51 protein-coding genes and 3 tRNA genes (1 of these 54 cut by a window edge) are annotated in these 57,671 nt (G+C 44.1%); 36 read left to right on the forward strand and 18 right to left on the reverse strand.

The window, feature by feature from the left end:
- The first annotated feature begins 56 nt into the window (after nt 1–56).
- Nucleotides 57–1,721, forward strand: a complete 1,665-nt coding sequence (gene asnB / locus FKN88_RS11530; RefSeq protein ID WP_154168705.1) for an asparagine synthase B — start codon at nt 57–59, stop codon at nt 1,719–1,721.
- 85 nt (nt 1,722–1,806) lie between these two features.
- On the opposite strand, the gene rfaH is transcribed toward asnB, so the two are convergent.
- On the reverse strand, nt 1,807–2,316 hold the full coding sequence (rfaH, locus tag FKN88_RS11535) for a transcription/translation regulatory transformer protein RfaH (RefSeq protein ID WP_154168708.1): 510 nt from the start codon (nt 2,314–2,316) through the stop codon (nt 1,807–1,809).
- A 415-nt stretch (nt 2,317–2,731) separates the two neighbouring features.
- Nucleotides 2,732–2,920, reverse strand: coding sequence for a hypothetical protein (locus FKN88_RS11540; RefSeq protein ID WP_154168710.1), 189 nt, complete (start codon nt 2,918–2,920; stop codon nt 2,732–2,734).
- A gap of 137 nt (nt 2,921–3,057) precedes the next feature.
- Here FKN88_RS11540 and dtpA point away from each other — a divergent pair, with 137 nt between their 5' ends.
- Nucleotides 3,058–4,545: a dipeptide/tripeptide permease DtpA gene (dtpA, locus tag FKN88_RS11545; protein ID WP_158144109.1), complete on the forward strand. Its 1,488-nt coding sequence runs from the start codon at nt 3,058–3,060 to the stop codon at nt 4,543–4,545.
- Nucleotides 4,546–4,729: 184 nt separating this feature from the next.
- Here the strand turns inward: dtpA and hemH are convergent, their stop codons facing one another.
- The 3 genes from hemH to htpG form a co-directional block, all read right to left on the reverse strand.
- Nucleotides 4,730–5,692, reverse strand: a complete 963-nt coding sequence (hemH, locus tag FKN88_RS11550) for a ferrochelatase (protein ID WP_154168712.1) — start codon at nt 5,690–5,692, stop codon at nt 4,730–4,732.
- Nucleotides 5,693–5,826: 134 nt separating this feature from the next.
- The gene (gene adk, locus FKN88_RS11555; RefSeq protein ID WP_004395694.1) at nt 5,827–6,471 is read right to left on the reverse strand and encodes an adenylate kinase; all 645 of its coding nucleotides are present in this window, start codon (nt 6,469–6,471) and stop codon (nt 5,827–5,829) included.
- Between the two features lie 437 nt (nt 6,472–6,908).
- Complete coding sequence (gene htpG, locus FKN88_RS11560; protein ID WP_154168714.1) at nt 6,909–8,813, reverse strand: molecular chaperone HtpG; 1,905 nt, start codon at nt 8,811–8,813, stop codon at nt 6,909–6,911.
- Nucleotides 8,814–9,214: 401 nt separating this feature from the next.
- Between htpG and FKN88_RS11565 the strand changes: the two genes are divergently transcribed.
- Genes FKN88_RS11565 through FKN88_RS11575 form a run of 3 tightly spaced genes read left to right on the forward strand, consistent with a single transcriptional unit; the run spans nt 9,215 to nt 10,926 of the window.
- Nucleotides 9,215–10,072 (forward strand): transcriptional regulator, encoded by an 858-nt coding sequence (locus tag FKN88_RS11565; protein ID WP_154168716.1) that lies wholly within the window; start codon nt 9,215–9,217, stop codon nt 10,070–10,072.
- 9 nt (nt 10,073–10,081) lie between these two features.
- On the forward strand, nt 10,082–10,612 hold the full coding sequence (locus FKN88_RS11570) for a regulatory protein ToxS (RefSeq protein WP_154168718.1): 531 nt from the start codon (nt 10,082–10,084) through the stop codon (nt 10,610–10,612).
- A 38-nt stretch (nt 10,613–10,650) separates the two neighbouring features.
- Nucleotides 10,651–10,926 carry a SelT/SelW/SelH family protein gene (locus tag FKN88_RS11575; RefSeq protein WP_154168720.1) on the forward strand — a complete coding sequence of 92 codons (276 nt, stop codon included), beginning with the start codon at nt 10,651–10,653 and terminating at the stop codon, nt 10,924–10,926.
- Nucleotides 10,927–10,958: 32 nt separating this feature from the next.
- Here FKN88_RS11575 and yfcE read toward each other — a convergent pair whose 3' ends face one another.
- Nucleotides 10,959–11,510 carry a phosphodiesterase gene (gene yfcE / locus FKN88_RS11580; RefSeq protein WP_154168722.1) on the reverse strand — a complete coding sequence of 184 codons (552 nt, stop codon included), beginning with the start codon at nt 11,508–11,510 and terminating at the stop codon, nt 10,959–10,961.
- Between the two features lie 277 nt (nt 11,511–11,787).
- Between yfcE and FKN88_RS11585 the strand changes: the two genes are divergently transcribed.
- From FKN88_RS11585 to FKN88_RS11605, 5 genes are all read left to right on the forward strand, one after another.
- Nucleotides 11,788–12,699: a TIGR01777 family oxidoreductase gene (locus FKN88_RS11585; RefSeq protein WP_306687577.1), complete on the forward strand. Its 912-nt coding sequence runs from the start codon at nt 11,788–11,790 to the stop codon at nt 12,697–12,699.
- 11 nt (nt 12,700–12,710) lie between these two features.
- The gene (locus tag FKN88_RS11590) at nt 12,711–13,538 is read left to right on the forward strand and encodes an SDR family oxidoreductase (RefSeq protein WP_154168726.1); all 828 of its coding nucleotides are present in this window, start codon (nt 12,711–12,713) and stop codon (nt 13,536–13,538) included.
- A gap of 518 nt (nt 13,539–14,056) precedes the next feature.
- Entirely contained in the window at nt 14,057–14,911 is an 855-nt protein-coding gene (locus FKN88_RS11595) for a co-chaperone YbbN (RefSeq protein WP_154168728.1), read from the forward strand.
- Nucleotides 14,912–15,168: 257 nt separating this feature from the next.
- Entirely contained in the window at nt 15,169–16,092 is a 924-nt protein-coding gene (locus tag FKN88_RS11600) for an SPFH domain-containing protein (protein WP_158138101.1), read from the forward strand.
- A 3-nt stretch (nt 16,093–16,095) separates the two neighbouring features.
- On the forward strand, nt 16,096–16,563 hold the full coding sequence (locus FKN88_RS11605; protein WP_154168732.1) for an NfeD family protein: 468 nt from the start codon (nt 16,096–16,098) through the stop codon (nt 16,561–16,563).
- Between the two features lie 128 nt (nt 16,564–16,691).
- Here the strand turns inward: FKN88_RS11605 and cueR are convergent, their stop codons facing one another.
- From cueR to zipA, 5 genes are all read right to left on the reverse strand, one after another.
- Complete coding sequence (gene cueR, locus FKN88_RS11610) at nt 16,692–17,108, reverse strand: Cu(I)-responsive transcriptional regulator (protein WP_154168734.1); 417 nt, start codon at nt 17,106–17,108, stop codon at nt 16,692–16,694.
- A gap of 11 nt (nt 17,109–17,119) precedes the next feature.
- Nucleotides 17,120–17,752: a DUF2057 family protein gene (locus tag FKN88_RS11615; RefSeq protein WP_154168736.1), complete on the reverse strand. Its 633-nt coding sequence runs from the start codon at nt 17,750–17,752 to the stop codon at nt 17,120–17,122.
- Nucleotides 17,753–17,822: 70 nt separating this feature from the next.
- Nucleotides 17,823–18,896: a porin gene (locus tag FKN88_RS11620; RefSeq protein WP_154168738.1), complete on the reverse strand. Its 1,074-nt coding sequence runs from the start codon at nt 18,894–18,896 to the stop codon at nt 17,823–17,825.
- 467 nt (nt 18,897–19,363) lie between these two features.
- Nucleotides 19,364–21,373, reverse strand: a complete 2,010-nt coding sequence (gene ligA / locus FKN88_RS11625; RefSeq protein WP_154168740.1) for an NAD-dependent DNA ligase LigA — start codon at nt 21,371–21,373, stop codon at nt 19,364–19,366.
- Nucleotides 21,374–21,429: 56 nt separating this feature from the next.
- A complete protein-coding gene (zipA, locus tag FKN88_RS11630) occupies nt 21,430–22,305 on the reverse strand; it encodes a cell division protein ZipA (protein WP_154168742.1) in 876 nt (291 codons plus the stop codon).
- 222 nt (nt 22,306–22,527) lie between these two features.
- Between zipA and cysZ the strand changes: the two genes are divergently transcribed.
- From cysZ to crr, 5 genes are all read left to right on the forward strand, one after another.
- Entirely contained in the window at nt 22,528–23,301 is a 774-nt protein-coding gene (gene cysZ / locus FKN88_RS11635) for a sulfate transporter CysZ (protein WP_004395707.1), read from the forward strand.
- A 188-nt stretch (nt 23,302–23,489) separates the two neighbouring features.
- Entirely contained in the window at nt 23,490–24,458 is a 969-nt protein-coding gene (gene cysK, locus FKN88_RS11640) for a cysteine synthase A (RefSeq protein WP_004395708.1), read from the forward strand.
- Nucleotides 24,459–24,755: 297 nt separating this feature from the next.
- A complete protein-coding gene (locus FKN88_RS11645; protein ID WP_004395710.1) occupies nt 24,756–25,013 on the forward strand; it encodes an HPr family phosphocarrier protein in 258 nt (85 codons plus the stop codon).
- A 146-nt stretch (nt 25,014–25,159) separates the two neighbouring features.
- Entirely contained in the window at nt 25,160–26,884 is a 1,725-nt protein-coding gene (gene ptsI / locus FKN88_RS11650; RefSeq protein ID WP_004395711.1) for a phosphoenolpyruvate-protein phosphotransferase PtsI, read from the forward strand.
- Nucleotides 26,885–27,013: 129 nt separating this feature from the next.
- On the forward strand, nt 27,014–27,523 hold the full coding sequence (gene crr / locus FKN88_RS11655) for a PTS glucose transporter subunit IIA (RefSeq protein ID WP_004395712.1): 510 nt from the start codon (nt 27,014–27,016) through the stop codon (nt 27,521–27,523).
- A 90-nt stretch (nt 27,524–27,613) separates the two neighbouring features.
- Here crr and FKN88_RS11660 read toward each other — a convergent pair whose 3' ends face one another.
- Nucleotides 27,614–28,768 (reverse strand): 2-octaprenyl-3-methyl-6-methoxy-1,4-benzoquinol hydroxylase, encoded by a 1,155-nt coding sequence (locus FKN88_RS11660; protein WP_154168746.1) that lies wholly within the window; start codon nt 28,766–28,768, stop codon nt 27,614–27,616.
- Nucleotides 28,769–29,000: 232 nt separating this feature from the next.
- On the opposite strand from FKN88_RS11660, the gene miaB reads away from it, so the two are divergent.
- The 5 genes from miaB (at nt 29,001) to lnt (ending at nt 34,815) form a co-directional block, all read left to right on the forward strand.
- Nucleotides 29,001–30,425, forward strand: a complete 1,425-nt coding sequence (gene miaB / locus FKN88_RS11665; protein WP_154168748.1) for a tRNA (N6-isopentenyl adenosine(37)-C2)-methylthiotransferase MiaB — start codon at nt 29,001–29,003, stop codon at nt 30,423–30,425.
- A 116-nt stretch (nt 30,426–30,541) separates the two neighbouring features.
- Nucleotides 30,542–31,627 carry a PhoH family protein gene (locus FKN88_RS11670; RefSeq protein ID WP_154168750.1) on the forward strand — a complete coding sequence of 362 codons (1,086 nt, stop codon included), beginning with the start codon at nt 30,542–30,544 and terminating at the stop codon, nt 31,625–31,627.
- 2 nt (nt 31,628–31,629) lie between these two features.
- Nucleotides 31,630–32,094, forward strand: a complete 465-nt coding sequence (ybeY, locus tag FKN88_RS11675) for an rRNA maturation RNase YbeY (protein WP_154168752.1) — start codon at nt 31,630–31,632, stop codon at nt 32,092–32,094.
- Between the two features lie 149 nt (nt 32,095–32,243).
- Nucleotides 32,244–33,143 (forward strand): CNNM family magnesium/cobalt transport protein CorC, encoded by a 900-nt coding sequence (gene corC, locus FKN88_RS11680; RefSeq protein ID WP_004395717.1) that lies wholly within the window; start codon nt 32,244–32,246, stop codon nt 33,141–33,143.
- A gap of 160 nt (nt 33,144–33,303) precedes the next feature.
- Nucleotides 33,304–34,815: an apolipoprotein N-acyltransferase gene (gene lnt, locus FKN88_RS11685; protein WP_154168754.1), complete on the forward strand. Its 1,512-nt coding sequence runs from the start codon at nt 33,304–33,306 to the stop codon at nt 34,813–34,815.
- A gap of 72 nt (nt 34,816–34,887) precedes the next feature.
- Here lnt and FKN88_RS11690 read toward each other — a convergent pair whose 3' ends face one another.
- Nucleotides 34,888–35,358 (reverse strand): zinc ribbon-containing protein, encoded by a 471-nt coding sequence (locus FKN88_RS11690; RefSeq protein ID WP_186460621.1) that lies wholly within the window; start codon nt 35,356–35,358, stop codon nt 34,888–34,890.
- 121 nt (nt 35,359–35,479) lie between these two features.
- On the opposite strand from FKN88_RS11690, the gene leuS reads away from it, so the two are divergent.
- From leuS to lipA, 12 genes are all read left to right on the forward strand, one after another.
- On the forward strand, nt 35,480–38,056 hold the full coding sequence (gene leuS, locus FKN88_RS11695) for a leucine--tRNA ligase (protein ID WP_158144963.1): 2,577 nt from the start codon (nt 35,480–35,482) through the stop codon (nt 38,054–38,056).
- 222 nt (nt 38,057–38,278) lie between these two features.
- Complete coding sequence (gene lptE, locus FKN88_RS11700) at nt 38,279–38,872, forward strand: LPS assembly lipoprotein LptE (RefSeq protein ID WP_154168758.1); 594 nt, start codon at nt 38,279–38,281, stop codon at nt 38,870–38,872.
- Nucleotides 38,873–38,880: 8 nt separating this feature from the next.
- On the forward strand, nt 38,881–39,906 hold the full coding sequence (gene holA / locus FKN88_RS11705; protein ID WP_154168760.1) for a DNA polymerase III subunit delta: 1,026 nt from the start codon (nt 38,881–38,883) through the stop codon (nt 39,904–39,906).
- A gap of 46 nt (nt 39,907–39,952) precedes the next feature.
- Nucleotides 39,953–40,309, forward strand: a complete 357-nt coding sequence (gene rsfS, locus FKN88_RS11710; RefSeq protein WP_372447417.1) for a ribosome silencing factor — start codon at nt 39,953–39,955, stop codon at nt 40,307–40,309.
- A 2-nt stretch (nt 40,310–40,311) separates the two neighbouring features.
- Entirely contained in the window at nt 40,312–40,782 is a 471-nt protein-coding gene (gene rlmH / locus FKN88_RS11715; RefSeq protein WP_040904558.1) for a 23S rRNA (pseudouridine(1915)-N(3))-methyltransferase RlmH, read from the forward strand.
- A gap of 6 nt (nt 40,783–40,788) precedes the next feature.
- Nucleotides 40,789–42,672: a penicillin-binding protein 2 gene (gene mrdA, locus FKN88_RS11720; protein ID WP_154168762.1), complete on the forward strand. Its 1,884-nt coding sequence runs from the start codon at nt 40,789–40,791 to the stop codon at nt 42,670–42,672.
- Nucleotides 42,672–43,793, forward strand: a complete 1,122-nt coding sequence (rodA, locus tag FKN88_RS11725) for a rod shape-determining protein RodA (RefSeq protein ID WP_154168764.1) — start codon at nt 42,672–42,674, stop codon at nt 43,791–43,793. The genes mrdA and rodA overlap by 1 nt, the downstream gene beginning before the upstream one ends.
- Before the next feature lie 5 nt (nt 43,794–43,798).
- The gene (locus tag FKN88_RS11730) at nt 43,799–44,596 is read left to right on the forward strand and encodes a septal ring lytic transglycosylase RlpA family protein (protein WP_154168766.1); all 798 of its coding nucleotides are present in this window, start codon (nt 43,799–43,801) and stop codon (nt 44,594–44,596) included.
- Nucleotides 44,597–44,723: 127 nt separating this feature from the next.
- Complete coding sequence (locus FKN88_RS11735) at nt 44,724–45,899, forward strand: serine hydrolase (RefSeq protein ID WP_040904560.1); 1,176 nt, start codon at nt 44,724–44,726, stop codon at nt 45,897–45,899.
- Between the two features lie 168 nt (nt 45,900–46,067).
- Nucleotides 46,068–46,346: a DUF493 family protein YbeD gene (ybeD, locus tag FKN88_RS11740; RefSeq protein ID WP_072668655.1), complete on the forward strand. Its 279-nt coding sequence runs from the start codon at nt 46,068–46,070 to the stop codon at nt 46,344–46,346.
- A 204-nt stretch (nt 46,347–46,550) separates the two neighbouring features.
- Nucleotides 46,551–47,213, forward strand: coding sequence for a lipoyl(octanoyl) transferase LipB (gene lipB, locus FKN88_RS11745; protein WP_004395729.1), 663 nt, complete (start codon nt 46,551–46,553; stop codon nt 47,211–47,213).
- Nucleotides 47,210–48,175 carry a lipoyl synthase gene (gene lipA / locus FKN88_RS11750; protein ID WP_004395730.1) on the forward strand — a complete coding sequence of 322 codons (966 nt, stop codon included), beginning with the start codon at nt 47,210–47,212 and terminating at the stop codon, nt 48,173–48,175. The genes lipB and lipA overlap by 4 nt, the downstream gene beginning before the upstream one ends.
- A 157-nt stretch (nt 48,176–48,332) precedes the next feature.
- Here lipA and glyA read toward each other — a convergent pair whose 3' ends face one another.
- On the reverse strand, nt 48,333–49,583 hold the full coding sequence (gene glyA / locus FKN88_RS11755) for a serine hydroxymethyltransferase (protein ID WP_154168768.1): 1,251 nt from the start codon (nt 49,581–49,583) through the stop codon (nt 48,333–48,335).
- A 377-nt stretch (nt 49,584–49,960) separates the two neighbouring features.
- Here glyA and FKN88_RS11760 point away from each other — a divergent pair, with 377 nt between their 5' ends.
- Nucleotides 49,961–50,563 carry a YitT family protein gene (locus tag FKN88_RS11760; RefSeq protein ID WP_154168770.1) on the forward strand — a complete coding sequence of 201 codons (603 nt, stop codon included), beginning with the start codon at nt 49,961–49,963 and terminating at the stop codon, nt 50,561–50,563.
- 91 nt (nt 50,564–50,654) lie between these two features.
- Here the strand turns inward: FKN88_RS11760 and vexH are convergent, their stop codons facing one another.
- Together vexH and FKN88_RS11770 are read right to left on the reverse strand one after the other, a co-directional pair.
- On the reverse strand, nt 50,655–53,765 hold the full coding sequence (gene vexH / locus FKN88_RS11765) for a vibriobactin export RND transporter permease subunit VexH (RefSeq protein ID WP_154168772.1): 3,111 nt from the start codon (nt 53,763–53,765) through the stop codon (nt 50,655–50,657).
- On the reverse strand, nt 53,765–54,811 hold the full coding sequence (locus FKN88_RS11770) for an efflux RND transporter periplasmic adaptor subunit (RefSeq protein WP_161438520.1): 1,047 nt from the start codon (nt 54,809–54,811) through the stop codon (nt 53,765–53,767). Before FKN88_RS11770 ends, vexH begins: the two co-directional genes overlap by 1 nt.
- A gap of 411 nt (nt 54,812–55,222) precedes the next feature.
- On the opposite strand from FKN88_RS11770, the gene FKN88_RS11775 reads away from it, so the two are divergent.
- From FKN88_RS11775 to FKN88_RS11785, 3 genes are all read left to right on the forward strand, one after another.
- Nucleotides 55,223–55,307: transfer RNA gene (locus tag FKN88_RS11775), tRNA-Tyr, on the forward strand.
- An 89-nt stretch (nt 55,308–55,396) separates the two neighbouring features.
- A tRNA-Tyr gene (locus FKN88_RS11780) sits at nt 55,397–55,481 on the forward strand.
- A gap of 90 nt (nt 55,482–55,571) precedes the next feature.
- Nucleotides 55,572–55,656, forward strand: a tRNA-Tyr gene (locus FKN88_RS11785).
- Between the two features lie 149 nt (nt 55,657–55,805).
- Here FKN88_RS11785 and treC read toward each other — a convergent pair.
- Together treC and treB are read right to left on the reverse strand one after the other, a co-directional pair.
- On the reverse strand, nt 55,806–57,491 hold the full coding sequence (gene treC, locus FKN88_RS11790) for an alpha,alpha-phosphotrehalase (RefSeq protein WP_306687642.1): 1,686 nt from the start codon (nt 57,489–57,491) through the stop codon (nt 55,806–55,808).
- 61 nt (nt 57,492–57,552) lie between these two features.
- Nucleotides 57,553–57,671, reverse strand: partial view of a PTS trehalose transporter subunit IIBC gene (treB, locus tag FKN88_RS11795; RefSeq protein WP_154168774.1) — the final stretch only. Its footprint extends 1,306 nt past the window's final position; only the last 119 of its 1,425 coding nucleotides appear in the window; its start codon lies beyond the right edge, outside the window — the gene reads right to left on this strand; its stop codon occupies nt 57,553–57,555.

Here is a 57,671-nt window from a genome sequence, read left to right on the forward strand (position 1 = left end):
ACCAAAATGGCAGATTAAAGTCATCTGATTAAACATCATCTAATTAAGGAAGCGGTATGTGTTCTATCTTTGGTATCTTAGACATCAAAAGCGACGCCAGTGCATTACGGACAATTGCCTTAGAAATGTCTAAAAAACTACGTCATCGTGGTCCCGACTGGTCTGGTATTTACACCTCTGAGCGCGCTATTCTTGCCCATGAGCGCTTAGCGATTGTCGGTCTCAACAGCGGTGCTCAACCGCTCTACAGCCCTGATAAAAAACTTATCTTGGCCGTTAATGGTGAAATTTATAACCACAAAGAAATTCGTGCCCGCTATCAAGATACATACGACTTTCAAACCGATTCCGATTGTGAAGTTATTTTGGCCCTCTACCAAGATAAAGGCGCGGAGTTACTCGAAGAGCTGAATGGTATCTTTGCTTTTGCTCTTTATGACCAAGAAAAAGATCAATTCCTAATTGGCCGCGACCATATTGGCATCATCCCGCTCTATCAAGGTCACGATGAGCATGGCAACTACTATGTCGCCTCAGAAATGAAAGCATTAGTGCCGGTTTGTAAGTCGATCAGTGAATTCCCTCCTGGCAGTTACTTTAGTTCAACCGATCCAGAACCTTACCGCTATTACCTACGCGATTGGACTGAATATGATGCTGTAAAAGATAACTTATCGAGTAAAGAAGAACTCACGGAAGCGTTAGAAGCGGCGGTCAAACGCCAGTTAATGACCGATGTACCTTATGGCGTATTATTATCTGGCGGGTTAGATTCTTCTATCACCTCAGCCATTGCCAAGCGTTACGCCGCGATGCGCATTGAAGATGATGAACAATCGGCTGCGTGGTGGCCTCAACTGCACTCGTTTGCCATTGGTCTAGAAGGCGCACCTGATTTAAAAGCCGCTCGTGAAGTGGCTGAAAAAATCGGCACAATACATCATGAAATGACCTATACCATTCAAGAAGGGCTGGATGCCATTCGCGATGTGATTTATCACATCGAAACTTATGATGTGACGACCATTCGCGCTTCAACACCGATGTTTTTACTCGGACGAAAAATTAAAGCGATGGGCATAAAAATGGTCCTATCGGGTGAAGGCGCTGACGAAATATTTGGCGGGTATCTTTACTTTCATAAAGCGCCGAATGCGCAAGAGTTTCATGAAGAAACCGTCCGTAAGCTGCTCGCATTAAACCTATTTGATTGTGCTCGAGCGAATAAATCACTCGCGGCGTGGGGCGTTGAAGGACGAGTACCGTTCTTGGATAAAGAGTTTATTGATGTCGCGATGCGTCTCAACCCTGCCGACAAAATGTGTGGTAATGGTAAGATGGAAAAACACATCTTACGCGAATGCTTTCAAGACTATTTACCGGATTCCATTGCTTGGCGTCAAAAAGAGCAATTTTCCGATGGCGTCGGCTATAACTGGATAGACACCCTGAAATCAACCGCAGAAGCGAAAATCAGCGATCAACAGATGGCAACGGCTAAATTCCGCTTCCCGTACAATACGCCAACAACCAAAGAAGGCTATGTGTATCGAGAAATCTTTGAAGAGCTGTTCCCATTAGAGTCTGCTGCACGCTGCGTACCTGGTGGCCCATCCGTCGCCTGCTCATCCGCCAAAGCTGTAGAATGGGATGAGTCTTTCAAAAACTGCATTGACCCTTCAGGTCGAGCCGTGAAAGCCGTACATAATGAAGCTTATTAATAACGTTCGATATAAATAATCAAGGCGCCTCTATGGCGCCTTGAGTTTTTCTACTTAATCATCAAACGTTCTCGACGACGCAAGCTCAATTGTCTAAGCAATGCTTAAGATCCAAATCTTTATTATCAATACTGATCACCACCGGCTGATTGATCATCTGCACCAACATCATAGAACGCGCGTCGCCATCAGGTTCTTGATATAAAGCCCGAATACCACAAAACTGACCGCCTTTGACTTCTATCTCTTGCCCTACCGCAGGTAACCCCAGTTGCTCGTGATCGGGTAGATATTCCAGTTTTTTTAGTTCAGTGACTAATGCTTCCGATAATTCTTTAGGTTCAGGGCCAAAACGAACAAAATCGACAACACCACGTGTTGAACGGACCGTCGTAAACGTTGGTCCTTGCTTATAATCAAAACACACGAAAATATAAGACGGGAAAACGGGCTCTTGTACTTTTTTTCTTTTACCGCGAAGAATTTTCTCAACTTCCATTTGCGGATAAAAACATTCAACCCCTTGATTTTCAAGATGGCTCTTTGCCCTTGCTTGTTCACCTCGCTTACAATAAAGCAGATACCAACCTTTCATAATCTTAGCCAACCTTCTTATTATGCTTTTATTTACGCCACTTATGTATCGGGCAATAGCGAAAGTATACCTAAACTACTTGAAGTGGGAAGAGGATAAACCCTCCGATCATTAATAGGGCTCGAAGCTGGTATTGATTAGATGCCATCCCGTCACTTTATGCAGATAATCGTTTACTCAGCGCGGCTTAACAACAAACAACAGCAATAATTACTCCCACAATCCATCCACGCCCAAAATGTAACCAAATATGAAAACTTAGTTTTCACTCAATATCAAGAGTTAAAAAAATTAGAAATATTTTATTTTTCAAAACATTACATTTTTAGCGATTTCTTTGTTTTCATTTCGTGTCTTGCAGCACTATACGCTTAGCGGTATACGTATCGGTCAACGAAACAAATTATTACTAAATTTATAACCCAAACGACTGGATGTTTAACGTCAACAACTGAGGTTCGATAGTGACTTCCGTTGCTATACCCAAACGACTTGGAGTTGCAGATAGACGGCAAGTGAGTTTATCTCCATGAGCATAGCCAAACGATGTGATTGGGTGAACGAACGTAACCAACACCGCTGCAGCGTCAAGTAGAAAGGGCATACAAGCTTCCGTCGCTATTCGGGAATAACAATAATTACATTAATAATCTCTGCGTTCCCCCCCTTACAGATAGGGTTAACCATAACGATCTGTAAGAGGGGTAAAACAAACAGAGAGGCACTTACAGGAAGAGCGGTATGTCTGACTTGAATATATTCAAGCAACCTAAATCATTTTATTTGATTTTTTCAATTGAGTTTTGGGAGCGATTTGGCTTCTACGGAATGCAAGCGATTTTGACGGTATATATGGTCAAAATCTTAGGTATGAGTGAGTCAACTTCATTTGTTCTATTTGGTGCATTCTCTGCTTTAGTTTATGGATTTGTTGCCGCTGGTGGCTGGATTGGCGATAAGATTATTGGTACAAAGCGTGCAATCACGCTTGGTGCAATCATCTTAATGGTCGGTTATCTGTTATTAGGTTTATCGACAACGGATGGCCATTGGGGAGGACCAACGCTGATTTATATTGCGATGGGATTCATCACTGTTGGTAATGGTTTATTTAAAGCCAATCCATCAAGTTTGCTCTCCAAGGTTTATGCCGATAACGATCCTCGACTCGATGGTGCCTTTACGATGTACTATATGGCCATCAACCTTGGCTCGTTCTTTTCGATGATCATCACCCCGATAGTCGCTGAACGTGCGGGATATGGTATGGCATTTGGTGTTAGTGCAATTGGCCTAGCGATCACGGTAGTCAACTTTATGATGTGCTTAAAAATGCTCAAAAAAGTTGGTTCACCTGCCGATCTCAAACCCGTCAATCGTCGTTCATTAATGGTGGTTATCCTAGGCTCTGTACTCGCTAGCTTTATTTCTAGTTATCTCTTACAAAACCTGTTCTTAGCTCATATGATTTTGGTCATAGCCGGCTTAACCATTCTGGGTTGCTATTTTAAAGAAACTTTTTCAATGACTGGTTTAGAACGTAAAAAAATGCTCGTCGCCTTTGCTCTTATGCTGCAAGGCGTGGTTTTTTTCGTGCTCTACTTCCAGATGCCGACTTCATTAAACTTTTTTGCTATTCATAACGTTAACCCAAGCCTATTCGGTTTCCAAGTTGAACCAGAACAGTTCCAAGCACTTAACCCATTCTGGATCATGCTAGCAAGTCCGATACTGGCGATGTTATACGGTAAGTTAGGTGAGCGTTTAGCGATGCCGTTTAAATTTGCCATTGGCATGGGATTATGCGCGCTTTCTTTCTTGGTACTTTCTTGGTCGACAAGTTTTGCGAATACCCAAGGGATCATCAGTTCAAACTGGTTAGTCATGAGCTATCTATTCCAGTCGATCGGTGAATTATTGGTATCAGGACTTGGCTTAGCGATGGTGGCACAACTAGTCCCACAACGTATGATGGGTTTTGCTATGGGTATGTGGTTTTTAACCTCAGCTGCAGCAGCTGTTGCAGCAGGATGGGTAGCTAGCTTAACCTCTGTCCCTGAGCACATTACCACAGCGCAAGAATCACTGGCTATTTACGGTGACGTGTTTGGAAAAATTGGTTATGTCACTGCAGGTATCACTATCTTAACCTTTTTAATCGCGCCAATGCTGAGCAAAATTTGTCAAAGCACTACCGAGATTGAAACACTAACTCCCGTTGAAGCATAAATCGGTTAATCGATACGGCCTCTCTTTGCTGTAGAGGTCACCTTCATTTAAAAAAGCCAAACATCACCGTTTGGCTTTTTTATTATTTGCTGCAGCATTAACGTTTTTTTGGAGCCAACAGCAGCACAGCTTTGGTTGCATTGTTAACCACCAGCGGAAACATTATCACAGTAAGACAACGGCCCTAATAACGAGCCTGGATTAAATCAACCATCATCTCAATGTGCAGATCAGAATCATTAAGGCAAGCAATATAGTTAAAAGCTTCACCTCCAGCCTCAAGAAAAAGATGTTTATTCTCTTCGCTAATTTCTTCCAACGTTTCTAAGCAATCAACCGAAAATGCGGGGCAAAGAATATCGATCTTTTTCATCCCCTGCGAAGGTAAAGCCTGCATAGTTTTATCGGTGTAGGGCTGTAACCACTCTTCTTTACCGAACTGCGATTGGTAAGTCATCATGACCTGTTGATCACTCAAACCTAATTCTTGTGCGAGTAAATGGGTCGTTTGTTGACAGTGTTGAGGGTAAATATCGCCATTATCAGCATAACGTTTAGGTATGCCATGATAAGAACAAATCAATACATCACCTTGCCCTTTTTCACTCCACGAACTGCGAACTTTGTCCGCTAAAGCACGAATGTATAACGGATGATCATGATAATCGGTAATAAAATCGATTTCCGGTATAACCCTTTGCGTTTTGATTGCTTTGGCTAAACCATCAAACACCGCTGCTGTCGTAGTTGCTGAATATTGTGGATAAAGCGGTAACACTATTATTTTTTCAACGCCTTGATCTCGTAACGCTTGCACACCACTCAGTAAACTTGGGTTTCCATACGTCATTCCTAGTTCAACCGGATAATCAAGGCGCTGTTGAAGTTTCTCTTGTTGCCGCTTTGAATAAACCAATAACGGCGAGCCCTCATCCATCCAAACCGATTGATACAACTTAGCGACTCGAGGAGAGCGTAACGGTAAAATGACACCATGGAGCAGCGGACACCATATCCAACGCGTCAAATCAACCACACGATGATCATGTAAAAACTGACTTAAAAATCGTTTGACGGCTTTAGGCGTCGGTTCATCTGGCGTGCCTAAATTAGCCAGCAATACACCAAGTTTTTTTTTCGTTTGCATAACTTCCATTGATTCAGTCCACAGAGAATAGTAAGTACGTCACAACAACCAAAAAGTTTAAAAAAAGCGACCGTCAAGGTCGCTTTTATGATCAATGCGTTAGTTAACCTAAACAAATTGAAAACTAGGTGACATTATGCCAACGCTTTTTCAATATCAGCACTAACTTCAGCAACTTGCTTGGTACCATCAAATTTTAAATATTGAGTATGTCCAGCCGCCGCTTCTTTGCCGTAGTATTCGATCAAAGGTGCTGTTTGGTCATGATAAACACTTAGGCGAGCACGTACTGTCTCTTCTTTATCATCATCACGCACTACTAAATCTTCACCTGTAACATCATCTTTACCAGCGACTTTAGGTGGATTATAGATAGCATGATAAGTACGACCAGAAGGAAGATGTGCTCGACGACCAGCCATACGCTCAACAATCACGTCATCAGCAACATCAAATTCAATCACATAATCCACGTTTATTCCCATCGCTTTAAGACCATCAGCTTGCGGAATTGTGCGAGGAAAACCATCCAGTAAAAAACCTTTTTCACAATCAGCTTGAGCGATACGCTCTTTAATCAGACCTAGAATAATGTCATCAGAAACAAGCTGACCAGCGTCAATCACTGATTTCGCTTTTTTACCAAGCTCAGTGCCCGCTTTGATAGCAGCACGTAGCATATCACCAGTAGAAATTTGTGGAATACCATATTTTTCCATGATGAATTGAGCCTGTGTGCCTTTACCTGCACCCGGAGCGCCGAGAAGAATGATGCGCATGTTTAATCCTCTTTTGAAAATTGTGTTATACCCTTTCTACTTAAAGCTGTAGCGGTGTTGGCTACGTTCGTTACCCCAATCACATCGTTTGCCTATGCTCATGGTAATTCACTCACTTGCCGCCTACCTGCAACTTCAAGTCGTTTGGGTATATACCGAAGCTCACAGCCTAACGGAATTGAGAGACGGTAAGTTTCGGTATAATAAGATAAAAACTGGTCATAAAAGTATGAGACCACACAAGATGGCCAAATCATTTAAGCGAGTGATTCTAACATAAAATCCACCAAAAAGAGCAGAGTAAGACTAAAGAATCACGCCACTTCATAGTACGAACAGAATAAATGTATCGCCCTGAATACTGGCTGAAGCAGACAGCCTCATAAAAACCAAACTCGCACGATGGCGAGTTTGGTTTTATCGTGTAAAAAATAGGATTATGCGTGAGTTAATAACTCATTGACCGCTTTAACATACTGAGTCGGATCTTCCATTGCTCCGCGCTCAGCCAGCATCGCTTGGCCTAATAAGACTTCCACCCATTGACCAAACGCTTGCTCATCGGCTTCATCAGCCATGCGTTTGACCATGCTATGCTCTGGGTTGATCTCAAAAATATACTTCACTTCCGGTACGGCTTGACCCGCAGCGGCTAATAATTTAGCCATTTGCGTACCCATTTCGCCATCATCAGTCACCACGACAGCAGGCGTTGAAGCAAGCTTAAAGGTAGTACGAACGTCTTTCACTCTTGAACCTAAGTAAGTTTTGATACGCTCAACTACCGTTTGAAACTCTTGCTCCGTTTCTTTGTGTTTCTCTTTCTCAGCTTCATCGTCAAACTTACTCAAATCCAAACCAGCTTTGGTAATAGATTGGAAAGATTTACCATCAAATTCGGTTAAGTAGTTCATCAACCACTCATCAATTCGATCGTACATCAGAATAACTTCAATGCCTTTTGCCTTGAATTGCTCCAAGTGAGGGCTGTTTTTCGCTGCCAGATAGCTATCCGCCGTCAAGTAGTAAATCACCTCTTGACCTTCTTTCATTCGCTCAACATACGCTGCTAAGCTCACGTTCTGTTGTGCAGACTCTTCATGAGTTGAAGCGAAACGCAATAATCCCGCGATTTTTTCACGATTAGCAAAATCCTCAGCAGGCCCCTCTTTCATCACGAGACCAAACTCTTTCCAAAACGTTTGGTACTTATCACTGTCGTTGGTGGCAAGACGCTCAAGCATGGTCAACACACGCTTGGTACAAGCGTTACGTAACGATTGAGTGACTTTATTATCTTGCAAGATTTCTCGCGAGACGTTGAGCGGTAAATCGTTGGAGTCGATTAATCCACGAACAAAACGCAGGTAAGATGGCATGAACTGCTCAGCATCATCCATGATAAAGACACGTTGTACGTACAGTTTTAAGCCATGTTTGTGGTCACGATTGTACATATCCCAAGGTGCTTTAGCCGGAATATACAGTAAGCTGGTATAATCGTTTTTCCCTTCAACTTTGTTATGGCTCCAAGTCAACGGGTCGGCAAAATCATGGGAGACATGCTTGTAAAACTCTTGATACTCCTCATCACTGACGTCAGATTTAGAGCGAGTCCATAGGGCTTGAGCCTTGTTAATTTGTTCCCACTTAACTTCTCCCGTCTCTTTCCCTTCCTCATCACGTACCGACGTTTGAATGTAAACTGGAATGCCAATATGATCAGAGTATTTAGAGATAATTTCTCGTAAACGCCACTCAGATAAGAACTCTTTCCCCTCGTCACGCATGTGCAAAACAATATCGGTACCACGAGAAGCTTTCTCTATCGTTTCAACCGTATACTCACCTTCTCCTTGTGAGTGCCATTGTACCGCTTGATCAGCCGCCAATCCTGCTGCGCGAGTCCGCACTGTCACTGCATCAGCGACGATAAACGCAGAGTAGAAACCAACACCAAACTGGCCGATTAATTGTGAGTCTTTAGACTGCTCTTGAGAAAGTTTAGAGAAGAACTCTGCCGTGCCTGATTTCGCAATAGTACCCAAATGCTCAATCACATCTTCACGACTCATACCGATACCGTTGTCTGAAATGGTCAACGTATTGGCTTTAGCATCAAACGACAGTTTGACGCCTAATTCTGCATCACCTTGATACCAATCAGGGTTGGATAACGCTTGGAAACGCAGTTTATCGGCCGCATCAGAGGCGTTAGAAATCAACTCGCGTAGGAAGATCTCTTTGTTGGAGTATAAAGAATGAATCATCAAATGAAGCAATTGCTTTACTTCAGATTGAAAACCACGTGTTTCTTTGTTGTTGGTTGTCGTCTCGCTCATTTTAGCTCCGTAACATCATATCAAACCCTATCCATCACACTAAAATGGGTAGGAAGAACATAGATTTGCTATTAACATGTGGCTTGGCAATGTAAATTCAAGGTCAAAAAACATAAAAACACTGTTTTTTGGATTTTTTTTGATTATTCTCTACTGGTTTTAGGTTTCACCCTTAAAAATTTTGATCAGGTTAATGAAAAAAGTCTGTCATTGATACCACTCAAAACGGTTAGCACGATGAGTTCGCAGTGATAAACAACAGTAAAAGATTGTTGTTTCATCGATGATGAGCGTGTTGCTGACGACAAATATGATCGAATAACACCAAACTAGGGCAGTAAAACCCCAAGCGCGACAGAACTTGGCCATTTTGAGTAACAACCATTAAAAAGAAGAACTCAATGAGCAATTTAGCTAGCAAATTCATTCTTGCCAATCGGTTTATTTTTGACTCGACATCAAACTTATTGGTCGATCAAACCGGAGAAGAAGAGACGCGTCTCGGCAGCAATGAGAGTCGTATTCTCTCTATGTTTGTTCAACATCCTAACCAAATTATTTCTCGTGATGACTTACATAATTATGTATGGCGAGAACAAGGCTTTGAAGTCGATGATTCCAGCTTGACTCAAGCAATTTCTACGCTAAGAAAAATGCTTAAGGACTCAACAAAACTCCCGTTGTTCATTAAAACGGTGCCCAAACGTGGTTATCAGTTTATTGCTAGCGTTGAGCCAATTGTTCCGCCCGAACCGGTCATTGCTGAGCCAGAGATCGCGTTAGAAAATAGCGCCACTAACCAAGACGAGAGCGCCTTTTCAGGAGAGAGGCATACTGATCTCACAGGCAAATCTAACAATACATTCATGAGCACCAAAGATGCGGTTTCTGCGAAACGCTTATCGGATCTTCGCTCATTGGTGATGTTAGTGTGTGCCATCTTATTACCGATCATGGTGCTGTTTTTTAGTTCACCGTCTTCTTCACAATTTCGTCAACTGGCCGTGGTCAATGATGTTGTGATCAGCGCGCCCATCAATCACCCAGACCTGAGCACATGGCTACCTTTAATCAAATCGTGCATCAAAAAGCATCACTCGATGCGCTCTGATGATATGATCCTAAAAGAAGTGATCGCGACGGGTGGTGATAATGGTCAACTGATCCTGAACTATATTCACTTACCTCAATTTTCTGGGGAAAATATTACTTTGCGGATCTTTGCTAACCCAGATGACACCGATAAAGTGTGCCAGTAAGGAACAACGATGACCAAACAAATCTCTGCATTTTTATTGCTTATCTCAACGGTTGTCAGTAGTTGGATCTATTGGACGAATGAAACGAAGTTAGACAATGTGTTGATGTCACGTGAGTGGCAATCAAAAATGGTGACCTTAATCGAAACCACTCAACCTAATGACGCGGTCGGACCTCTGCATCGTGTTGACGTCTCTTCAAACGTAAAATATCTGCCAAATGGCACTTACCTGCGGGTTTCAAGAGTCAAATTATATTCTATTGAACCTTCATCAACCGACCGACCGGATAATATCATTAATATTTCTGAGTCTGGGGAGTGGAGCATCAGTGATAACTACCTTCTCGTATCACCGACGGAATTTAAAGATATCTCATCGTCTTACAGTAAAGATTTTACGCCTAAGCAACTACAGTTAATCACTCAACTGTTTAAGATGGACGCTCAACAGAGCCGAAGGATTGATATCATTAATAAGAAAACCTTACTACTCACTAGCTTGAGCCATGGTTCAACAGTACTGTTTGGTAATGGATAGTCACCACTTCTACATCATGAGTTGCCCATTAGTTGCCTATGAACAAAGTAAACATTGATATTTATTATTGCCGGCAATGCCAGTGGATGTTGAGAGCGTCTTGGCTAAGCCAAGAGCTCTTGCAGACATTCAGTGAAGAGATTGACATGGTCTCTTTACATCCCGATACCGGTGGACGTTTTGAGATCTTTTGCAACCAACACTCAATTTGGGAACGAAAAAGGGATAATGGCTTCCCAGAAGCCAAAATATTGAAACAACGGGTACGAGACATTATCGATCCACAACGCGATCTCGGTCATATTGACCGCTAACGAATAGCGCTCAACATGACTTAGAAAAAATATTATTGTGAAAGATCAAGCGATGCTAAGGTTTCTCCCTCAAAGCCATAGACAGTGAAACAAAAGCCGTCTAAGACAGCAAAACTGGCGACGGCCTGAGATCGGGGAAACGTCACCGAACCAGGGTTTAATACAAAATGATTACCGCATCGCTCTGCTCGTACAAGATGAGTATGACCATGAACAACAATGTCACCTATCGATAAAGGCGGCAGAGTCTGCTCATCATAGAGATGGCCATGAGTAAGAAACAATCGCTGTCCTGAGGGCAATAATACCCACGCAAAGTCACTCATGATTGGAAAATCCAATAACATTTGATCCACTTCGCTATCGCAATTCCCCCGCACCGCAATAATTTGTTTAGCGTAGTCATTTAATTTTTCGGCTACCGCGGGAGGGTTATACCCTTCAGGAATAGGGTTTCTCGGACCGTGATTTAATAAATCACCCAATAAAATCAGCGTATTCGCTCCAGACTGGGTAAATTGCTGTAACATTTTTTCGGCTGCAGGCAAAGCACCATGTAAGTCTGAAGCAAAGAACAGTTTCATTATCTCTCCCCTCTCTCAAATCCGGTCGTCCATAGCGACAAACATAACATCCTCTGTCAATGTCGACTCGTCAATGGTGACGGCCTATTGAGTGTGTAAAGAATTTTATTGTACGTTTTTTCATAACCTACGTCATCTTCGTCAATCTTTGTATTGAGAGTGACACTTCCTCCACGGAATGACCACAGACGAGAGAAAAGCTTGAACACCAAGAGAGATACACATAAGCTGATTAAGCGTTTGTTTGCTTAATACATTACCCATGCAAGGAGGCAAAATGAACATTTTTATCACTGGTGCCACTGGTTTAATTGGTCGTGAGCTGATCAAACAATTAATCACTCACGATATCGTCATCCTCACACGAGATATCGCTAAGGCACAGCGCAAACTTGCCCACGCTAACACTAAGATTTCGTTCATTAGTGATATTAATCAATTGCATGATCTTAATCGCTTCGATGCGGTAATTAATTTAGCAGGAGAACCCATCGCCGATAAACGCTGGACAGACAAACAAAAACAGCGTATTTGCCAAAGTCGTTGGCAGTTAACCGAGCAGTTGGTTGAATTGATCCATGCGAGTACCACTCCACCAACTCTTTTTCTTAGTGGCTCTGCAGTGGGGTATTATGGCGATCAACACGAACATCCCTTCGACGAAAGTTTGCAAGTGCAAAGCCAACAATTTTCTCATCACATCTGTGCCGTTTGGGAACAAACAGCGATGCGCGCCCAATCATCCAGAACGCGAGTTTGCTTGATGCGAACAGGAATCGTCTTATCGCCTGAAGGCGGTGCATTAAAGAAAATGCTCCCTCCCTATCGCCTAGGATTAGGTGGGCCGATTGGCCGTGGTACCCAGTATATGCCATGGGTCCATATTAGTGATATGGTACGGGCAATCATTTTTCTGTTGGAAACCGAACATGCTCAAGGCGCTTTCAATATGTGTGCTCCACACCCCGTTACCAATGCGGTCTTTAGTCAAACTCTCGCCGCGAGCCTCCGAAAGCCTCATTTATTAACCACCCCACGATGGGCGATCAAACTGCTGCTTGGTGAGGCGAGCGAATTACTGTTTGATAGCTTGCGTGCGAAACCAAAGAAATTGACAGAGTTAGGCTTTAAATTTAATTTTCCACGACTTGAACCGGCGTTAAAACAGCTATTATCACATCACCATTAATTGGATTCATTATGACTCGCTCGATCCTCATCACAGGTTGCTCAACAGGTATTGGCTATATGGCGGCTCTAGCGCTGAAACAACGTGGCTATCATGTCATTGCTTCTTGCCGGCACATCGATGATGTCAAGCGCTTACAGCAAGAAGGGGTTACTTGTATTCAGTTGGATCTCAGCGATGAACAGAGTATTCATCAGGGAGTAAAAGCAGCTCTCGAGCTTTCAAATCATCAACTTTACGCTCTATTCAATAATGGCGCTTATGGGCAACCTGGCGCGCTAGAAGACCTATCAACTGCGGCATTACGCGCTCAATTTGAAACCAATTTTTTTGGCTGGCATACATTAACAACCTTATTGCTTCCGCACTTTCGTCAACAAGGGCATGGACGAATCATTCAAAATAGCTCCATTTTAGGCTTTGCTGCGATGAAGTATCGTGGCGCTTACAATGCGTCTAAATTTGCGATTGAAGGATGGACAGATACGTTGCGTTTAGAGCTCCAAGCGAGCAATATTCATATTAGTTTGCTTGAACCAGGACCGATTAACACTGAGTTTCGAGCTAATGCATTAACCGCCTTTAAACGCTGGATCAATATTGAACATTCTCTTCACCACCAAGCTTATCAGACTCAGTTAGCCCGCTTGGAAAATGCACAATCAAACCATCCTTTTGCTCTGCCTGCTGAAGCGTGTTTAGCGCCGATATTGCATGCTTTAGAAGCCAAACACCCCAAGCTTCGCTACCGAGTGACCGTACCAACGAAAGTGTTTGCACTCTTGAAAAGACTCTTACCTGGGCGAGTATTAGATAAATTACTCAGCAAAGCGGCTTAGCTGTCATTGATTCGTCATATTGGTTTGCCATACTGATCATGCTCAGGTGATATCACGAAATAAGATATCAATCATGGTACAACACCAAACACTGAGTATACCCAAACAACTTGGAGTTGCAGGTAGGCGGCAAGTGAGTGAGTCCCCATGTGCATAGATAGACTCTATGATTGGGGTGAACGAACGTAGCCAACACCGCTGTTGCTTCAAGTAGGAAGGGTTTATTCTTCTAAATATATCCTAGGTGATAGGCTGATACCCTCTGCTGCTATCATCCAAGGAAGGCATTGAGTATGACCCAAATGACATTAAATCAATGGAATTGGCTCGGTGTCACGATTGTTTTGGCACTGCTGATCCTTTTTTAGCACCTTTGTTTGCTTGACGGAAAAACCACTTCGGTGGTTTTTTTATGCGTGAGTGAAAACACTTTCTCTTTCAAGTCATCAATCAGCCTTGAGTTTTGCTTTTTTATCCCCCATTTGTGTAACAATGCCTCAATGCAATAAGGAATGATCATGCACCCAATTCATCATAGTGATGTGTCTCAACACAATTTTCAGGAAATATTGGCCAACTCGGCTCAGCAACCCGTGCTGTTTTACTTTTGGGCCCCCATCAGTGATGAAAGTGCTCAACTACTTCCTGAATTGCAACAACTCGCTCAGCAATACGCGGGTGCCTTTCAATTAGCGACGTTAAATTGTCAACAAGAGCAAGCTCTCGCTGCTCAGTTTGGTATTCAGGCATTACCAACCATTGCATTATTTATTAATGGTCAGCCGGTGGATGGATTAGGTGGGCCGCAACCACTCAGTGCCATCATCGATATGCTCGATAAACACTTACCTAGCCAAGAAGAGCGTACCGTTCAAACGGCATTACAACTCGTTAAACAGCAAGACTATACTCAGGCGTTACCGTTACTCCTTGAACTCAGTGAAACATGGAAAAATCAAGGTGAGGTTAAACTCGCATTAGCAGACTGTTTTATTGCTACTCGTCGTTTTTCCGAAGCAAAAACGCTGTTGGATAACATTCCGTTGCAATATCAGCAAAGCGATTACAAACGTTTATTAGCACAAATTGAATTGTATGAACAAGCAGCAGAAAGCCCAGCCATAAAAGAATTAGAAGCGGCGTTAGCGCAAAATAGTAACAACGCGACGATGGCTAATGAATTAGCCTCTCAGTACCATCAAGTACAACGAGATGAAGAGGCTCTTGAACTACTCTGGCGCTTTCTAAAAGATGATCTAACGCTATTAGATGGCGAAATGAAAAAAACGTTTATGGATATTTTAAGCGCATTAGGTCAGGGGAATCCCATCGCCGCCCGTTATCGCCGACAACTTTACTCTCAGCTCTATTAATCTCCAACTGACTCACAACGCTATCTTAGCTAAAAGGTAGCGTTGAATTAGTGATGTGGTTTCTCTCTTTTGTCCTGTGTATTACCCCTCAATTTATCCCCTGTCATTATTCAACGATAAATTCTCATTAGCCCTCAGTTTTTCATGCTGATGATTGCCTATTCAGGCATTCTGATACACAATGATTTTTGGATTTTTTATTGGTACCTAAACAACGTAAAGCGTTGTCATAAGGTCTATTACTCAAAGGGAACGTCATGGCTATTGATTCATTGATTACAATCGGCGTGTTTGTCTTCGTCGCCATTGTATTTATTATGTCGGCAGTAAAAACCGTCACTCAAGGTAATAACTGGACGGTAGAACGTTTCGGTCGTTACACCCACACACTCCGCCCTGGCTTAAACATCATTGTTCCATTTGTTGATAAAGTTGGAAGCCGTATCAATATGATGGAACGAGTGCTTGATATTCCAGCGCAAGAAGTGATCAGCAAAGACAACGCCAGCGTCGTCATCGATGCCGTCTGTTTTGTTCAGGTTATTGATGCAGCCAAAGCCGCTTATGAAGTAACGGATTTAGAGCACGCCATTCGTAACCTGACATTAACCAATATGCGTACAGTGCTTGGCTCAATGGAGCTGGATGAAATGCTCAGTCAACGGGATATGATCAACACAAAATTACTAACCATCCTTGACCAAGCAACCAGTCCTTGGGGCGTAAAAATTACTCGTATTGAAATCAAAGACGTTCAACCTCCTGCCGATCTGACGGCTGCGATGAATGCACAGATGAAAGCCGAGCGGAATAAACGCGCAGAAGTCTTGGAGGCGGAAGGGGTTCGCCAAGCACAAATTTTACGCGCCGAAGGCCAAAAACAGTCCGAGATCCTTAAAGCCGAAGGTGATAAGCAAGCAGCAATTTTACAAGCAGAGGCTCGTGAACGCGCCGCAGAAGCGGAAGCTAAGGCCACTAGCATGGTTTCTGAAGCCATTGCTAAAGGGGATATGCAAGCCGTTAACTATTTTATTGCTCAAGGCTATACCGACGCTTTAAAATCTATTGGCCAAGCAGAAAACAGCAAAATCATTATGCTGCCACTGGAAGCAACCGGCTTGATGGGATCTATTGCAGGGGTCGCAGAAATGTTCAAACATTCAGCAGATAAAAAGGGATAACGCTTGATTGAATGGCTCGCTCAATTTAATTACTGGCATTGGTTAGCCTTAGGGCTGGCCTTATTAGCCGTTGAACTGTTAGGAACGGCAGGCTACTTCTTATGGCTTGGCCTATCTGCTCTTTTGGTTGGTCTGATTATGCTGCTCATCCCAATGGGATGGCAGTTGCAGTGGATGGCGTTTGCCAGCTTTGTACTATTAACAACTTGGCTCTGGTGGCGTCGCCAATTTAAATCGGATCGATATGACGATGCTCAACGCTCGCTAAATCAGAAAGAGAAACAGTTAATTGGACGGCGACTACTGCTCACTGAACCCGTAAAAGCGCAAGTCGTCACTCGATTACAACTGGGGGATAGCACGTGGTCGGCGATCAGTGATCAAGATATCGCTGCTGAATCTATGGTAGAGGTTATCGGGCTTAATGGGATTACGCTTAAAATTAAACCTTATCAACCTTTAGAAAAGTAAGCTCCTGCCTTGAGTGAGAGCGAAGGATAGCTCTCACCCACTCTATGAATCTATGATTAAGGTAAATCTACGTAACTAACGCTGCTGTAGCTTAAGCCAGAAGTAGACAGTAGAAAAACGATAAGAATCTATCGGGCCTTATCGTTTACATCTTTACAACAACTCTTCAATTCTTTAATGATCGGACAATCATGCCCTTCATCACCGGGGCAAGATGCAATCCACTCTTCAAGCTGCTGCTTAATCAAGGTAAGTTCGGTCAGTTTACTTGAGACTTCCTGTAACTTTTCTTGTGCTCGCGCACGCACCGCTGCGCGCGTGCGCTGTGGATCATTGGCCAGTGTGAGCATGGCTTTACACTCATCCAAACTAAAACCGACTCGCCGACAGCGAGCAATTAATAACAAATCATCGATATGCTGTGGTGTGTAAGTTCGGTAACCACTTGTAGAGCGTAATGGCACAGTGATTAGACCTTTCTCTTCATATAAACGAATCGATTTAGCACTTAATCCTGTTAATTTAGCAATTTGGCTAATATTCATTATATTTTTAATTATTGACTTACTGCCCATGATAAGAAAGATTTCTGCTGGTTTTCATCCAGCTCAAGATAAATTTTTTGAATCGCTTTTAATTTATCTCTATCAATTGGCACGTCTTTTACCAACGCTGTAGGATGTGTAGTAAAGCTGCGCATTGATACCTCATTTATCGCAGCTTTACTCTCCGTTCGATTAAATTGACGAAGTTGTTTAGTGTAATCTCCCATGAAAGCAAATGAACGACCAGGAATAAAATCTTGATCAATAACAAGATTACCTTGAGTAACCTCTATATTTAAGCTGGGGCGACGATCAAATTCTCTGGCATTACTTTCATCGCGAATAGTCATTGCCGACGTTAAATTGACAACACCAGAATCACCAGAGACTTTTAATACTATCAGTGGGGATTTATATTTATTTTGCTTACCAGACATCTGAATAATTCGCTCAGTTCGTACAAGTAACTGGTGTTCACCCGGATCTAAAGTCAATTCGGAACGATGTCCAAAATTAACACCTTCCGATTCACCATTCACCGCTAACAATTGAATATCACGGTCAAAGTTAACATTAATCACCGCATATCCACTAAACGAAATACTCAATAATGAAATAAATAAACTGATAGGTAAAACTTTCATAGAACGTCCTTAAAATGAAATGGCGAGCCGAAGCTCGCCTTTACTCTACAACTCAATAGTCTAACTTCGTTTAGAAATAATATTCTACACCGACAGAGTACTCATCATAATCTGCTGATTTCCAGCGACCTTTGTATGAATCACCAAAATCAAGAGTACGAGCACGGGCATAAAGCACCGCTGATGGATCTACAAAATACAGCGCTTGTATAGACAGTACATCATCATCCGAACCTTTTAGCTTACTACCACCAACTTTAAGCTCATCATTTTTAGCATAACCTAACTTAAACTGCCAATCGCCAGTCGTATAAGCCAAACCTGCTGAATACGCATTTTGTTTCTCTTTATCACCAGCGACAGGTTTTGCTTCCATCATCTTATATTGTGCATAGAAGGAAAGTCCATTATCAAACCATCCTTGAACACCAAATAGATAGGCGTCATTATCCCATTCAGTGCTCTCTTTAGCTACGTCACGGTTACCTTCATAAGCTAAATCAAATTGGAAAACAGAAACTTTATAATGCGCAGCGGCACCTATCCAATAATCTTTACCATCGCCTTTCTGCGCTCCATCTTTACCAGCCATGCCATACGCTAGATTAAAAGATAGGCTATCTGCAAATGTTGGTGTATCCCAACGAATCGTATTTGAAGCACGGTCTTGATGCTTAGTTCCACCGATAGCACCACCCCAGTCGTATACATCACCTAAACCAGGGTTAGATGCTGGCCAATCCACCAATTCATAAAGGGGTGACAAGACTCGACCTAAACGAACAGTGCCATAACTATCGTGTTTAAAACCTACAAACGTATCACGAGCACCTAGTTCAGAACCAGGATCAGAGAAGGATGGGTCAACATATCCAGCTTCAATTTGCCAAATAAAAGTTGATTCAATGTTTTTGAAGTCTTTCTCGCCACGGAAACCAATTCGAGATTCATTATTAAGCTGAGAGCCTCCTAACTTATCATCGGTTTCTTTATTACCAGCATCGTAATCTCGGTAAGCGGCTTGTAATGCGATAACACCATAAACCTCGTAGTTATCTGCTGCTGAAACATTGAATGCAATACCAGATGCAAGCATTGTTGCAACGGCTGCACCGACTAAGGAAGGTTTAAAATATTTGTCCATGGAAAACTCCTAAAAATGGATATAGCTGTTTTTATGTTTTCCCCCAAAAGTTGGCCGCCGAAGGGAGAAAGCTTTTCCTTGTATGAGAATAAGTACTATTTCTCATCACTATCTGCATACACATTGTGTATCCATGCATTAAGACTATCTGGATAGGGTAAAACATCAATCAGATCTTAATTTTTAACTAAAAAAATATGAGCCATAACAAATTTTAAGTGAGTAAGTGATCAAGATCGAATAATTAACACATCAAACAATAAATAAAAAAACAACTTAATTAACAATAGATTAAAAATAAAAATAATTGAATAATTGAAGTCGATCGCATTGATCAAAAATAGAAAGTGACAAAATAGTTACAATCTATCTCACTAATTTCTTATTCTAAATTAAGTTATTTTTGACAATAAAAAACCCTTAACCATTGATCAATGGTTAAGGGTTTTGGTTAGCATTTAAAATCGTTAGGTGAGAAGATCCAACAAATCTTGCTCAGAAAATATTTCGATTCCCAGCTCTTGAGCCTTAACTAATTTAGAGCCTGCCGCCTCGCCCGCAAACAGCATATCGGTATTTTTTGATACACTACCAGTCACTTTGGCCCCTAAGCTTTGTAAAGCCGCTTTAGCTTCACTGCGTGATAATTGAACCAGAGAGCCCGTCAATACCACTGTTTTTCCAGCCAGTGGCTGTGGCTTTGCAACATCTTGAGGTTCAATATCAGGCCACGTTACGCCTAAGTCTCTTAATTCTTGCACAACACGTTGGTTCTTTTCCTGACTAAAGAAAGCATGCACATGACTCGCCACAATCATTCCTACATCTTGAACTTCAATCAACTGCTCAACAGAGGCTTGGCTAATTGCTTCCAAAGTACAAAAATGTTGAGCCAGATTCATCGCTGTTGCTTCGCCAACTTCACGGATACCTAGGGCATATAAGAATCGGGCTAAGGTCGTATGCTTAGCGTTAATCAGTGCCTGAGTGATATTTTGAGCCGATTTAGGGCCCATTCTATCTAATACGGTTAACTCACCCGCTCGGAGTTTAAATAAGTCGGCTGGCGTTTCGACCATTTCTCGCTCTACGAGCTGCTCAATAACTTTATCGCCTAAACCGTCTACATCCATTGCTTTACGTGATACAAAGTGCTTTAACGCTTCTTTGCGTTGCGCTTGACACACTAAGCCGCCAGTACAGCGAGCAACCGCTTCGCCCTCGACGCGTTCCACATCAGATTGACAAACTGGACAGTGACTAGGGAAAATTATCGGTTGAGCCTCTTGAGGACGACGTTCCAACACCACGGAAACAATTTGTGGAATAACATCACCAGCACGGCGAATAATTACCGTATCGCCAACCATTACGCCTAATCGCTCGATCTCATCCGCGTTATGTAACGTCGCATTGCTGACCGTCACACCACCAACAAATATCGGTTCTAACTTAGCAACAGGCGTAATGGCTCCGGTTCTTCCTACTTGAAATTCAACCTCATTTAAACGAGTCATTTCCTCTTGAGCAGGGAACTTATAAGCAATCGCCCAGCGAGGAGCACGAGCGACAAATCCTAATTTCTCTTGCAGTGCAATATCATCAACTTTAATCACCACACCATCAATTTCGTAAGGTAAGTCAGCTCGTTTTGCCATAATCGTTTGATAGTAATCTTTAACTTGCTGAGCGTTTTCTACGCGCTGCGTCTCAGGGCTAACCGGAAGCCCCCAGCTTTTTAACTGTAAAAAACGGTCATAATGACTGGTCGATAACTCAGCACCTTCGACCACTCCGACACTATAAGCATAAAACGCTAAAGGGCGCTTAGCCGTAATACGAGAATCGAGTTGACGCAAACTCCCAGCGGCCGCATTACGTGGGTTAACAAACACCTTTTGACCTTTTTTCAGTGCTTGAGCGTTCATCCGCTCAAAACCCTCTTTGGGCATAAACACTTCACCTCGAACTTCAATCCTTGAAGGCCATCCAGTTCCAGAGAGTTTGAGAGGGATCGATTTGATGGTACGTACATTTTCAGTGATATTCTCACCTGTCGTACCATCGCCACGGGTCGCAGCTTGAGTTAATCGACCATCCACATACAATAGACTAACTGCTAACCCATCCAATTTAGGCTCACAACAAAAACGAGCGTGCTGAGTGGCAGCAACTCGCTCACCGATACGACGAAAGAAGCTATCCAACTCACTATCAGCAAAGGCATTATCTAACGATAACATCGGTCGTTCATGAGTGACTGATTCGAAACTCGATAATGGTGCCCCACCAACACGCTGACTAGGCGAATCTTCACTTACCCATTGTGGGTATTGCGCTTCAATTTCTAATAACTCCCGCATCAACCGATCGTATTCAGCATCAGGAATGTTCGGGGCGTCTTCCACGTAATAACGTATCGCATGTTCATTCAGGATTTGCCGTAACTCTTGTAATCTTTGCTCTACGTGTTGCATTGGTATTCTCTCGGATCATGAAAAAAGGCTCCGGTCGGAGCCTTATAAGGTGTTAATTACTGCTGTTTAAGTTTGAACTGTTGAATTTGCTTACGATACTCAGCTAGCCGATTGGGTGTCATCAGGTTACGTGCATCATCCAAAACATTAGCGCCCATATCATCGGCAATTTGTTGAGCCGTTTTAAGCATCAACTTGAAATTCTGCTCAGCGTCACCGTAACAAGGCAAGGTCATAAAGAAAGAGATGCCTTTGGTGGTAAATTCAGCGGGGTCATCATGTTTTAATGTCCCCGGTTGTAACATATTAGCCACGCTAAATAACACTTTACCCGTTCCCGACAAATCGGCATGACGATGGTAGATATCCAGCTCACCATACAACAACCCATTTTGCTGAAAGCTGTCAAATAACTTGCTACCAACAAAAGGCTCAGCACCTGCACAGTGTACATTAAGCACAATCACCTGCATTTCAGGCTCTTCTTCAGGTGTTTCAGTTTGAGCCGGAGTAATGGATTCAGGTTGCGGTTCAATCATCGACGTTTCGATACGACTTTCTTCTGAAACAGCGTCAGCCTTTAATTTAACGCTCGGTTCTGGCGCTGCTGTATCGAGATCATGTTTAGGAACGATTTGTTGTGTTGCATCGCCACTGTCTTGCAAATCATAATCAGCAATTAGAGGGTCAATATCATGACCAGTTAAACCAAAATCAGGCTCTCGACGATCAGGGCGAGCCACTTCGTCAGTTGACGCCAACTTCGCCTCTTTTGCGGCCTTCTTATCTTGATGTTCAACATTGATACGCCCGAGCGGCTTATCGCCGAACTTCGACTTACCTTCTTTTTTACTGGTCCAAAGACCATGAAACAATAAAGCGGCTATCGCTAGCCCGCCAACAATAATGAGTACGAATCGCAATTCCTGCATCTTAAACTCTCAGTGTTTCGGTGTTGATGTTCCGAGCTCTAACGCCTATGTTGAACGTCTGCCAAGGTGGGGTGTATCAAACTATAAGGTTACTTTACCAAAAGTTACCCCTGATTTAGAACAACTTAATGTTAGAAGTTACGTCTACAGGCGCATTTTTATTATTGTAAGCTTCAGTTACACTCTAAATTCTGTTTTTTTGCGTTCATTTCGGAAGAGACCATGCCCACACGCTCTGGATTAGATTATTTTTTTGATGGTGTTCATCTGGCTTTTTCACCAGGCATCCGTCGTTTTACTTTACTTCCTTTGATGATCAACGTGCTACTGATTGGAACGGCTTTGTATTATCTTTTCACCCATCTTAACGATTGGATAACCCAGTGGCTTGACGCTCTACCTAGTTTTTTATCTTGGCTATATTATCTGCTTTGGCCATTGCTCACTATCACCATCCTCGGTACCTTTTCCTATTTTTTCAGCACGCTAGCTAATTTTATTGCTTCGCCTTTTCATGGCCTATTGGCCGAAAAAGTCGAGCAAAAAATAACCGGAAAAATCGAAAGCGATCTCAGCTTATTCTCTGTACTCAAGGATACGCCACGCATTCTTCTTCGTGAGGGACAAAAGCTTTTTTACGTTATTCCCCGAGCACTAGGATTATTTCTACTGTTACTCATCCCCGGCTTGGGGCAAACACTAGGGCCCATCGTCTGGTTTTTATTCACCGCTTGGATACTCGCCATCCAATATTGTGATTATTCCTTTGATAACCATAAAGTTGACTTTAAAGTGATGCGAAACCAGTTAAAACAAAAACCAGGTAAAACTTACGGCTTTGGCATGATAGTCGCGCTGTTAACCACGATTCCTGTCGTTAATCTTTTTATTATGCCAATTGCAGTATGCGGAGCCACCGCCATGTGGGTTGGTGAGTTTAAATATTCCCACACCAATCACTCGGCATCTGCCAGCAAGACGATGTCCGCCAAGTAGCTCAGCTATCTAGATAATGAATCACATCAGTCTATAAGCGAAGAGAATAAAGCCATCTAATAAATCGCTAATAAGTTATAACTTTTTAATCCTTTTACTTTTCTATCGAATCTCTATTCTTGACCAGTATCAACCAATTTGTAGCAACGCATCAACGATTGATCTATGCGTAATAAAGGGACAGCACAATGAGTAAAATTTACGAAGACAACTCTCTGACTATCGGTAACACTCCTCTGGTTCGCCTAAACAAAGTCAGTAACGGCCGTGTGTTAGCCAAAATAGAAGCACGTAACCCAAGCTTCAGTGTTAAATGTCGTATTGGCGCTAACATGATTTGGGAAGCAGAAAAGCAAGGCAAGTTAAAAGAAGGGATTGAGCTAGTCGAACCAACCAGTGGCAATACTGGCGTTGCTTTGGCCTTTGTGGCTGCAGCCCGTGGTTATAAACTGACCTTAACTATGCCAGAGTCGATGAGTCTTGAACGTCGTAAACTACTCAAAGCGCTTGGTGCTAACCTTGAATTGACTGAAGCAGCAAAAGGCATGAAAGGCGCTATTGCCAAAGCAGAAGAAATCGTCGCCAGCAACCCAAGTAAATACTTACTGCTTCAGCAATTCGATAACCCAGCCAACCCTGCTATTCACGAAAAAACCACAGGTCCTGAGATCTGGGAAGCCACCGATGGCCAAATTGATGTCTTCGTTGCTGGGGTGGGCACTGGTGGTACTCTCACCGGAACAAGCCGTTATATTAAGGGTGAAAAAGGTAAAGCGATCATTTCTGTTGCCGTAGAACCAGCAGAATCACCAGTGATCAGCCAAGCTTTGGCAGGAGAAGAAATAAAACCTGCGCCACACAAAATTCAGGGTATTGGAGCAGGTTTTATTCCAGGCAACCTAGATTTAGAACTGATTGACCGTGTAGAAACCGTGACGTCTGATGAAGCCATCGATATGGCTCGCCGCTTAATGGAAGAAGAAGGGATTTTAGCCGGAATATCTTCAGGTGCTGCGGTTGTCGCCGCTAATCGCCTCGCTGAACTTCCTGAATTTGCTGGAAAAACCATTGTCACTGTGCTGCCAAGCTCAGGTGAACGTTACCTAAGTACAGCGCTCTTTGCCGGTATTTTTACTGAGAAAGAAAACCAACAGTAATAGGTGATTAAATCAAATTTTCGTTTAAAAAAGCCCCATGCAGGGGCTTTTTTGTTGATCCTTGCCCCACCTTTGGTAATATCGGGATGTTTTATTTCTAGCTTCAAAATAAAGAAGCAGGCAAGATTAAAGTCAAGGCTGATTTTTGGTAAAACTCTACCTCAGCCATTGATTGTTTTAAACTGAAATAAGCGCTACCACGAAAATCCCGTTACTCCGCTAGCAGAAATGGGCAGTTAAGGTTAAGCTTATCTAAGTGAACAACTTACAAAAACTACATTAATTGGGGTATAACACATGTACGAGAAGCAAGTAGAAATCACTGCAGAAAACGGTCTTCATACTCGTCCAGCTGCACAGTTTGTTAAAGAAGCAAAAGCGTTCGATGCAGATATTACTGTCACTTCAAACGGTAAAAGCGCCAGTGCTAAAAGCTTATTTAAACTACAAACCCTTGGCCTAGTTAAAGGCACAGTGGTCTCTATCTCGGCTGAAGGCCCTCAAGCGAAAGAAGCCGTTGACCATCTAGTTGCCCTAATGGACCAACTTCACTAATCGACGCTCTCTATTTTAGATAAAGGTCATTTTGTTTAAACGACAAAGTGGCCTTATTTGAAATATGACCAACAATAAGCTAAATGTTATTGTTGGCACATCGTCCATATTCTCCCGTTTACAGTTGACCAATTTAAGGTAAGGCTATGATTTCAGGCATCCTAGCATCTCCAGGTATTGCTATCGGTAAAGCACTACTACTTCAAGAAGATGAAATAGTCCTAAACACAAACACCATCTCAGACGCAGATGTAGCAGCAGAAATTGAGCGTTTTTACGACGCACGCGCAAAATCATCCGCGCAGCTCACTGTCATTAAACAAAAAGCGCTTGAGACCTTTGGTGAAGAGAAAGAGGCCATCTTCGAAGGCCATATCATGCTACTGGAAGATGAAGAGCTAGAAGACGAAATTTTAGCCCTCATCAAAAATGATAAATTATCAGCAGATAACGCGATTTATACGGTGATTGAAGAGCAAGCCGCTGCCCTTGAATCGCTCGATGATGAATATTTGAAAGAGCGTGCAACGGATATTCGTGATATCGGCACCCGCTTTGTAAAAAATGCATTAGGCATTAATATCGTATCACTCAGTGATATTAATCAAAAAGTTATCTTGGTTGCTTACGATCTAACGCCTTCAGAAACAGCACAAATCAACCTTGATTATGTGCTTGGCTTTGCTTGTGACATTGGTGGCCGCACCTCACATACCTCAATCATGGCTCGCTCGCTAGAACTGCCTGCGATTGTTGGTACTAATGACATTACCAAACAAGTAAAAAATGGTGACATGCTGGTCATCGACGCAATTAATAACAAAATTTTTGTTAATCCAACCGAAGCTGAACTTGAGCAAGCCAAACAAGTACAGCGCGACTTCTTTGCTGAAAAAGAAGAACTTGCCAAATTAAAAGATCTTCCAGCACAAACCCTGGATGGGCATAGTGTTGAAGTGTGCGGTAACATTGGTACCGTAAAAGATTGCGATGGCATCATTCGTAACGGCGGAGAAGGTGTTGGTCTGTATCGTACCGAGTTCTTATTTATGGACCGTGACGCCCTTCCGACCGAAGAAGAGCAGTATCAAGCTTATAAGCAAGTTGCCGAAGCGATGAAAGGCCAATCGGTCATTATCCGTACTATGGATATTGGTGGTGACAAAGATTTACCTTACATGGATTTACCAAAAGAAATGAACCCATTTTTGGGTTGGCGTGCAATCCGTATTAGCTTAGATCGCCGTGATATTCTGCGCGATCAGTTGCGTGGTATTTTACGTGCATCGGCACACGGCACATTGCGCATCATGTTCCCAATGATCATTTCAGTTGAAGAAATTCGTGAACTGAAAAATGCCATTGAAGAGTACAAAGCTGAGCTACGCAGCGAAGGGCTGGCATTCGACGAAAACATCGAAATTGGTGTGATGGTGGAGACACCAGCAGCAGCAGCGATCGCTCATCATTTAGCGAAAGAAGTGGCCTTCTTCTCGATTGGCACCAACGACTTGACCCAATATACCCTAGCGGTAGACCGCGGTAACGAAATGATTTCTCACTTGTACAACCCATTATCACCAGCGGTTTTAACGGTGATTAAACAAGTGATTGATGCTTCTCACGCTGCAGGAAAATGGACCGGAATGTGTGGTGAGCTTGCAGGAGATGAGCGCGCAACACTACTATTACTGGGTATGGGATTAGATGAATTCTCGATGAGTGGTATTTCTATCCCTAAAGTAAAAAAAGTGATTCGTAACACCAATTTTGCAGAAGTCAAAGCCATGGCAGAACATGCGTTGTCATTACCGACCGCCGCTGAAATTGAAGCGTGTGTAGAAAAATTCATCGCAGAGAAGTGCCAATAAGCCATCAGCCCCCTACAATAGGTGACGATCAGCAAACTCCTTGAAGGATATAAAAATAGTCGTCTATTGTTTGGGATTGGTATACTATACTGGTATAGAATAAATTTGAAACGTTAGGAGCATGACACAATGGGTCTGTTTGACAAACTTAAAAAGCTAGTCTCTGATGACAGCGCTGACGCAAGTGCAATTGAAATTATTGCACCGCTTTCTGGTGAAATTGTAAACATTGAAGATGTGCCAGATGTCGTGTTTGCCGAGAAAATCGTTGGTGATGGTATTGCGATTAAACCTACTGGTAACAAAATGGTTGCTCCAGTAAACGGGACTATCGGTAAAATCTTCGAAACGAATCACGCATTCTCTATTGAATCTGACGATGGCGTTGAGCTGTTTGTTCACTTCGGTATTGATACCGTTGAATTGAAAGGCGAAGGCTTTAAGCGTATCGCTCAGGAAGGCCAATCAGTAAAAGTGGGTGACACAATTATTGAATTCGATCTTGCTTTGCTAGAAGAAAAAGCCAAATCAACACTGACTCCGGTTGTTATCTCTAACATGGATGAGATTAAAGAACTGAGCAAGTTATCAGGTTCTGTGACGGTTGGTGAAACTCCCGTTCTTCGTGTAACTAAATAAGCGATTTATCGCTAACTTACACTCAAGACTTGAAACGAAACGCTGCCATCATGGCAGCGTTTTTGTTTTATCGCTCGCCATCTAACTCACTTACAAACCAAGCGCGTAACGTAATACCTGCTGCTTAATCGGTCCCGTATAATCCGCCCCTTTCAATAAAGCATTGCGCATTACTTTTAAAGGTAATTTATCGTTACTGAATGTTTTATAAAATACATCCATGCCAGTTTGCATCAATAAGTTATCAGGGCGACGTTGACGCTGATACTGAGCAAAATGCGCTGCAGTGAACAATGAGGCTTCTTTTGTCACCGCTAATAATACTGAGACATCCTTAAAACCGAGATTCACCCCCTGCCCTGCAAGAGGGTTAATCGTGTGCGCGGCATCGCCGACTAAAATACACCCCTGCTTGACATAACACTGAGCATGACGACGAGTTAATGGAAAATGACCATGCTGCAACACCTCAATATCACCAAGCTCTTGTGGAAAATGGTTAAGGATCTCTTCTCTAAGTTGGCTTAATGATAAATTCGCCAGTTGCTTAATTCGCTGTGGTGAGTCATACCATACCAATGAAGCCTGATGACCAGTTAACGGTAAAAACGATCGGGGTCCAGAAGGAAAAAACTGTTGCCAAGTAATGTCTTGTTGTGGTTTTTCCGTCACAACATTGATCAACATACAGTGTTGGCGATAATCCCAAGCCGTGATGCCAATTTGCGCCATTTTTCTCACTTGTGACTGAGCGCCATCCGCACCAATAATCCATTGGCTATGCAAAACCTCACCCGATTGCAAAGTGATCGTTTTGAGTTCAGTACTAAAATCAATATGATTGAGTTGATCGGGGCAAAATAGCGTCAGATTTGGATACAGTGCAAACTGCTCCCATAACCCCAATTGAAGGATTCGATTTTCAACCATAAAACCCAGTTGCGCTAATCCTAAAGAGTCACTCGAAAAACGAGTGCGACACTCTGGGTGCTCCCAAGTTTCTAAACGACGATAAGGACAGAGACGCATTTCTGCAATTGCCGACCAAGCGCCTAACGATTGTAATAAATCAACAGAGGTTTGCGAGATGGCCGAAATACGCACATCCATCGGTTGCTCTGGCGAAAATGGCTGCGGAGCATAGCCTTCGACTAGCGCCACTCGTCGCCCTTGTTTTGCAAAGCCTAAAGCAGCGGCAGCACCGACCATTCCACCACCGACCACAACAACATCAAAATTATTCATGCTTGACCCTTTTGGGTTACTCTCTTTCTGGGTCCATTGTACGGAGTGAGTTTTTTTTTGCGAACATATTTGTCCTAAAACCTTGTATAAAACAGGGTAAAAACCCAGTAACAGCAACGGTTATAATTTATTTCTAACCCTAGTCAGTCACAAACGAAAGCAGTACAATACGCCGCTACCGTCGTGATGGCGGATCCTTATTTGAACAAACTATTGAACGAGCGAAAGTGAGATGAGTAAGAAACTGCTAATTAAAACCTGGGGCTGTCAGATGAACGAATACGATTCATCGAAAATGGCCGATTTGCTCAACGCGGCAAATGGTTATGAGCTAACTGAAGAGCCAGAGGAAGCAGACGTACTTCTACTTAATACCTGTTCAATCCGGGAAAAAGCCCAAGAGAAGGTCTTCCATCAACTCGGGCGTTGGAAAAATCTTAAAGACAAAAAACCAGGTGTCGTGATTGGTGTGGGCGGCTGTGTAGCAACCCAAGAAGGCGATCATATTCGTGAGCGTGCCCCGTTTGTTGATGTGATTTTTGGCCCACAAACCTTGCACCGCTTGCCTGAAATGATCAAGCAATCACAATCGACTGATGCACCAGTGATGGATATCTCTTTCCCTGAAATCGAGAAATTCGATCGCTTACCTGAACCTAAAGCAGAAGGCCCTACCGCTTTTGTCTCCATCATGGAAGGCTGCTCAAAATATTGTACTTACTGCGTCGTACCTTATACGCGTGGTGAGGAAGTGAGCCGTCCAATGGATGATGTGTTATATGAAATAGCACAATTGGCCGATCAAGGCGTGCGTGAAGTCAACCTACTAGGGCAAAACGTCAATGCTTATCGTGGACCAATGCACGATGGGACCATCTGCTCATTTGCTGAACTATTACGTTTAGTAGCTTCAATCGATGGTATTGACCGTATTCGCTTTACGACCAGTCACCCGCTAGAATTTACTGATGACATCATCGCGGTATACGAAGATACGCCGGAGCTAGTGAGCTTCCTGCATCTTCCAGTACAAAGTGGCAGTGATCGCATCTTAACCATGATGAAGCGCCCACACACGGCGATCGAATATAAATCGATCATCCGTAAGCTGCGTAAAGCTCGTCCGGACATTCAAATCAGCTCTGACTTTATTGTTGGTTTCCCAGGCGAATCGGATAATGATTTCCAAGCTACAATGAAACTGATCAGAGACGTTGATTTTGATATGAGCTTTAGCTTTATTTTCTCACCTCGCCCGGGTACGCCAGCCGCCGATTATCCTTGTGATGTATCGGAAGAGACGAAAAAAGAGCGCCTATATGAACTTCAGCAACAAATTAATAGCCAAGCGATGCGCTATTCTCGTTTGATGCTTGATACTGAACAGCGTATTTTAGTCGAAGGTCCATCAAAGAAAAACTTGATGGAACTGCGCGGACGCACTGAGAATAACCGTGTCGTCAACTTTGAAGGCTCACCCGATCTGATTGGTCAATTCGTTGATGTGAAGATTGTTGATGTCTTCTCCAACTCCCTACGTGGTGAACTGATCCGTACTGAGTCGGAAATGAACCTACGCGTTGTTATTTCACCTTCACAAATGATGGCAAAAACGCGCCGAGAAGATGCCTTAGGCGTTGCTTCTTTCACGCCATAATATGGGGTAAGTCCCCTCATAATGATGTGTGAGGAAGATTGACGCTTTTGGTCACAACATTCCATGAGTAGCCGGTCAACATCGGCTACTTATTCATGATTTATTGAGAGGCCAATTTGAGCAATAAAATCGTTACTTTAGAGATCACTCTCGAACCTTCCGACAACCGCCGCTTAGCCAGCTTATGCGGTCCTTTTGATGATAATATTAAACATATTGAGCGTCGCCTCGGTGTCGAAATCAACCACCGTAGCAATTTCTTTACCATTGTCGGCAAGCCTCATACTGCCGCAGCCGCCTTAGAAATCATCAAAACGTTATATGTAGACACTGCCCCTTTGCAAGGCAATATTGCCGATATTGAGCCAGAGCGTATTCATCTTGCGATTAAAGAAGCAGGCGTACTCGAACAAAATCACGACTCTGCCATCGCTTATGGTAAAGAAGTGTTCATTAAAACCAAAAAAGGCGTGATTAAACCGCGGACACCAAACCAAGCTCAGTATTTAGTGAATATGGTCACCCATGACATTACCTTTGGGATTGGTCCAGCGGGTACGGGAAAAACCTATTTGGCGGTTGCCGCCGCAGTTGATGCCCTAGAACGACAAGAAGTGCGACGCATCCTTCTCACCCGTCCAGCGGTAGAAGCGGGGGAAAAACTGGGCTTTTTACCCGGTGATTTAAGTCAAAAAGTTGATCCCTACTTACGTCCACTCTATGACGCTCTGTTTGAAATGCTCGGTTTTGAACGCGTTGAAAAACTCATTGAGCGTAATGTTATCGAAGTCGCGCCACTGGCTTACATGCGTGGACGCACGCTAAATGATGCATTCATCATCCTTGATGAAAGCCAGAACACCACCGTGGAACAGATGAAAATGTTCCTGACCCGCATCGGTTTTAACTCACGCGCAGTGATCACCGGTGACGTAACACAAATAGATTTACCCCGTGGTGCTCGCTCTGGACTACGCCATGCGATTGAAGTACTCAATGAGGTTGATGAAATTAGCTTCAACTTTTTCTTAGCTGACGATGTGGTTCGTCACCCAGTCGTTGCTCGCATCGTTAATGCTTATGAAAAATGGGAAGCTGAAGATCAAAAACAACGTAAAATCAATGAGCAACGTCGTCGTGAAGAACGTGAACACACGAATATGACGCCAGCAGCAACATCGAACATCGAGGAATCTCATTAGTGATGTCTATCGAATTAGACTTACAAATTGCCGTTGAAGATGAGCAAGGTCTCCCTAGCTTTGATGATTTTTTAACGTGGTTTAGCGCCGCAGTAACCCCTTTTCAATCTCAAGCCGAAGTCACCATTCGTATTGTTGATCAAGCGGAGAGTCATCAGCTAAATTTAAACTACCGTGGCAAAGATAAACCGACAAATGTGCTATCTTTTCCATTTGAAGCCCCAGCGGAAATTGAGCTGGATCTACTGGGTGATTTAGTCATTTGTCGACAAGTCGTTGAGCAAGAAGCGCTTGAACAAGAGAAATCTTTGATGGCTCATTGGGCGCATATGGTTGTACATGGCACTCTTCATCTGCTAGGTTATGACCATATTGATGATCAAGACGCGGACGAGATGGAAGCCCTTGAGACAGAAATCATGCAAAACATGGGCTTTGATGACCCATATTTAGCGGAGAAAAACTAAGCCAATACGCCCCATTAACTCAGCGCTGTAGGTTAACCATTGTTATTAAGGTAACAACCACTGCACCGCTTGGTTAGTCGGGAACCGATTGCGTATAAGCTTACATGTGAGCTATCACACATCTGATAGCGTTACCAATAAGAGAAATAATGAACGACGATAACTCGCCCTATTCGACCGAAGGAAAAAAAGAAAAATCTGAAGGTCCGAGTAGAAAGTCCTTCTTTGAACGCCTAGGTCAACTGTTTCAAACGGATCCTAAAGACCGTCAAGACTTGGTTGATGTGATCAGAGACTCAGAAATCAATGACCTTATCGATCACGACACACGCGACATGCTTGAAGGCGTGATGGAAATTGCGGAGATGAGAGTACGGGATATCATGATCCCCCGCTCACAGATGGTGACCGTTGAACGCACCCATGATATGGATACGCTGATTGCGATCATTACCGATGCTCAACACTCCCGCTATCCTGTTATCAGTGAAGATAAAGACCATGTCGAAGGCATACTTCTTGCGAAGGACTTACTCAAATACTTAGGCTCAAGCAGCGCCCCATTTAATATCGAAGAAGTCATTCGACCTGCCGTGGTGGTCCCTGAGAGTAAACGCGTTGATCGCCTATTAAAAGAGTTCCGTGAGGAACGTTATCATATGGCGATTGTCGTAGATGAGTTTGGCGGTGTATCCGGCCTAGTCACGATTGAAGATATTCTCGAAGAAATTGTCGGAGATATCGAGGATGAATTCGATGATGAAGAGCAACTGGATATTCGTAAATTAAGTAAACATACCTACGCCGTGAAAGCGTTAACGACCATAGAATCGTTTAACGAAACGTTTGGTACTTCGTTTAGCGATGAAGAAGTCGATACGGTTGGCGGTTTGGTGATGACGGCCTTTGGCCATTTACCTTCTCGTGGAGAGGTGATTGATATCGGCGGCTATAACTTTAAAGTCACTGCCGCTGACAGTCGAAGAGTCGTCCAACTGCAAGTCACCATCCCTGATTTACAAGCCCTTCCAGAGACTATGGAAGAGTAGCTGGTTATCGAGAACCGCCAGTCACAGTGATTATCGAATCACTACCATTGAACCTTGACGCGAATCATCAACATAACGCTGACGATTCGCGTCAAACTTAAAGGTAACGATGCTGACTCAGGCTATCTCTGCCCGAATCACTTAATGAGAGCATGACTGGATGAAAGATGTTATTTCACGCCGCTTACAGCCTATCTTGGCTGTTTTTTTTGGCGCGCTGACCACATTAGCCTTTGCCCCTTATCAAATCTGGCCGATCGCCATTCTCAGCCCTTTGGCTTTATTGCTACTTATTGAGAAGAAAACGCCCAAACAAGCGGCACTGCTCGGTTATAGCTGGGGACTTGGCCAATTTGGTGTTGGGATCAGTTGGGTATACGTCAGTATTGATACTTTCGGAGGCATGCCGAAAATTGCTGGCTTGCTGCTGATGTTGTTACTTGTTGCCTATCTCGCCCTGTATAACGGCCTATTTGCTTGGACTCTTAATCGTTTTTTCTCAACCACTCATTGGTCACGTTTTCTCTTCGCCGTTCCCGCCCTGTGGCTGATCAGTGATTGGTTACGCGGCTGGGTAATGACCGGATTCCCCTGGCTATGGCTTGGCTATAGCCAGATCGACGGACCGTTGGCCTCTTTCGCTCCTCTGGCGGGTGTTGAGCTATTAACATTATTACTGATGCTCTGTGCTGGTTCATGCGCTTATGCTTGGCAAAACAAAGCTTGGCGCTACTTACTGCTGCCTATCAGTATTTTCATCATCGGTTTCGCACTTCGTTCGGTTCAATGGGTGATACCGCAACCAGAACGAGCCACTAGCGTAGCGATTATCCAAGGTAATGTGGAACAATCTTTAAAATGGCACCCCAACCAACGCTGGCCAACTATCATGAAATATACCGATCTGAGCCGTGAAAACTGGAATGCCGATATTATTATTTGGCCAGAGGCCGCCATCCCTGCTTTTGAAGTAGAAATTGGGTCATTTCTCAGCAATTTAGATTCAGCCGCACGAATGAACCAGAGCGCGGTCATCACCGGTATCTTAAATCATGATCAACAGGGGCATTATTTTAATAGTATTTTAGCGTTAGGTGAGACGGAACATGCAGAGTATCGCTACGATGTGAAGCAACGCTATCATAAACATCACTTGTTACCGTTTGGTGAGTTTGTACCCTTTGAAGCGTGGCTAAGACCACTGGCACCCTTGTTTAATCTACCGATGTCTTCGTTTAGTCGGGGAGATTATATTCAACCGAATATCATCGCTAAAGGATTCGCCTTCGCCCCCGCACTGTGTTACGAAATCATCTTTAATGAACAACTTCGTGTCAATGTCACCGAACAAACCGATTTTTTGCTGACCTTATCGAATGACGCTTGGTTTGGTCACTCGATTGGCCCATTACAGCACATGGAAATTGCCCGTATGCGCGCCTTAGAACTTGGTAAGCCTCTGATTCGTTCAACAAATAACGGAGTCACCGCGATCACCGATCATTATGGCCGAATCACGCATCAAATCCCGCAATTCGAAACGGCAGTGTTAAGAGCCGAGATCATTCCGACTCGCGGACAGACGCCCTATCATCGACTAGGGAGCTGGCCACTCTATTTATGGGCTATTGCTAGCCTTACCATAGGGCTGGTCAGGATTCGCCGATCTTAAATCGGTAATAACACTCGATCTATCCTCAAGCGCCATCCATATCGCGCTTGGGGTTCGACCTCTTGATTTTTGCTAAGGCTGCAAAGGCTGACGGCTAAATAATTTGTGGCCGCAGCGCAGACAAGGGACAATTTCTGTTGGGTGATTGTACTCAACCTTATGATTGCAACTTTCGCAAACTAAGATCCCCAAGCCAATCATTTCCCCTGCTTGATAAACACCTTGGTGCTCAAGATCTTGAAATAGCTCCACCCACTCCACTTTAGTTTTATCCGTAATATCCAGCAGCCCTTGCCAGATAGAATTGGCAATCATTAAATAAAATGGCCCAGCTTTACTCTGCTCATACTGTTCAGAAAAAGCTTTTAAATCAGCTTTAACATAAGCTGAAATGAGGGCTAATTCATCTTGAGTCAAGTCATTCGCCGCTGCCACAACCTTACCCGATGTGTCTAAAATATGTTCTAACTCTTCTGGGCTTTGTTTCAACGTTTCGAGCACTTCTTCTACTAACGCCTCATAACCTGCTTTCTGTTTTCGCATAAGTCACCTCGTTCAGTCGGATTGGCTATTGTTGTGCTGTGCTGCTTTAGGTATTCTATGTTGATCTATTAGTACCTGTTCGAACCGAACTCACAAATTCCAAGATAACCGGATGTCATCGATGCAAGATCAATATAACCCGCAAGATATTGAACAGAAAGTTCAACAGCACTGGGACAACAATAAAACCTTTGTTGTAAGTGAAGACCCAAATAAAGAAAAATTCTACTGTCTTTCGATGTTTCCTTATCCAAGCGGTCGACTGCACATGGGCCACGTACGTAACTACACGATTGGTGACGTCGTTTCTCGCTTCCAACGTTTACAAGGTAAAAACGTCATGCAACCGATTGGTTGGGATGCGTTTGGCTTACCGGCCGAGAATGCTGCAGTTAAAAATAAAACAGCGCCAGCACCATGGACTTACGAAAATATCCAATACATGAAAAACCAGCTCAAATTACTGGGCTTTGGTTATGACTGGAGCCGTGAATTCGCTACCTGCCGTCCTGAATACTACCGTTGGGAACAAGAGTTTTTCACCAAACTGTACGAAAAAGGGTTGGTTTATAAGAAAACCTCCTCAGTAAACTGGTGTCCTAATGACCAGACCGTACTCGCTAACGAACAAGTGGAAGATGGCTGCTGCTGGCGTTGTGATACGCCTGTTGAGCAAAAAGAGATCCCACAGTGGTTTATTAAGATCACCGCTTACGCGCAAGAATTGCTTGATGATTTAGATAACCTTGACGGCTGGCCAGAAATGGTTAAAACCATGCAACGCAATTGGATCGGCCGCTCTGAAGGGGTAGAACTGAGCTTCCAAGTTAAAGATCAGGCGCAAGATCTTGAAGTCTATACCACTCGCCCAGACACGCTGATGGGGGTTACCTATGTAGGTATTGCTGCCGCGCACCCGCTCGCGGTTCAAGCCGCTGCCAATAATCCGCAACTGGCGGCCTTTATTGAAGAGTGTAAAAACACCAAAGTTGCCGAAGCCGAACTCGCGACGATGGAGAAAAAAGGCATGGCGACGGGCCTGACGGCTATTCATCCTTTAAATGGCCGAGAAGTGCCTATCTATGTCGCGAACTTCGTGCTAATGCACTACGGGACTGGCGCGGTAATGGCCGTTCCTGCACACGACCAACGCGATTACGAATTTGCCACCAAATACGGCTTAGATATCATCCCTGTGATTAAGCCTGAAGATGGCAGCGAGTTAGATATCAGCCAGCAAGCTTATACAGAAAAAGGCGTACTGTTTGATTCTGGTGAATTCGATGGCCTAACTTTCCAGGCGGCTTTTGATGCCATTTCAGCAAAACTCGAAGCGCTAGGTAAAGGTAAAAAGACCGTTAACTTCCGTCTACGTGACTGGGGTGTTTCTCGTCAGCGCTACTGGGGTGCCCCCATCCCAATGGTCACCACTGAAGATGGTCAAGTTCATCCCGTTCCTGCCGATCAATTACCAGTGATCCTGCCTGAAGATGTCACTATGGATGGTGTAACCAGTCCGATTAAAGCCGATAAAACATGGGCTGAAACGACATTTAATGGTCAACCTGCACTACGTGAAACCGATACTTTTGATACCTTTATGGAATCGTCTTGGTATTACGCACGTTACTGCTCACCACAAGCAGACGATATTTTAGACCCAGCTAAAGCCAACTACTGGCTACCGGTTGATCAATATATCGGTGGTATTGAACACGCTTGTATGCATCTGCTCTACTCACGCTTTTTCCATAAACTATTGCGTGATGCTGGTTATGTCACCTCCGACGAGCCATTCAAACAATTGCTTTGCCAAGGCATGGTATTAGCTGACGCTTTCTATCATAGCAATGAGAAAGGCACTAAAGAGTGGATTTCTCCTACCGACGTTAAAGTGGAACGTGATGGGAAAGGTCGCATTATATCAGCGGTTGATCATCAAGGTCGTCAAGTTGAACACTCAGGCATGATCAAAATGTCTAAGTCAAAAAATAACGGTATTGACCCACAAGAGATGGTTGATAAATACGGTGCGGATACAGTACGTTTATTTATGATGTTCGCTTCGCCTGCCGATATGACATTGGAGTGGCAAGAGTCTGGTGTTGAAGGAGCGAACCGCTTCCTAAGACGGGTATGGAAGCTCGTCGCTGAACATACCGCTAAAGGCGCTGCGGTTGCAGTACAAAGCGATACCTTAAATGCCGACCAAAAAGCGCTGCGTCGCGATGTGCATAAAACCATTGCTAAAGTGACTGATGATATTGCTCGTCGTCAAACCTTTAACACGGCGATTGCTGCGATCATGGAGCTGATGAATAAACTCACTAAAGCGCCACAAGAGTCTGAACAAGACCGAGCTATTTTGGATGAAGCGGCAAAAGCCATCACCTTAATGCTTTACCCTATCGCGCCACACATCTGTTTTGAAATGTGGCAAGCACTCGGCGAAGCCGATATTGACCAAGCGACGTGGCCGACTTACGACGAAACCGCATTAGTTGAAGATCAGAAACTGGTTGTCTTGCAAGTGAATGGTAAATTACGTGGTAAATTGACTGTTGCCGCTGACGCAACGAAAGAGCAGGTTGAAGCGCTTGGCCTACAAGATGAAAACGTACAGAAATTTACTGATGGTTTAACCATTCGTAAAGTCATTTATGTACCGGGCAAACTGCTCAACATCGTGGCGAACTAATCGCTAAGCTGACTGTCTGTATAGCCAAGCAACGTTAAGTTATCAGCTCATAGTCTGTGGTGGTCATCGATATAAAAACCGATCGAATGACCACCTTATTAGACCGAGCCACAACTTTTCGTTATCAGCACATAAACAGGGCTTACGCCCTGTTTACTTATCTCAGTTTATCGAATGCGGTAAGCTAAGATAAGTAAACTCACTGACGAGAACGAATACCCCATGCGTTTTATATTGCCTGTAACAACTCGACCTTTGTTGATTATTTTGTTGATCGCTTCAACTTTTATCGCTGGCTGCGGCTTCCATTTACGTGGAGACTATGACATTCCAGAAGAGTTAAGCATGATGTCTCTGACCAGTAACGATCAATACAGCACCTTAACACGGCTGGTCAAAGGTCAACTGCGCATGAACGAGATCCAACTCGTTGAACCTGCAAGTAATATAGCTAATTTGCATCTCAATGGTGAAAGTTTGAGTGAGCGAACCTTATCGCTGTATCAAAATACTCGCGCCGCCGAAAAAGAGCTGACCTTTAATACTTCTTATCGCGTCACTATACCAGAGGTTGGTACAAGAACGTTTTCCACCAGCGTGACTCGCAGTTACTTAGATAACCCACTGACTGCGTTAGCAAAATCTGCTGAACGAGAAATGATCGTCGATGAAATGCGTAAACTCGCGGCCAGCCAAATTATTCGCCAAATGGCACGCCTAAAGGCCAGCATTCCTAATGGGAGTTTTGAAGAGACTGACTCTAACGTCCAAACTCAATCTGAGCTTGATAACTCAAATACCATTAATATGTTATAGGGTTAACCATGCGATTGTACGCCGACAAACTCAGCGAAACCCTCAACCGCTCGCTCTCTGCTGTCTATTTAATCTTGGGTAATGAACCCTTATTGATTCAAGAATCACGTTTAGCGATTGAACGCAAAGCGCGAGAGCAAGGATTTACTGAAAAATACCGCTTTAATGCCGATGCGTCCCTCAATTGGAACGAGGTGTATGATTGTTGCCAATCCATGAGCCTCTTTTCTCAACGCCAGATCGTAGAAATAGAAGTCGCAGAGAATGGCTTTAACGCAGCATTAGGTAAAGAGCTCGCCAGCTTAACAGCAACGCTGAGTCCTGATGTTTTACTGGTGGTCATCGGTGGAAAACTGGCTAAAGCGCAAGAAAATACCGCATGGTTTAAAACATTAAGTGCACAGGCTTGCTGGGTTAACTGCTTAACGCCTGAACTTTCTCGTTTACCTCAGTTCGTGGCGGCTCGCTGCCGAGCTCTAGGTTTAAAGCCAGATAACGAAGCGATTCAAATGCTCGCTCAATGGCATGAAGGCAATCTACTGGCTTTGGTACAAAGCCTAGAAAAATTAGTGCTCCTTTATCCTGATGGGCAATTAACATTATTACGTTTAGAAGAGTCGCTCAGTCGTCACAACCAGTTTACCGCTTTTCACTGGATCGATGCCTTACTCGAAGGTAAGGCCAACCGAGCGCAACGTATTTTGCGCCAACTGGCTGCCGAGGACACTGAAGTCATTATCTTAATCCGCACCGTACAAAAAGAACTGTTTCAATTGTTGCAGATGCGACAGGCCATAGAGACACAAGCGATAGGTAACGTTTTTAATCAATACCGGATTTGGCAAACCAAACGGCCACTTTACTCTGCCGCTCTACAGCGATTATCCGTGCCGCAACTTCGTCATCTACTGCAACTACTTGCTCAGTGTGAATTATTGGCTAAGACTCAATATAGCCAACCCATTTGGCCACTGATGCAGCAACTGAGCTTGCAATGCTGCCTACCGCAAACAAACGTCGCTTTACCGACTTAAAAGCGTGTTATACTACGGCGCTTTTTTAGCAGCAGAATAACCTTTGATGACCATCATCAACGAACCATACTATGAGGATTCACCATTGCAGCAACAACAACTTACCCATTTCCTTGCTGATAAAGCCGATGACATGAAAGCCGTTAATATCGTTACCCTTGATGTCCAAGGTAAATCAAGTGTGACCGACTACATGGTGATTTGTACTGGCACCTCAAAACGCCATGTGGCCTCGATTGCCGATCATATTGCCAACGAGGTAAAGAAAATTGGCTTAGAGCCTCTCGGTATGGATGGCGAGAAAGAAGGTGAATGGGTCGTATTAGATATGGGGTCGACGATGCTTCATGTCATGCAAGAAGAGCATCGCGCTTTATATCAATTAGAAAAACTCTGGGGCTAAGTGTGAAGATTCAACTGATCGCCGTCGGCACCAAAATGCCGAAATGGGTTGAAGAGGGCTTTCAAGAGTACCGTCGACGCTTTCCTCATGATTTACCATTGGAATTAGTCGAAATAGCGGCGGGTAAACGTGGAAAAAATGCTGACATTGCACGTATTTTACAAAAAGAAGGCGAAGCCATGCTCGCCGCCGTACCCAAGGGAAATCGAATTGTTACGCTCGATATCCCCGGAAAACCTTGGAATACTGAGCAGTTGGCAGAGCAATTAGAAAGTTGGAAACTCGATGCACGAGATGTGTCCATTCTCATTGGTGGACCAGAAGGGCTGGCACCAAGCTGCAAGGCGGCCGCTGAGCAAAGCTGGTCATTATCACCCTTAACTCTGCCCCATCCACTGGTGCGTGTGGTTATGGCTGAAAGTCTCTATCGAGCATGGAGTATCACGGCCAATCATCCTTACCATCGAGAGTAATGAGCGATGTTGCGTAAGCGAAGTCCAATCAGAGATTACCAAGCGGAAGCCCGACTGTTTCGTCGTCGAGCTATCGTCGCTTTCATGGGAATTGTCGTGGCAATGGGTGTGCTGATCACCAACCTCTATCATATTCAGGTGAAACAGTACCAAGATTACAAAACCCGCTCCAACGATAATCGCATTAAAATTGTCCCGATTGCCCCCAACCGTGGGTTAATTTACGATCGCAATGGTCATTTACTGGCGGAAAATCGTCCTGTGTTTAACTTGGAAATTATTCCTGAACAAGTAAACAATATGGACGATACCATCGCTCGTCTGCAGCAAATTTTAACCATTCCAGAAGAACGAATTGCGGCGTTCGAAAGAGATCGCCGCCAAACTCGACGCTTTAATGCCATTCCTCTACTCACACAACTCAGTCATGAAGATGTGGCGAAGTTTTCCGTGCATCAGCATAATTTCCCAGGGGTATCGGTGAGCGCGAATTTAAAGCGTTTTTATCCTTATGGAGAAGTCTTAACTCATGTAATTGGCTACGTATCACGAATTAACGATCGCGATGTAGAACGACTACAACGTGAAGGTAAAGCCGCTAACTATCAAGCAACACGCGATATTGGTAAGTTAGGCATTGAGCGTTACTACGAAGATCTGTTACACGGCACCGCTGGCTATCAAGAAGTTGAAGTTAATAGCCGTGGACGCATTATTCGGACCTTAAAATACGTGCCGCCGTCTCCCGGTAAAGATATTGTTCTTAACTTGGATATTGACTTACAGCTTTATATCCATCAATTACTGGACGGTCGCCGCGGCTCGGCGATTGTCTTAGATCCAGAAGATAACGGCATACTAGCGATGGTCTCAAGCCCAAGTTATGATCCGAATCCTTTTGTGCATGGCATTTCATCAACCGAATACAATAAGTTACTGAATGACATTAACCGTCCTTTAGTTAACCGAGCGACCTTGGGGATTTATCCACCAGCTTCAACCGTAAAGCCGTTTATTGCTCCAGCAGCATTACACGATGGCATCATTACGCCAAGAACGACACGTAACGATCATGGTTCTTGGCAAATCCCCAATTCCGACACGCGCCCTTTTCGAGACTGGCTGCGCTGGGGGCATGGCAGGGTTGATATCTTAAAAGCGATTGAAGAATCGGTAGATACCTTTTTCTACCAAATTGCTTACGATATGGGAATTGATAACTTATCGACTTGGATGATGCGTTTTGGGTTTGGAGATTTAACTGGCATCGATATTTTCGAAGAAAGTCGAGCCAATATGCCCACTCGTGAATGGAAAATGGCTCGTCATCGTACCCCTTGGTACAAAGGTGACACTATCCCGGTTGGAATTGGTCAAGGTTATTGGACCGCAACACCGATGCAATTGGCGAAAGCGACTTCGGTGGTTGCGAATAAAGGGAAAGTGATTGCCCCGCATTTACTGCGCTCTACGATTAAAAACGGTCAGCCTTTCTCGACTCAAAAAGAGACCGAATACGTAACCTTCCCTCCTCTTGATGAAATTGATGACAAGTACTGGGATATTGCGATACAAGGGATGTATCTGGTTAACCACGGTAGTCGAGGCACCGCTCGACGTGCCTTTCAAGGCTTAAAATACAAAAGTGCCGGTAAATCAGGAACCGCGCAGGTCTTTGGTCTAGCAGAAGGTCAAGAGTATGACGCCGACGAACTGGCTGAACATTTACGCAATCATGCACTCTACGTTGGTTTTGCGCCCATCGATCATCCGAAACTGATCGTCAGCTTAGTACTCGAAAACGCAGGTGGTGGTTCCGGTGTTGCGGCTCCCGTCGTGAGACGTATTTTTGATCATGTGATCTTGAGGCCACAAGAGGATAAACCATAATGAAGATGGATCCCGCTACCGGACAAAACCGGGCTTTTTTTGAACGTTTGCATATTGATCTGCCCTTATTACTTGCTCTATTAGTGGTCATGGGATTTGGCTTGGTCGTGATGTACAGTGCTGGTGGACAAAGTTTAGCGATGATGGAGCGCCAAGCCATGCGTATGGTTATGGCGCTGTTAGTGATGGTTGGCTTAGCACAGCTCTCACCGAGAAGCTACGAACGTTTAGCGCCGCTGTTGTTTTTTTGTGGCGTGATATTGTTGCTGGGGGTACTCTTTTTTGGAGAATCCTCCAAAGGAGCACAACGTTGGCTCAATCTCGGTTTCATCCGTTTTCAGCCGTCAGAACTGCTGAAACTGGCTGTACCACTAATGGTGGCACGATATATTGGTCAACGACCTATTCCAGCAGATTTAATGACCCTAGCCGTCGCATTAATGATGGTCTTTTTCCCAGCAATATTGATCGCCAAACAGCCTGACTTAGGGACCTCCATTTTGATTGCAGCTTCCGGTATTTTTGTTATTTTCTTAGCCGGTATTAGTTGGAAAATCATCTCGGCAGCCGTGATCGCCGTTAGTGCGTTTGTCCCTGTCATGTGGTTTTTCTTTATGCGCGAATATCAAAAAACTCGCGTACGTACCTTGTTTGATCCAGAATCCGATCCACTGGGAGCGGGGTATCACATCATTCAAAGTAAAATCGCAATTGGTTCGGGAGGCTTATCAGGTAAAGGTTGGTTACATGGTACCCAGTCTAACTTAGAGTTTTTACCCGAAAGGCATACCGACTTTATCTTCGCCGTCATTGCTGAGGAATGGGGGTTGATTGGCGTACTTGCTCTGCTCGCAGCCTATTTATTTATTATTGGTCGAGGACTGTACCTTGCTGGTAGTGCTCAAACCGCTTTTGGTCGGATGATGGCGGGAAGTATTGTTTTAAGTTTCTTTGTCTATGTCTTTGTTAATATCGGCATGGTGAGTGGCATTTTACCCGTTGTTGGCGTCCCGCTGCCCCTGATCAGCTATGGCGGTACATCGATGGTGACACTCATGGCCGGATTTGGCATTTTGATGTCGATTCACACCCATCGTAAAGCGTTTTCTAAGGCGAATTGAACCGTATGAAATCATCTCACTATCCATTGCTCTTAAGCTTACTTTGTAGCGCTTTACTCATCGGTTGCAGCAGTAAACCAACCGGGCGTTACGCTTTATTTAATGACGTAGCGCCTAATACGCCGATTTCTGTCGCACATATTGAAGATGCCTACCCGCAATACGAACCCTACAGCCTAGGGGGAAATCGCGATTACACACTGCGCGGTGAGAGCTACCAGATCATTCGTAATCCCAAGGGGTTCACTGAGCGTGGCCAAGCGTCGTGGTATGGGAAAAAATTTCATGGCCATCTAACGTCTAATGGCGAAATTTATGACATGTATTCAATGACGGCTGCACATAAAACGCTGCCCCTGCCAAGCTATGTCAAAGTCACCAATTTGGATAATGGCCGAGAAGCCATTGTTAGAGTCAATGATCGTGGTCCATTTCATGAAGGGCGGATTATTGATTTAAGTTACGCTGCCGCGTATAAGTTAGGCGTCATTCAAACGGGGACAGCCAATGTTGACATTGCGGTCATTACCGTAGAAAGAAACAGCAATCGTCCTCTTAAAACACCGTTTGCCCAGTATGTTATTCAAGTTGCAGCCTCCCAGCATCAACAGCGAGTAGAGCAGTTATCCGCCGAGATGAGTGAACAACTGACGGTCCCAAGTTTTGTCGAGAGTAACCATCAACAGCATCGGTTATTTCTAGGGCCGTTTACTGACTATGCCCTGACGCAAGAAATACTTGAGCGTGTAAAATCGCTCGGTTACGACACCGCTTTTGTGAGAAAACACCACGCAAAACCGTAACGTCGATGCAAAGCAGATCGGTCTTCTCCTTTATCCGCTCAACGATACATGGAGGAATGAGCGGTCTGATTTGCAAGGTCGTTTCTGTTAAGCTATTCGATAACTAACCAATAGTTTTAATATTATTATGAAAAAAATCTCTCTATTTTCTGTTTTAGCGACATCTTTTGCGCTATCTGCTACGTTTTCAGCATCCTCTTTTGCTGCACCGACTGTCATTCCAGATGCCCCACAAATTGCCGCCAAAGGCTATGTGCTGATGGACTACCATTCAGGGAAAATCCTCGCTGAGAAAGAGATGAACACAAAGCTCTCTCCAGCCAGTCTAACCAAGATGATGACCAGCTATGTTATCGGCCAAGAGCTTAACCGTGGCAATATTTCTCTCGATGACGATGTGGTGATCAGCGAAAATGCGTGGGCGAAAAACTACCCCGATTCATCAAAAATGTTCATCGAGGTAGGCACTTCGGTTAAAGTCCGAGATCTGAATAAAGGGATTATTATTCAATCAGGTAACGATGCCTGTGTTGCGATGGCAGAACATGTCGCAGGTTCAGAAGATGCTTTTGTCGATCTCATGAATGCTTGGGCCAGTTCACTGAACATGACCAACACACATTTTGCCAATGTGCATGGACTCGATCACCCTGAACTCTACTCTACGCCTTATGATATGGCCTTATTAGGTCAAGCATTAATCCGAGACGTGCCAGATGAATACGCTCTCTACGCCGAGCAAAAATTCACCTACAACGGCATAACCCAATACAATCGTAACGGATTACTTTGGGATAAAAGTATGAACGTCGACGGCATTAAAACTGGCCATACGACTAATGCTGGTTACAGTTTGGTCAGCTCAGCGACCGAAGGCAACATGCGCTTGATTGCCGTCGTGATGGGGACTAAAGATATTAATTCTCGTAAAACGGAAAGTAAAAAGCTGCTCAGTTACGGTTTCCGCTTTTTTGAAACAGTCGCTCCGCACAAAGCAGGCGAAACCTTTGTTAACGAAACGATTTGGATGGGCGACAAACCAACCGTTGCACTGGGTGTAAAACAAGATACTTACGTTACGCTGCCACGCGGTCAAACCAAAGATCTGACGGCTAGCTTTGTCTTAGAAAAAGAGCTCAAAGCACCAATCAATAAAGGGGATGTCGTGGGTACCCTCTATTACCAAGTACAAGGTAATGAAATTGCTCAATATCCTCTGATGGCGTTAGAAGATGTCAAAGAGGGTGGTCTATTAAGTCGTCTATGGGATTACTTAGTACTACTCTTTAAAAGCTTGTTCTAATTCCGAGTGTTAAAGGGGTGGTAGCCTCCCCTTTAACACTTGCTGTAATGTGGGTACGTTTGCTAGCTCAGCGAAACTCATCGCCGCGTTAGCCTATCGCCAACTTGAGATATCTTTAAATTGACGGTACTATCCGCCACCGCTTAAGCAAATCTTGGAGCTTTCACTATGATGACCATAAACTCTGATGCCAAATTAAAAGATCTTTTAGAGTTTCCTTGTTCTTTTACTTACAAAGTTATGGGCCATGCGAAACCTGAGTTACCAGAACTTGTGTTAGAAGTGATCCAGCGCCATGCTCCTGGTGACTATAGTCCGCGAGTTAAACCAAGTGGCAAAGGCAACTACCATTCGGTTTCGGTGACCATCACGGCGACGTCGATTGAGCAAGTAGAAACACTGTATAAAGAGCTAGGCGATATCGAGATCGTCCGTATGGTTCTATAACACTGAGTTGCAGCGAAACATCAAAAAAATTTTAATTATTATACATTATTTTTAAAGCAGCATTATGCTGCTTTTTTTTATTTTTCATCACCTTAAATTACTCATAAAAAAAATGAGGTTAAAAAAATCCCCGAGATGAGTAGTTCAAAGCGTCTAAGATGTTTATAATCAAAAAACTTTATATATCACTGATGGACAACGACAATGGATAATCCGCTTGTTATCAGGCGACTGGGTCGACAAGATTATTTGCCTGTTTGGCAAGCCATGCATCAGTTTACCGATCAACGTGATGAACAAACGGCCGATGAAATATGGCTTGTTGAACACCATCCCGTTTTTACCCAAGGTCAAGCAGGTAAAGCTGAGCATCTTCTCAATCCAGGAAATATCCCGGTCGTACAGAGTGATCGTGGTGGTCAAGTCACTTATCATGGCCCAGGTCAATTAGTGGTCTATGTGTTGATTAATTTAAGACGCAAGAAGCTCGGCGTTCGAGAATTGGTCACTGGTATTGAACAACTCGTGATCGACACTTTAAAAACCTATCATATTAATTCTGCCGCTCGCCCAGATGCTCCAGGTGTCTATGTCGATGGAAAGAAAATATGCTCACTAGGTTTACGTATTCGTAAAGGCTGTTCATTTCACGGTCTTGCCCTTAACGTCAATATGGATCTTTCTCCTTTTCTGCGCATTAACCCTTGTGGTTATCAAGGCATGGAAATGGTGCAAGTCTGCGACTTAGGTGGGCCAGATAACTTAGCAGAAATTGAACAGCAAATGATCCAAGAGCTTGTCCGTTTATTCGGTTATCAACAAGTCGAATTCAGCACAGAAGCACCTTTTATAGGTAAAATAGCATGAGCAAACCAATTCAAATGGAAAAAGGCGTTAAATACCGTGACGCCGATAAAATGGCACTGATTCCGGTGAAAAACATGCCGGTTGAGCAAAAAGAAGTGCTACGTAAGCCATCGTGGATGAAAATAAAACTCCCTGCCGATAGCCAGCGTATACAAGAAATTAAAGCCGCGATGCGTAAAAATAATCTTCACTCTGTCTGTGAAGAAGCGTCTTGCCCTAACTTGGCGGAGTGCTTTAATCATGGCACCGCTACGTTTATGATCCTTGGTGCTATCTGTACTCGACGTTGTCCATTTTGTGATGTAGCCCATGGACGCCCGAATGCCGTTGATGCCGCTGAGCCGAAAAAACTCGCTGAAACCATTCGTGATATGAAGCTCAAGTATGTCGTGATCACTTCCGTCGACCGTGATGACTTACGCGATGGTGGCGCTGAACATTTTGCAGACTGCAACCGCGAAATTCGCGCGCTCAATCCGGGGATCCGTATCGAAACCTTAGTCCCTGATTTTCGTGGTCGCATGGACATTGCGCTAGAAAAACTCAAAGACAATCCGCCAGATGTGCTTAACCATAACCTAGAAACGGCTCCACGCCTGTACCGTAAAGCGCGCCCTGGGGCAAACTATAAATGGTCTTTAGAATTGCTGCGTAAGTTTAAAGAGCAGCATCCTGATGTACCAACAAAATCAGGGATCATGATGGGCTTAGGTGAAACTAAAGAAGAGATCATCCAAGTCTTAAAAGATTTACGAGAGCATGGCGTGACGATGCTAACATTAGGTCAGTATTTGGCACCAAGTCGTCACCATCTACCAGTTGAGCGCTACGTGCCACCTGAAGAATTTGATGAACTAAAAGAGATCGCTCTTGAGCTTGGCTTTACCCATGCTGCGTGTGGACCTTTTGTTCGCTCATCTTATCATGCGGATTTGCAAGCGAAGGGATTAGAAGTCAAATAACCCTATCGAATCTATACGGTTATCAGCCTATAACAACTAGGCTCAACGCGATGAGTTAATGACTAGCGTGAGCCTATCAATCAATATCGCTGATTGATAGGCTCACGTTACAAAAATGGCCCGCTTAGCGGGCCATTTTATCTACTATGACAAAGTATTAAGCGTAAACCGGTAAGCGTTGACAAATCGCTAACACTTTCTGTTTAGTCGCTTCAATAACCGCTTGATCGTTGGCGTTATCTAATACGTCACACATCCAGTTTGCCAAATCTTGTGCATCTTGCTCAGTAAATCCACGACGTGTGATCGCTGGCGTTCCAATACGGATGCCCGAGGTTACAAATGGGCTACGAGGATCGTTGGGTACCGAGTTCTTGTTCACGGTGATATTCGCAGCCCCCAGTGCGGCATCGGCTTCTTTACCAGTAATGCCTTTATCGATCAAATCGACTAAGAATAGGTGATTCTCGGTGCTGTTAGAAACAATCTTGTAACCGCGCTCTTGGAATTGAGCCACCATCGCTTTGGCATTTTTTACTACGCGTGCTTGGTACTCTTTAAACTCAGGCTCCATTGCTTCTTTAAATGCTACCGCTTTAGCCGCAATAACATGCATTAATGGACCACCTTGCCCACCCGGGAAAACCGCCGAGTTAAGCTTTTTATACATCTCTTCGCCCGCATTGGACAAAATCAAACCACCACGAGGGCCGGCTAACGTTTTATGGGTCGTCGTGGTCACTACATGCGCATAAGGGAGCGGCGTTGGATAAACCCCAGCAGCAATCAAACCAGCGACGTGTGCCATATCGACAAAAAAGTAAGCGTCGACTTTATCGGCAATTTCGCGCATCCGTTTCCAATCAACGATTTGCGAATAAGCCGAGAAACCACCAATGATCATCTTTGGCTTGTGCTCAAGAGCCAGTGCTTCCATCTCTTCGTAATTGATCTTACCGCTTTCATCAATACCGTATGGGATAATATTGTAGTGCTTACCAGAAAAGTTAACTGGAGAGCCATGAGTTAAATGACCACCATGAGCCAGACTCATGCCTAATACCGTATCCCCTGGGTTAAGCAACGCCATATAAACGGCACTGTTAGCCTGAGAACCAGAGTGTGGCTGAACGTTAGCGTACTCACAACCAAATAGCTGACAAGCGCGATCAATCGCTAATGCTTCAGCTTTATCAACGTATTCACAACCGCCGTAATAACGTTTGCCTGGGTAACCTTCAGCGTATTTGTTGGTGAGCTGAGAGCCTTGTGCTTCCATAACCCGTGGGCTAGTGTAGTTTTCTGAAGCGATAAGCTCGATGTGTTCTTCTTGACGAAGCGTTTCTTCTTGGATTGCTGCGAATAACTCCGCATCGTAATCAGCGATATTCATATCACGCTTAAGCATCTGTATCTCCTGACTCAGATTTATCTGAAATTAGCTATCCCCAAACGACTTAGTATCTTTTGGGCATAAAAACCACACAATGACCCAACGCAAACGTTTTCGTCACCCTAACGGCGCGCATTCTACCTAATTTAACGTGTCTCATAAAGTGTAAATTACATAAAATATCATGCAGTTTTTTCATCATGACTAACGATAATAGTCCGCTCAACGTGAACCTATCGCTTAAGTGTCAATGTTACGCTTTACAGCCTGTAAAACGCCAATGACATAGATCTACCTTAATTTCACCTAGTATGCTACCGGAAATCGCGACTTTTCATTACTATAGCGCGCAACTATTCCCTCTAATCCGATTGATCTTTTGAGCTGTAGCAATGGATAAACACACCCACAAAGAAGATATAATCGCCATGCTGACTGGAACGTTCTTAGTCGCGCAAGGCGTCTTTTTTCTCCAAGCTGGAGAACTACTGACTGGCGGAACCGCTGGATTGGCACTGCTGATGACCCACTTTTTGCCTTGGTCATTTGGCTGGCTGTATTTTATAGCTAATAGTCCATTTTATTTATTAGCTTGGCGTCGTTTCGGTGGTCGATTTGCTATCAATAGCGCCTTATGCGGGGCATTAGTCTCGGTTTTTACTGATCATTTGGCCATGTTCATTACCCTTAGTGAGATAAATCCATTTTACTGTGCGCTGGCGGGCGGACTATTAATGGGCCTCGGCATGCTGATTCTTTTTCGTCATCGCGCGAGTTTAGGCGGTTTTAATGTCCTCTGTTTAGCGATACAAGATAGGCATGCAATACCTGCGGGTCATGTACAGATGGTGATCGACGGATTAATACTGAGTGCTTCTTTGTTCTTTATTAGCCCGAGTACGATGTTGTTATCCATTTTTGGGGCGATTATCTTGAATCTAGTACTGAGTATGAATCACAAACCCACTCGCTATAACGTTACTTATCAACCTTAAATCTAAGTGCTAGTCATGAAAAACGCCTTAAGCCGACATCGGTTTAAGGCGTTTTTCTTTATACGCTAATCAAAACAGCGCTCATTATTGATTAATGGGTTGCACGTGATTTCACATCATGACTGATCGCTTTATCCAATTCAGCAGCCACGTGGCCCGGTGAACGCGTCGTTTGTGAAATCAGTCGATACATCGCTGGAATAACAAATAATGTCACCAATGACGCAAACGCCATCCCAAAGAAAATCACGGTCCCGACCGAAACTCGACTTTCATAGCCCGCTCCTGTCGATAAAATCAGTGGTATCGCTCCAGCCAGAGTGGTAAACGCCGTCATCAGAATCGGCCGTAGACGTCGCGCAGCAGCATCAATGATGGCTTTCTCAAATTCATAGCCTCGATCGCGCAGCTGGTTGGCAAATTCAACAATCAGAATACCATTTTTCGTCACCATACCGATCAGCATGATCATCCCAATTTGGCTATAAATGTTCATCCCCTGCCCCATGACAAATAGCCCGACAAATCCACCGAACACACCCATAGGCACAGTGAACATCACCACTAACGGATTGATAAAGCTTTCAAATTGCGCCGCCAAGACCAAATAGGCGACTAGTAAAGCTAATGCAAAGACAATCGCAACGCTGGATTGATTTTCTCGAAAATCTTTTGATTCCCCCGAGTAACTGACGGTGATATCACTCGGTAATATCTCTTGAGCTGTGTTATCCAAAAAGTCGAGCGCTTGGCCTAAGGTATACCCCTCGGCAAGGTTAGCCGTCATAGTGATCGCTTTTTGCTTATTGTAACGCGCTAAACGAATCGAGGATGCGACCTCTTCAATATGGGTCAAAGTGTCTAAGGTCACTAACTCCCCTGATGCTGTTCGCAAGTAGATCTGACTCAAATCTGAAGCGTTATTGAAGCGATTTTCGTCACCACGTAAATACACATCGTATTCTTCTCCTCGCTCGACAAAGGTTGTGACCTTTTGTCCACCAAGCATCACTTCTAGAGTATTAGAAATCTCTTGTACACTGATACCGAGTTCAGCGGCACGCTGACGATCAACCGACACAACCAGTTCTGGCGTTTTCTCTGAATAGTTACTGTCAACACCAGTCATCATCTGTGATTCTGTTGCACGCTGTTTAAGCACCTCAGTCCATTGTTGTAGCTCTTCATAATCGGATCCACCCAGAACAAACTGCACTGGTTCACTAGAGCCGCCTCTGAAACCCGGCATAAATGGGAACACACGCACATCAGGAATACCCGCCAGCGCTTGTCGTATATGATTCAAAGCCTGTTGAGCGGTGATATCGCGCTCATTCCAATCATCGAGGATCATGATCACAAAGCCAGTTTGATCGCCAGCGTTACCACCAAACGCTGGCGATTGGATACTAAAGGACTTTAAAAAGCCTTGGCCGAGTAATGGCATTAACCGTGATTCGACCAAATCCATATTAGCTGCCATGCGGTTATAACTGGTCGCATCAGCACCACGTACAAACGCAAAAATCACGCCGCGATCTTCAGAAGGGGTTAACTGAGCGGGAACCTGTTGATTAAGCGCATAGCTGCCCCCAACACAGGCGATGATCACTAACGGCGCGGCCCACTTTGCACGCAAAGCGAGTTGTAAAGCACGGCGATAGTTGGCTTCTAATCGAGCAAACAGTTTATCGACCATGCGATTAAAACGGTTCGGTTTGACATTGGCGCGTAAAATTTTGCTGCTTAGAACCGGGGTCAAGGTTAACGCGATTAAAGAAGAGAAAATCACGGACATCGCTAACAGAACCGAAAACTCAGTGAAGAGTAACCCTACCATGCCATCCATAAACGAGATCGGTAAAAAAACCATCACTAAGACCAGTGTGGTAGCAATCACCGCAAACCCCACTTCCTGCGCCCCTTTATAAGCCGCCAGCAAGGGTTTCTCTCCTTGTTCAATATGATGATAGATATTTTCCATCACCACAATCGCGTCATCCACCACCAATCCGATAGCTAAAATTAACGCCATTAACGTGATCAAGTTAATCGAAAAACCAAAATAATAGGCAGCAATCAACGACGATATTAATGAAACCGGCACGGTAACCGCAGGAATTAAGGTCGCACGCGCTTGACCAATAAAAATATACAGCACCAGTACCACCAGCCCACCGGTAATAAAGAGCGTGCTATAGACCTCTTCAATCGAACGCTCAATAAACACCGTTGAGTCGTAATCAATCGCCAATCGAGTTCCTTCTGGTAAAAACGGCTGAACACGATCGACTTCCTGATGAATCCGAGCAGCTACCTCCAGCGGATTGGCGTCAGATTGAGGAATAATCCCCATACTGACATTGACCACTCCATCACTTTTAAAGGTCGAGTTTTCATTTTCCGCCCCGATAAAGACATCCGCTACATCGCGCAAATAGATCGGCGTATTATCACTGGCTTGTTTAATCACTAATGACTGAAAATCATCTTCACTTTGATAGCTTCTCGCCGTGCGTACTGACATCACCGTAGAATCATTACGAACTTGTCCGCCGGGGCTTTCAATATTTTCTCGCCGCAACGCATTGGTAATATCGGTGGTGGTGATACCGCGCCCTGCCATTTGTTCTGGATTAAGACGAACGTACATAACTTTATATAAGCCGCCCGAAATATCCACTGAGCTAACGCCACTGATCAAACTAAACCTATCAACCAGTACGCGATCGATATAATCGGTAAGCTGAGTACGATCCATCGTGGATGAGCTTAAGTTAATGTATACCGAGGCCTCACCCGAACCATTATTCTTAAACACCTGCGGATCATCGGCTTGCTCTGGTAGTGATCGTTTCGCCCGCGCAACGGCATCACGAATATCGCTCACCCCTTCATTCAAATCGTAACCAAGCTTAAAGGTGACGGTAATTCGGGACATGCCATTACGGGTGGTTGAGCTAATTTCATCAATCCCACTGATCCCGGCCAATTGGTCTTCAAGTACTGAAGTGATTTGACTTTCAATAATGGTCGCAGAAGCACCGCTGTATCGCGTCGAAATTGAGACGACAGGGCTTTCAATATCCGGCATTTCACGTACAGAAAGTTTAGAAAAAGAAACCAAACCAAAAACACACAATAGTAAGCTTAACACCACCGCCGCAACGGGGCGTTTTACTGAGATATCCGATAACAACATTATTGTGCGCCTTTCTTAATCGGTTGACCGTCGGCGGTGACTTCTCTTACGCTTAATCCGTCACGCATATTGACAATTCCTTGAACTACAATGCGTTGACCAATCTCTAATCCTCGTTCAATCACCACTTGATTGTCGATTCGAGTGCCCAATAGCACCTCTGTACGAGTCACCCGATGATCGTCACCAACCACATAGACATAGCGTTTGGTGCCTGAATATTCTAGAGCTTGTACCGGGATGATCGGAGCTGAGATAGGCGGAAAGTCGAGTCGAGCAGAAATAAGCATCCCAGGTTTAAGACGTTGCTGAGGATTCTTAAACTCTATCCGCACGCGTAAATTTAACGTTTCTGGATTAATCCGTGAATCGATCGCAACGACTGTACCGGTGAAGACTTGATCAGGCCAAGCGGTCGTTTGTGCTAATACGGTCATCCCGCGTGATAAACTCGATAAATAACGCTCTGGTACATGCAAGTCTAAACGCATCACCGATAGGTTATCCAATGTCATGAGTTCGTTCCCGATACTCACTAATTGACCACGATTAAAATCAATGAAGCCAATCGTGCCATCAAACGGCGCTGTAATACGAAAATCAGCCAACTGAGCTTGAGCAGCCGCTAGTCTTGCTTGAGCAATATCAACACTCGAGCGTTGAGCGTCCAGCTCGGTTTGTGTAATCGCATTACGTTGCACTAAGCGCTCATATTCCGCGAGTTTACGCTGTTCATCACGCAAATAAGCTTGCGCTTCGCTGACGGCGGCTTGAGCTTTAGCATCGTGTAATGTCATCAGCAATTGATCTTTTTTAACCAACTGATTGCTTTTAACCATGATGCTATCGATTCGTCCAGCCGCCTCGGCCGAAATACTTATCGATTGATCAGCCACTAATTTACCAATTAACGATAAACGTTGAGAAATTTGATGTACTTGTACCGACTCAATCACCACAGGCGTCGCCATGGGGGCAGAAGCCATAGTCGAAAAAATCGGCAATGAGATGAATAACAAAGCAACAAGTAGCGATATTTTTTTCATGATCAGGTTCAGGTAACAAGTTACTGATTCCATTGTAACCGTTTCTAAGAACAATAAACGTCAAGTAACGTAAAGATACTTTTAAAAACGGTAAGTTTACTCGTGTGAGTAAACTTAGAATAGAGGCGCTAACGTTCGCAATACTTTGATGATTGACGATAAACATCATTAATAAGGGCTTTGAGAGCAAGATGATGGCTTACACCATCACAACATAAGCAAACTAAGCATAATGAAGATAAACCTTAATATCTGCCATGTTCTGCCCAAAAAGCCAGCATTCAATTCAAAATCATCAAAAAAGGGTTTACAGTAAGGCCGAGTTTGATAATATGCGCTCCGCAGCTGAGCGATGCGTTGGGAAAACGTCGATTCAGCCTCGGATTGAATCGAGTTAATCCGTAAACCCTTGGAGGGGTTCCCGAGTGGCCAAAGGGAGCAGACTGTAAATCTGCCGGCTCCGCCTTCGATGGTTCGAATCCGTCCCCCTCCACCATATTCTCTCGTAAGAGAAATCCTTGATTGATGCGTTGGGAAAACGTCAGTTAAGTGACGTGATAACGAATACGTTATCCGTAAACCCCTGGAGGGGTTCCCGAGTGGCCAAAGGGAGCAGACTGTAAATCTGCCGGCTCCGCCTTCGATGGTTCGAATCCGTCCCCCTCCACCATATTCTCTCGTAAGAGAAATCCTTGATTGATGCGTTGGGAAAACGTCAGTTAAGTGACGTGATAACGAGTACGTTATCCGTAAACCCCTTGGAGGGGTTCCCGAGTGGCCAAAGGGAGCAGACTGTAAATCTGCCGGCTCCGCCTTCGATGGTTCGAATCCGTCCCCCTCCACCATATCGATTAAGCCTGCTCAGAGAGCAGGCTTTTTTGTATCTTCAATCCATACTATCCCCTCTAGCAGGTAGACTTTCAGATAATAAAAAAGGCTTCACATTATTAAACGTGAAGCCAAACATCGAATCTTAAAACAGACTCAATCAGGATTATCGATCAATCACTATCACTCGCGTTTCGTAAGGACGGAGAACTTGATGTGCTAATACCGATTGCTGCTCAATACCGGCATAATTACCTAATAGATAACGAGCATTTTCTAATGGTAACTCATCCGGTAACACCCACTCTTCTTCTTGATCGTAGTAGTTATTGATACACAACAGGATTTGCTGATCATCTTGGCGTTGATACGCAAAGATAGCCGGATGTGACGGCAAGAGATCTCGATAATCACCATGGGTGATGACTGGTACGGTTTTACGTAATTCAATCAAACGTTGATAAAAGTAAAACACCGAATTTTTATCGGCCAGCGCTTGTTCAGCATTGATCTGTGGATAATTACTCGCCACTTCTAGCCAAGGCTGACCTTGGCTAAACCCAGCGTAGGCTTGACTGTTCCACTGCATCGGCGTGCGAGAATTATCACGAGATTTTTGCGCCAAAATCACCAACATCTCTTGATCACTAACCCCTTGCTGATTAACCATAATGTTATACATATTGGTGCTTTCCACATCGCGATACTGCTCAATGGAAGTGTAACCAGGGTTAGTCATGCCAATCTCTTCCCCTTGATAGACATAAGGAGTCCCTTGCATCATATGAATCGAGGCCGCCAACATTTTCGCTGATTCAACCCGATATTTGCTGTCATTGCCCAAACGGCTAACCACCCGCGGTTGATCGTGGTTACACCAAAACAGCGCCCCCCAGCCTTGACCATTTAACCCCGTCTGCCAATGATTGAAAATTTGCTTCAATTGCAGAAAATCAAACGGCGCTTTAGTCCACTTTTCACCATTGAGATAATCGGCTTTAAGGTGATGGAAATTAAATACCATCGACAGCTCTTTACCGTCTAACGAAGAGTATTGCTGGCAATGCTCTAAAGTCGTTGATGACATTTCACCCACCGTTACGCTGCCATAACGCTGGAATACATCGCGGCTGATCTCTTGCAGGTACTCATGAACCCGTGGACCATCGGTATAAAAACGGCGACCATCCCCTTGTTGATCATTAGGAAAATCCTGCTGCTTAGAGATTAAATTAATCACATCTAAGCGAAAGCCATCAACGCCTTTTTCAGCCCAGAATGCAATCACATCTTTGACTTCTTGGCGAACCTGAGGGTTTTCCCAGTTTAAATCCGCCTGCTGCTCAGCAAATAGGTGGAGATAATATTGATTGGTCGCTTTATCGAGCGCCCACGCACTGCCGCCAAACTTTGATTGCCAATTATTGGGGACACCACCCTCGACCGGATCATGCCAAATATAGTAATCACGATAAGGACTATTTTTATCACCCAGAGCCGATTGAAACCATGCATGATCAGTGGAGGTATGGTTAACCACGATATCCATAATGATACGAATACCACGCTGATGCGCCTGTTCTAATAGCTGATCAAAGTCAGCCATGGTGCCAAAATCTGGGTTAATGGCGTAATAATCGGCAATATCATAACCATTATCGATCATCGGCGATTGATAAACCGGCGTTAACCAGATGGCATCGATGCCTAATTTCTGCAAATAATCGAGCTTAGAAATAATACCCGGAATATCGCCAGTGCCTTTATTGCCACTATCGCAAAAGCTTTTCGGATAAATTTGATAAATAGTGGCGGTTTTCCACCATAACGGATCTTGATTAACTGCACTCATAACTTACTCACTTACCAAAATAATCAACAGAGTGGCCAATTAGCCACTCTAAAAATGCTAGTTACGCTTTACTGACTTCTAATTCGCCTTTGGCTAATGCACGCTTGTACATCACTAAGGTCAAGGCAGCCGGAACGATAATCGCCACCACCATCGCGACTAAGAAAGTCAGCCAATATT

The sequence above is a fragment of the Vibrio sp. 2017_1457_13 genome (genome assembly GCF_030851525.1).
GTDB lineage: Bacteria > Pseudomonadota > Gammaproteobacteria > Enterobacterales > Vibrionaceae > Vibrio > Vibrio metschnikovii.

Excerpts from the sequence above, each read along its gene's own strand:
- lipA (WP_004395730.1), top strand. The coding sequence starts at position 47,210 with ATGAGCAAACCAATTCAAATGGAAAAAGGCGTTAAATACCGTGACGCC.
- lptE (WP_154168758.1), top strand. The coding sequence starts at position 38,279 with ATGCGTTTTATATTGCCTGTAACAACTCGACCTTTGTTGATTATTTTG.
- ligA (WP_154168740.1), bottom strand. The coding sequence starts at position 21,373 with ATGCAACACGTAGAGCAAAGATTACAAGAGTTACGGCAAATCCTGAAT.
- hemH (WP_154168712.1), bottom strand. The coding sequence starts at position 5,692 with ATGCAAACGAAAAAAAAACTTGGTGTATTGCTGGCTAATTTAGGCACG.
- cueR (WP_154168734.1), bottom strand. The coding sequence starts at position 17,108 with ATGAATATTAGCCAAATTGCTAAATTAACAGGATTAAGTGCTAAATCG.
- FKN88_RS11645 (WP_004395710.1), top strand. The coding sequence starts at position 24,756 with ATGTACGAGAAGCAAGTAGAAATCACTGCAGAAAACGGTCTTCATACT.
- rodA (WP_154168764.1), top strand. The coding sequence starts at position 42,672 with ATGAAGATGGATCCCGCTACCGGACAAAACCGGGCTTTTTTTGAACGT.
- mrdA (WP_154168762.1), top strand. The coding sequence starts at position 40,789 with ATGTTGCGTAAGCGAAGTCCAATCAGAGATTACCAAGCGGAAGCCCGA.
- rsfS (WP_372447417.1), top strand. The coding sequence starts at position 39,953 with ATGACCATCATCAACGAACCATACTATGAGGATTCACCATTGCAGCAA.
- FKN88_RS11570 (WP_154168718.1), top strand. The coding sequence starts at position 10,082 with ATGACCAAACAAATCTCTGCATTTTTATTGCTTATCTCAACGGTTGTC.
- FKN88_RS11575 (WP_154168720.1), top strand. The coding sequence starts at position 10,651 with ATGAACAAAGTAAACATTGATATTTATTATTGCCGGCAATGCCAGTGG.
- cysK (WP_004395708.1), top strand. The coding sequence starts at position 23,490 with ATGAGTAAAATTTACGAAGACAACTCTCTGACTATCGGTAACACTCCT.
- dtpA (WP_158144109.1), top strand. The coding sequence starts at position 3,058 with ATGTCTGACTTGAATATATTCAAGCAACCTAAATCATTTTATTTGATT.
- lipB (WP_004395729.1), top strand. The coding sequence starts at position 46,551 with ATGGATAATCCGCTTGTTATCAGGCGACTGGGTCGACAAGATTATTTG.
- FKN88_RS11735 (WP_040904560.1), top strand. The coding sequence starts at position 44,724 with ATGAAAAAAATCTCTCTATTTTCTGTTTTAGCGACATCTTTTGCGCTA.
- lnt (WP_154168754.1), top strand. The coding sequence starts at position 33,304 with ATGAAAGATGTTATTTCACGCCGCTTACAGCCTATCTTGGCTGTTTTT.
- FKN88_RS11660 (WP_154168746.1), bottom strand. The coding sequence starts at position 28,768 with ATGAATAATTTTGATGTTGTTGTGGTCGGTGGTGGAATGGTCGGTGCT.
- zipA (WP_154168742.1), bottom strand. The coding sequence starts at position 22,305 with ATGCAGGAATTGCGATTCGTACTCATTATTGTTGGCGGGCTAGCGATA.
- FKN88_RS11615 (WP_154168736.1), bottom strand. The coding sequence starts at position 17,752 with ATGAAAGTTTTACCTATCAGTTTATTTATTTCATTATTGAGTATTTCG.
- asnB (WP_154168705.1), top strand. The coding sequence starts at position 57 with ATGTGTTCTATCTTTGGTATCTTAGACATCAAAAGCGACGCCAGTGCA.
- FKN88_RS11770 (WP_161438520.1), bottom strand. The coding sequence starts at position 54,811 with ATGAAAAAAATATCGCTACTTGTTGCTTTGTTATTCATCTCATTGCCG.
- vexH (WP_154168772.1), bottom strand. The coding sequence starts at position 53,765 with ATGTTGTTATCGGATATCTCAGTAAAACGCCCCGTTGCGGCGGTGGTG.
- holA (WP_154168760.1), top strand. The coding sequence starts at position 38,881 with ATGCGATTGTACGCCGACAAACTCAGCGAAACCCTCAACCGCTCGCTC.
- FKN88_RS11565 (WP_154168716.1), top strand. The coding sequence starts at position 9,215 with ATGAGCAATTTAGCTAGCAAATTCATTCTTGCCAATCGGTTTATTTTT.
- FKN88_RS11595 (WP_154168728.1), top strand. The coding sequence starts at position 14,057 with ATGCACCCAATTCATCATAGTGATGTGTCTCAACACAATTTTCAGGAA.
- ybeY (WP_154168752.1), top strand. The coding sequence starts at position 31,630 with ATGTCTATCGAATTAGACTTACAAATTGCCGTTGAAGATGAGCAAGGT.
- leuS (WP_158144963.1), top strand. The coding sequence starts at position 35,480 with ATGCAAGATCAATATAACCCGCAAGATATTGAACAGAAAGTTCAACAG.
- FKN88_RS11690 (WP_186460621.1), bottom strand. The coding sequence starts at position 35,358 with ATGCGAAAACAGAAAGCAGGTTATGAGGCGTTAGTAGAAGAAGTGCTC.
- FKN88_RS11585 (WP_306687577.1), top strand. The coding sequence starts at position 11,788 with ATGAACATTTTTATCACTGGTGCCACTGGTTTAATTGGTCGTGAGCTG.
- adk (WP_004395694.1), bottom strand. The coding sequence starts at position 6,471 with ATGCGCATCATTCTTCTCGGCGCTCCGGGTGCAGGTAAAGGCACACAG.
- treC (WP_306687642.1), bottom strand. The coding sequence starts at position 57,491 with ATGAGTGCAGTTAATCAAGATCCGTTATGGTGGAAAACCGCCACTATT.
- glyA (WP_154168768.1), bottom strand. The coding sequence starts at position 49,583 with ATGCTTAAGCGTGATATGAATATCGCTGATTACGATGCGGAGTTATTC.
- yfcE (WP_154168722.1), bottom strand. The coding sequence starts at position 11,510 with ATGAAACTGTTCTTTGCTTCAGACTTACATGGTGCTTTGCCTGCAGCC.
- FKN88_RS11620 (WP_154168738.1), bottom strand. The coding sequence starts at position 18,896 with ATGGACAAATATTTTAAACCTTCCTTAGTCGGTGCAGCCGTTGCAACA.
- crr (WP_004395712.1), top strand. The coding sequence starts at position 27,014 with ATGGGTCTGTTTGACAAACTTAAAAAGCTAGTCTCTGATGACAGCGCT.
- htpG (WP_154168714.1), bottom strand. The coding sequence starts at position 8,813 with ATGAGCGAGACGACAACCAACAACAAAGAAACACGTGGTTTTCAATCT.
- miaB (WP_154168748.1), top strand. The coding sequence starts at position 29,001 with ATGAGTAAGAAACTGCTAATTAAAACCTGGGGCTGTCAGATGAACGAA.
- FKN88_RS11600 (WP_158138101.1), top strand. The coding sequence starts at position 15,169 with ATGGCTATTGATTCATTGATTACAATCGGCGTGTTTGTCTTCGTCGCC.
- corC (WP_004395717.1), top strand. The coding sequence starts at position 32,244 with ATGAACGACGATAACTCGCCCTATTCGACCGAAGGAAAAAAAGAAAAA.
- rfaH (WP_154168708.1), bottom strand. The coding sequence starts at position 2,316 with ATGAAAGGTTGGTATCTGCTTTATTGTAAGCGAGGTGAACAAGCAAGG.
- FKN88_RS11540 (WP_154168710.1), bottom strand. The coding sequence starts at position 2,920 with ATGCCCTTTCTACTTGACGCTGCAGCGGTGTTGGTTACGTTCGTTCAC.
- ptsI (WP_004395711.1), top strand. The coding sequence starts at position 25,160 with ATGATTTCAGGCATCCTAGCATCTCCAGGTATTGCTATCGGTAAAGCA.
- cysZ (WP_004395707.1), top strand. The coding sequence starts at position 22,528 with ATGCCCACACGCTCTGGATTAGATTATTTTTTTGATGGTGTTCATCTG.
- FKN88_RS11730 (WP_154168766.1), top strand. The coding sequence starts at position 43,799 with ATGAAATCATCTCACTATCCATTGCTCTTAAGCTTACTTTGTAGCGCT.
- FKN88_RS11760 (WP_154168770.1), top strand. The coding sequence starts at position 49,961 with ATGGATAAACACACCCACAAAGAAGATATAATCGCCATGCTGACTGGA.
- ybeD (WP_072668655.1), top strand. The coding sequence starts at position 46,068 with ATGATGACCATAAACTCTGATGCCAAATTAAAAGATCTTTTAGAGTTT.
- FKN88_RS11590 (WP_154168726.1), top strand. The coding sequence starts at position 12,711 with ATGACTCGCTCGATCCTCATCACAGGTTGCTCAACAGGTATTGGCTAT.